At 48.1% G+C, this 57,671-nt stretch carries 54 protein-coding genes and 1 riboswitch (1 of these 55 running past the window's edge); of the genes, 30 read left to right on the top strand and 24 right to left on the bottom strand.

Translation table 11 applies throughout. The annotated features are described in order from the left end of the window. A protein-coding gene (locus tag FTT63_RS07575) for a choice-of-anchor I family protein (RefSeq protein WP_218953999.1) crosses the window boundary here: on the top strand, positions 1-886 show its final stretch. The gene continues 929 nt to the left of window position 1, outside the view; 886 of the gene's 1,815 nt are visible here — the last part of the coding sequence; its start codon lies beyond the left edge, outside the window; it ends in the stop codon at positions 884-886. Between the two features lie 159 nt (positions 887-1,045). Further along, the gene (locus FTT63_RS07570; RefSeq protein WP_127800452.1) at positions 1,046-2,011 is read left to right on the top strand and encodes a hypothetical protein; all 966 of its coding nucleotides are present in this window, start codon (positions 1,046-1,048) and stop codon (positions 2,009-2,011) included. Between the two features lie 78 nt (positions 2,012-2,089). Here FTT63_RS07570 and FTT63_RS07565 read toward each other — a convergent pair whose 3' ends face one another. Further along, positions 2,090-2,710 (bottom strand): TIGR00730 family Rossman fold protein, encoded by a 621-nt coding sequence (locus tag FTT63_RS07565; protein ID WP_005181508.1) that lies wholly within the window; start codon positions 2,708-2,710, stop codon positions 2,090-2,092. Between the two features lie 337 nt (positions 2,711-3,047). Between FTT63_RS07565 and FTT63_RS07560 the strand changes: the two genes are divergently transcribed. From FTT63_RS07560 to FTT63_RS07535, 6 genes are all read left to right on the top strand, one after another. Beyond that, entirely contained in the window at positions 3,048-4,625 is a 1,578-nt protein-coding gene (locus FTT63_RS07560) for a TerC family protein (RefSeq protein WP_005181513.1), read from the top strand. A 79-nt stretch (positions 4,626-4,704) separates the two neighbouring features. Then, positions 4,705-5,172: a YchJ family protein gene (locus tag FTT63_RS07555; RefSeq protein WP_104489945.1), complete on the top strand. Its 468-nt coding sequence runs from the start codon at positions 4,705-4,707 to the stop codon at positions 5,170-5,172. 63 nt (positions 5,173-5,235) lie between these two features. Then, positions 5,236-5,880 (top strand): trimeric intracellular cation channel family protein, encoded by a 645-nt coding sequence (locus FTT63_RS07550; protein WP_005181518.1) that lies wholly within the window; start codon positions 5,236-5,238, stop codon positions 5,878-5,880. 144 nt (positions 5,881-6,024) lie between these two features. Continuing rightward, positions 6,025-7,344 (top strand): MFS transporter, encoded by a 1,320-nt coding sequence (locus FTT63_RS07545; protein ID WP_127800450.1) that lies wholly within the window; start codon positions 6,025-6,027, stop codon positions 7,342-7,344. Positions 7,345-7,600: 256 nt separating this feature from the next. Beyond that, positions 7,601-9,820, top strand: coding sequence for a DNA topoisomerase IV subunit A (gene parC / locus FTT63_RS07540; protein WP_180192141.1), 2,220 nt, complete (start codon positions 7,601-7,603; stop codon positions 9,818-9,820). A gap of 149 nt (positions 9,821-9,969) precedes the next feature. Then, a complete protein-coding gene (locus FTT63_RS07535) occupies positions 9,970-11,646 on the top strand; it encodes an AMP-binding protein (RefSeq protein WP_152342156.1) in 1,677 nt (558 codons plus the stop codon). Between the two features lie 35 nt (positions 11,647-11,681). Here the strand turns inward: FTT63_RS07535 and FTT63_RS07530 are convergent, their stop codons facing one another. Then, positions 11,682-12,068: a hypothetical protein gene (locus FTT63_RS07530; protein ID WP_075167837.1), complete on the bottom strand. Its 387-nt coding sequence runs from the start codon at positions 12,066-12,068 to the stop codon at positions 11,682-11,684. A 103-nt stretch (positions 12,069-12,171) separates the two neighbouring features. On the opposite strand from FTT63_RS07530, the gene FTT63_RS07525 reads away from it, so the two are divergent. Together FTT63_RS07525 and ppa are read left to right on the top strand one after the other, a co-directional pair. Beyond that, entirely contained in the window at positions 12,172-12,573 is a 402-nt protein-coding gene (locus FTT63_RS07525) for an MAPEG family protein (protein ID WP_005181530.1), read from the top strand. A 117-nt stretch (positions 12,574-12,690) separates the two neighbouring features. Beyond that, the gene (gene ppa / locus FTT63_RS07520) at positions 12,691-13,215 is read left to right on the top strand and encodes an inorganic diphosphatase (RefSeq protein ID WP_005181532.1); all 525 of its coding nucleotides are present in this window, start codon (positions 12,691-12,693) and stop codon (positions 13,213-13,215) included. A gap of 102 nt (positions 13,216-13,317) precedes the next feature. On the opposite strand, the gene FTT63_RS07515 is transcribed toward ppa, so the two are convergent. Then, on the bottom strand, positions 13,318-14,646 hold the full coding sequence (locus tag FTT63_RS07515) for an OprD family outer membrane porin (RefSeq protein WP_005181539.1): 1,329 nt from the start codon (positions 14,644-14,646) through the stop codon (positions 13,318-13,320). Positions 14,647-15,403: 757 nt separating this feature from the next. On the opposite strand from FTT63_RS07515, the gene FTT63_RS07510 reads away from it, so the two are divergent. Next, positions 15,404-16,165 carry a TorF family putative porin gene (locus FTT63_RS07510; protein WP_127801551.1) on the top strand — a complete coding sequence of 254 codons (762 nt, stop codon included), beginning with the start codon at positions 15,404-15,406 and terminating at the stop codon, positions 16,163-16,165. Positions 16,166-16,238: 73 nt separating this feature from the next. Here the strand turns inward: FTT63_RS07510 and FTT63_RS07505 are convergent, their stop codons facing one another. Further along, positions 16,239-17,729: a YifB family Mg chelatase-like AAA ATPase gene (locus tag FTT63_RS07505; RefSeq protein WP_152342157.1), complete on the bottom strand. Its 1,491-nt coding sequence runs from the start codon at positions 17,727-17,729 to the stop codon at positions 16,239-16,241. Between the two features lie 69 nt (positions 17,730-17,798). Continuing rightward, positions 17,799-18,026, bottom strand: a complete 228-nt coding sequence (locus tag FTT63_RS07500; RefSeq protein ID WP_005181545.1) for an accessory factor UbiK family protein — start codon at positions 18,024-18,026, stop codon at positions 17,799-17,801. Between the two features lie 276 nt (positions 18,027-18,302). Here FTT63_RS07500 and glnK point away from each other — a divergent pair, with 276 nt between their 5' ends. From glnK to FTT63_RS07465, 7 genes are all read left to right on the top strand, one after another. After that, positions 18,303-18,641, top strand: a complete 339-nt coding sequence (gene glnK, locus FTT63_RS07495) for a P-II family nitrogen regulator (protein WP_004650081.1) — start codon at positions 18,303-18,305, stop codon at positions 18,639-18,641. Between the two features lie 62 nt (positions 18,642-18,703). Continuing rightward, positions 18,704-20,107 carry an ammonium transporter gene (locus tag FTT63_RS07490; RefSeq protein ID WP_152342158.1) on the top strand — a complete coding sequence of 468 codons (1,404 nt, stop codon included), beginning with the start codon at positions 18,704-18,706 and terminating at the stop codon, positions 20,105-20,107. Positions 20,108-20,246: 139 nt separating this feature from the next. Beyond that, entirely contained in the window at positions 20,247-20,705 is a 459-nt protein-coding gene (gene nrdR, locus FTT63_RS07485) for a transcriptional regulator NrdR (protein ID WP_005181550.1), read from the top strand. 23 nt (positions 20,706-20,728) lie between these two features. Continuing rightward, positions 20,729-21,817: a bifunctional diaminohydroxyphosphoribosylaminopyrimidine deaminase/5-amino-6-(5-phosphoribosylamino)uracil reductase RibD gene (gene ribD / locus FTT63_RS07480; RefSeq protein ID WP_152342159.1), complete on the top strand. Its 1,089-nt coding sequence runs from the start codon at positions 20,729-20,731 to the stop codon at positions 21,815-21,817. Further along, positions 21,814-23,103, top strand: a complete 1,290-nt coding sequence (locus FTT63_RS07475) for a DNA adenine methylase (RefSeq protein ID WP_152342160.1) — start codon at positions 21,814-21,816, stop codon at positions 23,101-23,103. Before ribD ends, FTT63_RS07475 begins: the two co-directional genes overlap by 4 nt. Before the next feature lie 27 nt (positions 23,104-23,130). Further along, positions 23,131-23,790: a riboflavin synthase gene (locus tag FTT63_RS07470; RefSeq protein WP_005181557.1), complete on the top strand. Its 660-nt coding sequence runs from the start codon at positions 23,131-23,133 to the stop codon at positions 23,788-23,790. 112 nt (positions 23,791-23,902) lie between these two features. Continuing rightward, the gene (locus tag FTT63_RS07465) at positions 23,903-24,448 is read left to right on the top strand and encodes a VTT domain-containing protein (RefSeq protein WP_127801554.1); all 546 of its coding nucleotides are present in this window, start codon (positions 23,903-23,905) and stop codon (positions 24,446-24,448) included. Between the two features lie 81 nt (positions 24,449-24,529). On the opposite strand, the gene FTT63_RS07460 is transcribed toward FTT63_RS07465, so the two are convergent. The 4 genes from FTT63_RS07460 to FTT63_RS07445 form a co-directional block, all read right to left on the bottom strand. Continuing rightward, positions 24,530-24,748: a hypothetical protein gene (locus FTT63_RS07460; protein WP_005181560.1), complete on the bottom strand. Its 219-nt coding sequence runs from the start codon at positions 24,746-24,748 to the stop codon at positions 24,530-24,532. A 208-nt stretch (positions 24,749-24,956) separates the two neighbouring features. Continuing rightward, complete coding sequence (locus FTT63_RS07455; RefSeq protein WP_127801555.1) at positions 24,957-25,577, bottom strand: hypothetical protein; 621 nt, start codon at positions 25,575-25,577, stop codon at positions 24,957-24,959. A gap of 23 nt (positions 25,578-25,600) precedes the next feature. After that, the gene (locus FTT63_RS07450; RefSeq protein ID WP_005181563.1) at positions 25,601-26,008 is read right to left on the bottom strand and encodes a DNA polymerase III subunit chi; all 408 of its coding nucleotides are present in this window, start codon (positions 26,006-26,008) and stop codon (positions 25,601-25,603) included. Beyond that, positions 26,001-27,449 (bottom strand): leucyl aminopeptidase, encoded by a 1,449-nt coding sequence (locus FTT63_RS07445; protein WP_152342161.1) that lies wholly within the window; start codon positions 27,447-27,449, stop codon positions 26,001-26,003. The genes FTT63_RS07450 and FTT63_RS07445 overlap by 8 nt, the downstream gene beginning before the upstream one ends. Before the next feature lie 158 nt (positions 27,450-27,607). Here FTT63_RS07445 and lptF point away from each other — a divergent pair, with 158 nt between their 5' ends. From lptF to FTT63_RS07425, 4 genes are all read left to right on the top strand, one after another. Beyond that, on the top strand, positions 27,608-28,708 hold the full coding sequence (gene lptF, locus FTT63_RS07440) for an LPS export ABC transporter permease LptF (protein ID WP_005181567.1): 1,101 nt from the start codon (positions 27,608-27,610) through the stop codon (positions 28,706-28,708). Between the two features lies 1 nt (position 28,709). Continuing rightward, entirely contained in the window at positions 28,710-29,780 is a 1,071-nt protein-coding gene (gene lptG, locus FTT63_RS07435; RefSeq protein ID WP_005181568.1) for an LPS export ABC transporter permease LptG, read from the top strand. Positions 29,781-29,898: 118 nt separating this feature from the next. Next, positions 29,899-31,446 (top strand): 2,3-bisphosphoglycerate-independent phosphoglycerate mutase, encoded by a 1,548-nt coding sequence (gene gpmI / locus FTT63_RS07430; protein ID WP_005181570.1) that lies wholly within the window; start codon positions 29,899-29,901, stop codon positions 31,444-31,446. A gap of 23 nt (positions 31,447-31,469) precedes the next feature. Beyond that, positions 31,470-32,639 (top strand): S41 family peptidase, encoded by a 1,170-nt coding sequence (locus tag FTT63_RS07425; RefSeq protein ID WP_152342162.1) that lies wholly within the window; start codon positions 31,470-31,472, stop codon positions 32,637-32,639. 18 nt (positions 32,640-32,657) lie between these two features. Here the strand turns inward: FTT63_RS07425 and FTT63_RS07420 are convergent, their stop codons facing one another. The 3 genes from FTT63_RS07420 to FTT63_RS07410 all read right to left on the bottom strand — a co-directional run bounded on the left by FTT63_RS07420 (position 32,658) and on the right by FTT63_RS07410 (position 36,303). Beyond that, a complete protein-coding gene (locus FTT63_RS07420; RefSeq protein ID WP_218954000.1) occupies positions 32,658-34,013 on the bottom strand; it encodes a sigma-54 dependent transcriptional regulator in 1,356 nt (451 codons plus the stop codon). Positions 34,014-34,084: 71 nt separating this feature from the next. Further along, positions 34,085-35,653, bottom strand: a complete 1,569-nt coding sequence (locus FTT63_RS07415) for a PAS domain-containing sensor histidine kinase (RefSeq protein ID WP_104489117.1) — start codon at positions 35,651-35,653, stop codon at positions 34,085-34,087. Between the two features lie 14 nt (positions 35,654-35,667). Continuing rightward, complete coding sequence (locus tag FTT63_RS07410) at positions 35,668-36,303, bottom strand: response regulator (protein WP_005181577.1); 636 nt, start codon at positions 36,301-36,303, stop codon at positions 35,668-35,670. A 217-nt stretch (positions 36,304-36,520) separates the two neighbouring features. Here FTT63_RS07410 and FTT63_RS07405 point away from each other — a divergent pair, with 217 nt between their 5' ends. Next, positions 36,521-37,603 (top strand): serine hydrolase, encoded by a 1,083-nt coding sequence (locus tag FTT63_RS07405; RefSeq protein WP_127799456.1) that lies wholly within the window; start codon positions 36,521-36,523, stop codon positions 37,601-37,603. 92 nt (positions 37,604-37,695) lie between these two features. On the opposite strand, the gene thrC is transcribed toward FTT63_RS07405, so the two are convergent. From thrC to xerD, 4 genes are all read right to left on the bottom strand, one after another. Continuing rightward, positions 37,696-38,841 (bottom strand): threonine synthase, encoded by a 1,146-nt coding sequence (gene thrC / locus FTT63_RS07400; protein WP_152342164.1) that lies wholly within the window; start codon positions 38,839-38,841, stop codon positions 37,696-37,698. A gap of 57 nt (positions 38,842-38,898) precedes the next feature. After that, positions 38,899-40,203 (bottom strand): homoserine dehydrogenase, encoded by a 1,305-nt coding sequence (locus FTT63_RS07395; RefSeq protein ID WP_171499819.1) that lies wholly within the window; start codon positions 40,201-40,203, stop codon positions 38,899-38,901. 122 nt (positions 40,204-40,325) lie between these two features. Beyond that, on the bottom strand, positions 40,326-41,138 hold the full coding sequence (locus FTT63_RS07390) for a DsbC family protein (protein WP_152342166.1): 813 nt from the start codon (positions 41,136-41,138) through the stop codon (positions 40,326-40,328). Positions 41,139-41,235: 97 nt separating this feature from the next. Beyond that, a complete protein-coding gene (gene xerD, locus FTT63_RS07385) occupies positions 41,236-42,153 on the bottom strand; it encodes a site-specific tyrosine recombinase XerD (RefSeq protein ID WP_152342167.1) in 918 nt (305 codons plus the stop codon). 168 nt (positions 42,154-42,321) lie between these two features. On the opposite strand from xerD, the gene FTT63_RS07380 reads away from it, so the two are divergent. From FTT63_RS07380 to ftsW, 5 genes are all read left to right on the top strand, one after another. Beyond that, positions 42,322-42,582: a FeoA family protein gene (locus FTT63_RS07380; protein WP_005181588.1), complete on the top strand. Its 261-nt coding sequence runs from the start codon at positions 42,322-42,324 to the stop codon at positions 42,580-42,582. Then, positions 42,579-44,432 (top strand): ferrous iron transporter B, encoded by a 1,854-nt coding sequence (locus tag FTT63_RS07375; RefSeq protein ID WP_005181591.1) that lies wholly within the window; start codon positions 42,579-42,581, stop codon positions 44,430-44,432. The genes FTT63_RS07380 and FTT63_RS07375 overlap by 4 nt, the downstream gene beginning before the upstream one ends. A gap of 25 nt (positions 44,433-44,457) precedes the next feature. Next, positions 44,458-44,706, top strand: coding sequence for a DUF6587 family protein (locus FTT63_RS07370; protein ID WP_016659699.1), 249 nt, complete (start codon positions 44,458-44,460; stop codon positions 44,704-44,706). Positions 44,707-44,860: 154 nt separating this feature from the next. Then, complete coding sequence (gene murD / locus FTT63_RS07365; protein WP_127801563.1) at positions 44,861-46,213, top strand: UDP-N-acetylmuramoyl-L-alanine--D-glutamate ligase; 1,353 nt, start codon at positions 44,861-44,863, stop codon at positions 46,211-46,213. Positions 46,214-46,227: 14 nt separating this feature from the next. Beyond that, complete coding sequence (ftsW, locus tag FTT63_RS07360) at positions 46,228-47,424, top strand: putative lipid II flippase FtsW (RefSeq protein ID WP_127801564.1); 1,197 nt, start codon at positions 46,228-46,230, stop codon at positions 47,422-47,424. Here the strand turns inward: ftsW and FTT63_RS07355 are convergent. The 7 genes from FTT63_RS07355 to FTT63_RS07325 form a co-directional block, all read right to left on the bottom strand. Further along, a complete protein-coding gene (locus FTT63_RS07355; RefSeq protein ID WP_127801565.1) occupies positions 47,413-47,673 on the bottom strand; it encodes a zinc-ribbon domain-containing protein in 261 nt (86 codons plus the stop codon). The two genes, ftsW and FTT63_RS07355, sit on opposite strands and share 12 nt — an antisense overlap. A gap of 51 nt (positions 47,674-47,724) precedes the next feature. After that, the gene (gene gluQRS / locus FTT63_RS07350; RefSeq protein ID WP_127801566.1) at positions 47,725-48,645 is read right to left on the bottom strand and encodes a tRNA glutamyl-Q(34) synthetase GluQRS; all 921 of its coding nucleotides are present in this window, start codon (positions 48,643-48,645) and stop codon (positions 47,725-47,727) included. A 2-nt stretch (positions 48,646-48,647) separates the two neighbouring features. Then, positions 48,648-49,175, bottom strand: coding sequence for an RNA polymerase-binding protein DksA (dksA, locus tag FTT63_RS07345; RefSeq protein WP_016659695.1), 528 nt, complete (start codon positions 49,173-49,175; stop codon positions 48,648-48,650). Between the two features lie 214 nt (positions 49,176-49,389). Beyond that, positions 49,390-50,193, bottom strand: a complete 804-nt coding sequence (locus tag FTT63_RS07340) for a metallophosphoesterase (protein ID WP_104989208.1) — start codon at positions 50,191-50,193, stop codon at positions 49,390-49,392. A gap of 21 nt (positions 50,194-50,214) precedes the next feature. After that, positions 50,215-50,823, bottom strand: coding sequence for an NUDIX domain-containing protein (locus FTT63_RS07335; RefSeq protein WP_005181612.1), 609 nt, complete (start codon positions 50,821-50,823; stop codon positions 50,215-50,217). A 77-nt stretch (positions 50,824-50,900) separates the two neighbouring features. Then, the gene (gene thiC, locus FTT63_RS07330) at positions 50,901-52,796 is read right to left on the bottom strand and encodes a phosphomethylpyrimidine synthase ThiC (protein WP_005181616.1); all 1,896 of its coding nucleotides are present in this window, start codon (positions 52,794-52,796) and stop codon (positions 50,901-50,903) included. Positions 52,797-52,880: 84 nt separating this feature from the next. Beyond that, positions 52,881-53,011: riboswitch (TPP riboswitch) on the bottom strand. A 60-nt stretch (positions 53,012-53,071) separates the two neighbouring features. Beyond that, positions 53,072-54,094 carry a hypothetical protein gene (locus FTT63_RS07325; RefSeq protein WP_171526572.1) on the bottom strand — a complete coding sequence of 341 codons (1,023 nt, stop codon included), beginning with the start codon at positions 54,092-54,094 and terminating at the stop codon, positions 53,072-53,074. A gap of 348 nt (positions 54,095-54,442) precedes the next feature. On the opposite strand from FTT63_RS07325, the gene FTT63_RS07320 reads away from it, so the two are divergent. Next, positions 54,443-55,783, top strand: coding sequence for a TolC family outer membrane protein (locus tag FTT63_RS07320; protein WP_152342169.1), 1,341 nt, complete (start codon positions 54,443-54,445; stop codon positions 55,781-55,783). A gap of 124 nt (positions 55,784-55,907) precedes the next feature. After that, on the top strand, positions 55,908-56,630 hold the full coding sequence (phoU, locus tag FTT63_RS07315) for a phosphate signaling complex protein PhoU (protein WP_005181619.1): 723 nt from the start codon (positions 55,908-55,910) through the stop codon (positions 56,628-56,630). A gap of 861 nt (positions 56,631-57,491) precedes the next feature. On the opposite strand, the gene FTT63_RS07310 is transcribed toward phoU, so the two are convergent. Next, on the bottom strand, positions 57,492-57,671 hold a 180-nt coding region (locus tag FTT63_RS07310), incomplete at its 5' end, for a transposase (protein WP_171293499.1).

Here is a 57,671-nt window from a genome sequence, read left to right as displayed (position 1 = left end):
AGATGCAATTGCCAGCTTTGATGTGGCCGGCAAAACCTATATCGTGACCGCCAATGAAGGCGATGCGCGCGCCTGGGGCGAAGACACACCAGAATATTTTAATAACGACACCAGCAAAGGTTTTGTTGAAGAATGGCGAGTGAAACATCTGGTACATGCCGATGGCTTTTCCCGCCGTTTAGGCGATGATTTACCGGCGCACTTAAGCCAGCTGGCCAAAGGTGCCGAGCTGAATCCGGATAATTTTGGTTACTGCGGTGCCACGGCAGGCAATGCCGGTGACTGCCGTAAAGATCATCTGCTGGGTCGTCTGAATATTACCTGGACTGAAGGCTACCAGAAAAATGCCGATGGTACGCCAAAGCTGAATGAACGCGGCAATCTGGTATATGACCATCTTTATAGTTTTGGTACACGCTCGGTCAGTATCTGGACAGAAAATAGCGCGCAAAACGGTCTGGAACGGGTCTGGGATTCAGGGGATGATTTTGAGCAGTACATTGCCGAGCATCATCCGGAAATTTTCAATGCCAACCATGAAGAAGCAGGCATGGATAACCGCAGTGACAACAAAGGCCCTGAACCTGAAGGCGTGACGCTGGGCCAGATTGGCAGCAAAACCTTTGCCTTTATTGGTCTGGAACGTGCTGGCGGGGTGATGGTCTATGATGTATCGACTCCATCTGCACCAAGTTTTGTGCAGTATCTGAATAGCCGTGAGATGAGTGCGAGCACTGAACAAATTGAGCTGGGGCAGGCCGGTGATTTAGGCCCGGAAGGTCTGGTCTTTATTGAGGCAAAGGACTCGCCTAATGGCCAGCCATTACTGGTGGTGGGCAATGAAGTCAGCGGCAGCACCGCGGTATATCAGCTGAACCTGAAATAAGTGAGCAAAAAAGAGAAAGGGCACTACGGTGCTCTTTTTTATTTTAAATTTTCATTGTCACTAAAATGTCATAGAACTGAAATAGTATTGTCATCATTTTAAGCTAATGCCAGCCCGATTAGGGGTGGTGTTCCCTTTTTGAACATAGGCTTTGTTCTTATGACAATTGAACTTTTAATGGTAATCGGCTTCTGTTTGGCGGCCTATTCTATTGTCGGAAATGATGTACCTCAAACCTTAGGGACTTTTATTTCTTCTAACTCCCATCGTCCTTGGTGGGTACTGTGGGTGTATATCAGCAGTATCCTGGTTGTGGTCTTGGTCTATGGCTGGTATGCATCAGGCGTCGGTGATGCCTCTTATGGACGACTGGAAACCATTCCGTTCCCTGAAGGTGGAATTACCTGGCTGTATATTGTGCCGCCGGTTTTACTGTTGCTACTGACCAAATATGGTATTCCGGTCAGTACCACCTTCCTGGTGTTGACCATCTTCTCTCCTGCGAGCTTGGGCTCGATGATGGTCAAATCCATGATGGGCTATGCCGTGGCCTTCCTGGCGGCGCTGATCATCTATCGTTTTGTGGCCAACAAAATGACGGTGTACTTCAACCAGACCAAAGATCAGGAACATTCGACCAAATGGGTGATTCTACAATGGTTATCTACCGGTTTCCTGTGGAGCCAGTGGCTGATTCAGGATCTGGCCAACATCTTCGTGTATGTGCCGCGTCAGGTACCGTTTGAATTCCTGATGTTTGCCATTACGGTCTTTGTGATCTTGCTGGGGGTTATTCTGTACCAGCGTGGTGGTGCCATCCAGAAGATTGTCGATACCAAAACCGATGTTACCGATGTACGTGCTGCGACCATCGTGGACTTTATCTATGCAATGATCCTGCTGGTTTTCAAAGAGTGGAGCAATATCCCGATGAGTACCACCTGGGTATTCCTGGGTCTGTTGGCCGGTCGTGAATTTGCCATCTCAATGATTGTGAACGGGGTCAGCAAATACCGTACCTCACGCAATGTCAGCAAAGATGCGATGAAACTGATGTTTGGTCTGGCCATGTCGGTATTCCTGGCGACCACTTTGCCATGGTTCTATAACCTGATTTCAGGCTAAGCATGGACTGAACATCAAGTACAAAAAAAGCGAGCTTCGGCTCGCTTTTTTCTTTCTGGACTTTTGGGTTCAAGCGCTTTAAATGGCAACGTGCTGTGGGGCATCCAGATTATGTAATGCAGTCAGGATTTCATCGGCATGATTGCAGATAATCAGCTTGGCGCGGTGCTGCGGCGGCAGGAAGCCTTCAGTCACGGCATGGTCAAGTTGGGCAATTAGCGCATTATAGAAGCCATTGACGTTATAGAGCATCATCGGTTTTTGATGCTGGTTCAACTGGCCCCAGGTGGCAATTTCCAGAATTTCCTCAAAGGTGCCCAGTCCGCCCGGCAAGGCCACAAAGGCGCTGGCACGTTCGGCCATGAGGGCTTTACGTTCATGCATGCTGTGTACAATATGCAATTCGGTCAGACGATGATGGGCAATTTCATAATCCAGCATAAATTCCGGAATCACCCCTACAGTTTCACCGCCGTGATCAACCACGGCATCGGCGACCTGACCCATTAAACCGATACTGGCGCCGCCATAGACCAGACCAAAGCCATTTTCCGCCAGACGGCGTGCCAGTGCCACGGCCTTTTCCTGATACACCGGTTTATTTCCGGAACGTGAGCCGCAATATAAAGCAATTAAAGGTTGTGTTGTTTTAGGAGAGGGATGTTTTAAATTATCAGTCATTTTTACTACGCTATTCATGATTCTTGTTTCACCTTAACATGTTCTTTTTGTCTGCTCTAGCTTATGCAAAAAATATGACAAACAATGCCAGCGCCGTGCAGTGTGATTGCAAAGAATTGTTAAAGCATGCAGCACAACCGTGACCAGGCCAAAAAAAGAGTGATTCTGGCGCCAATCTTTTCTATACTGAAATTGTGTTTGACAACAATAGAACCGTCATGGGTAGTGGACACTATCGCACCATACAACAACAGCCGCTTTTAATCTCTTTTCTTTTTCCCTTTCATTCCCCAGGTTTTGAAACAGCCGGTCTTGGCTGTCGCACAGCCAAAACGATACTCGTGGAGCATCGCCCATGATTTTTGAATGGATGTCTGATCCAGCCGCATGGGTGGGTTTGCTGACCCTGATTATTCTGGAAATTGTGCTAGGTATTGATAACCTGGTGTTTATTGCTATTCTGGCTGAAAAATTACCACCGGAACAGCGTAACGCCGCACGGGTGGTCGGGCTGATTCTGGCTTTGGGCATGCGCCTGATTCTGCTGGCGTCAATTGCCTGGGTGGTGACCCTGACCAATCCGCTGTTCCATATTTTTGATCATCCCTTCTCCGGTCGTGATCTGATCTTGCTGTTTGGTGGGGTGTTCCTGCTGTTTAAAGGCACCATGGAGCTGCGTGAGCGTATTGAAGGCAAGCCGCAACTGAAAGAAGAAAATCCGGTACACGCCACTTTCTGGATGGTGATTGTGCAGATTGTGGTACTGGATGCGGTGTTCTCGCTCGACAGTGTGATTACCGCAGTCGGTATGGTCAAAGAGCTGTCGGTGATGATGATCGCGGTGATCATTGCCATTGGTATTATGCTCTGGGCCTCTAAACCGCTGATGGACTTTGTTAACAAACATCCAACTGTGGTGATTCTGTGCCTGTGCTTCCTGATGATGATCGGTTTCTCACTGGTGGTGGAAGGTTTCGGTTATCACATTCCAAAAGGCTATTTATATGCCGCGATTGGTTTCTCGGTGATGATCGAGTTCCTGAACCAAGCCATGCGCAAAAATCAGGAAAAAATGGTCACCACCACTGACCTGCGTTATCGCACTGCTTCCGCGGTAATGCGGATGCTCGGCGGCAAACCGAACGGGCCGGAACCGGAACATCCAAGTCCGGAAGAAGTGCTGGCCACGCGTGCTTTTGCCGATGAAGTCTTTGCCGAAGAGAACAGCGTTTACCATACCGTGATGGTGCAGGGTGTACTCAGTCTGGCCGAGCGTCCGGTAAAATCGGTGATGACCCCGCGACCGGAACTGGAATGGCTGGATTTAGATGAAGACCAGGACAGTATTCAGGCCCAGCTGATGAATACCTCGCATTCACGTTTAATTGTGGTGCATGGCGAGCTGGACAATATTGCCGGGGTGGTGCTGACCCATAAGGTCATGAATGAATTTATTGAAACCGGCGTACTGGATTTTGAAAAACATCTGCGCGAACCGGTGATTGTGCATGAAAATGCACAGGTGTTGATGGTGATGGAACAGCTACGTCAGGCGCCGCTGCAAATGGCAATTGTGCTGAACGAATATGGCTCGATTGAAGGTGTGGTCACCCCGATTGATGTACTGGAAGCCATTGCCGGTGAATTCCCGGATGAAGATACCCTCGACGCGGTTGCAGAAACCCTGGAAGATGGCAGCCTGATGCTAGATGGCTCGACTGATATCCGCCATGTCTCGTTATTGCTCGGTCGTGATCTGGTCAATGAGCTGGAAGAATATTCGACCCTGTCGGGTTATATCCTGTTCCATCTCGGCCGTTTGCCGGAAAATGGCCAACGTCTGCTGGCTGATGATCATATTTTTGAAGTGGTCACCATGGACGGGCATAAAATCGAGAAGGTGCATGTGCTGCCACAGCCGCCAGCCGAGTAGCACTCAGAATATTCCTGTTTTCCGATTCAGTTCCGTTAAAATAGCCTGCATTGTCAGGCTATTTTTTTGGAAAATATTTATGTCAGAACAGCCTTGTCCTTGTGGCGCTGGGTTTTATCACAGTTGTTGCCAGCCTTTGCATTTAGGTCAGCAGCAGGCCCAAACTGCCGCTCAGCTAATGCGTTCACGCTATAGTGCCTTTGCCTTGCAGCAGATTGATTATATTGTCAAAACCACCGCACTTGGTCAGCAGCAGGCTCTGGATGTGGCCGCTATTCGGGACTGGAGCAGCGCCAACCAGTGGTTAAAACTGGAAATCGTAAGTGCTCAGGAAAAGCTGGACAAAAGCCATGCCCAGGTCGAATTCAAGGCCTATTATCAGGATGGCAACCAGCCGCAGATACATCATGAAGTATCGCATTTCGTCAAACATCAGGGTGCGTGGTATTTTCTTGATCCGACCACCGATCAGCAGATCACCATGAAACAGCCCTGTATCTGCGGTTCGGGCAAGAAATTTAAGCAATGTTGTGCGCAATTTTTATAACATTTGCCGTATTTTCGCTTATGATAACGCGCATCAATTCCCCTAGTGAAAGAAGGGCAGTTCATGTTGCTGTTGGTCATTTATATTATTGCCATTACTGCAGAAGCAATGACAGGTGCATTGTCGGCAGGACGGCGAAGCATGGACTGGTTCGGGGTGACCCTGATTGCCTGTGTCACCGCACTGGGCGGCGGCTCGGTACGTGATGTATTGCTGGGCCATTATCCTTTAACCTGGGTCAAGCATCCGGAATATCTGGTCCTGACCTGCGCGGCAGCCTTTGTCACCATTTTAATTGCCAAATGGATGCGCCATCTGCGTTCCATCTTCCTGGTGCTGGATGCTTTGGGCCTGATTGGCTTTACCATTATTGGCTGCCAGATTGCGCTGGAAATGGGCCACGGTTTTGTGGTGTCGGCAGTGGCTGGTGTGCTGACCGGCGTCTCGGGCGGGATTCTGCGTGATATTCTGTGTAATGATGTGCCGCTGGTGTTCCGCCGTGAGCTGTATGCCAGTATCTCTTTTGTGTCGGTGATCTGCTATTGGGTCTGTATTGAAATTGGCCTGTCGCTAGAACTAACCGTTATCGCCACGCTGATTTTTGGTTTTACCTTACGTTTAATTGCGATCTATTTTGGTCTGGAAATGCCAAAATTCATTTATAAGGATGATGATGAGCAGTCGGCCTCATCCAAAGATGCCTCCTAGCCACAAATCTCCTATAAATTAAACGGCATGACCGCTATCTAGATAGCGGTCATTGTCTTTAAAATCAAAGCTGATTGCTGTTGTCATAACAATAACCAGGCGCGCCATCCGCGTTTTCCTCTCCACCCTGTCAGAGCGTTTATTATGGATCTAGTTTCTCGTGTACAACGCTTACCGATTGGTAAGTTCCACTATACCTTGCTATGGGTCATCGGACTGGGCTGGATGTTTGATGCCATGGATACCGGTTTAATTTCCTTTATTCTGGCCAAAATGGCGGAAGACTGGCAAATGAGCCCGGCAGAAAAAGGCTGGGTGGTGTCAATTGGTTTTGTTGGCATGGCCATTGGTGCGGTGTTCTCCGGCGGGTTGGCCGACCGGATTGGGCGTAAAACCGTATTTGCCACGACCCTGGTGATTTATAGCCTGGCCACAGCGGCCTGTGCCTTTGCCCCAAATTTAAGCTGGTTACTGTTTTTCCGCTTTATTGTCGGTTTAGGGCTGGGCGGGCAGTTGCCGGTTGCGGTGACTTTGGTCAGTGAATATATTCCGGCGCATGTGCGGGGCCGTTTTATTGTGCTGCTGGAAAGCTTCTGGGGGCTGGGCTGGCTCTGTGCGGCGCTGGTGTCTTATTTTGTGATTCCGACCTTTGACTGGCATATGGCCTTTTTAATTGGTGGTTTGCCGGCGCTCTATGCCTGGGTCATCTGGAAAAAAGTACCGGAATCGGTGCCGTATTTGATTAACCGCGGCCGGGTCGAAGAAGCGCACAAACTAGTACAAAGTCTGGAACGCCGCTGCGGTGTCGAGGTGATTGAACAGCTGGAAGTGAAACCGGTGGCCGCCAAACAGAATATTTCTTTTGCCCAGCTGTGGTCGGGGCCATTTGCGCGTCGTACCCTCATGCTGTGGCTGATCTGGTTCGGCATTGTCTATTCCTATTATGGCATTTTTACCTGGCTGCCAAGTCTGCTGGTCAAGGAAGGCTATACTATTGTGCAGTCCTTTGAATATGTGCTGATCATGATTCTGGTGCAGTTGCCGGGTTATATTGCGGCGGCCTGGCTGGTAGAAAAACTTGGCCGCAAAGCCACACTGGCCGGCTTTATTGGGCTGTGTGCGGTATCAGCCTACTTCTTTGGACAGGCCAGCAGCGTCGGCATGATCGTGTTCTGGGGATGCCTGATGTCGTTCTTTAACCTAGGCGCCTGGGGTGTGCTGTATACCTATACACCGGAACAGTATCCAACCAATATCCGCGCCTTTGGTTCGGGCTGGGCCTCGGCGGTGGGCCGTATGGGCGGTATTGTCGCGCCTTTGGTGGTGACCCAGATGATGGTGATGCACAACGGCTTTAGCTACGTATTTATGATGTTTACCGCGGTGCTGCTGGCCGTGGCACTGGTGATTGTGGTACTAGGTGAAGAAACCCGCGGCAAGACCCTGGAGTCGATTGGTTTATAAGCAATCCTCATACAGACAATGCAAGATGCGCTGGCTATTGTGTCGGCGCATCTTTTTTAGTTCGGGAATATGTTTTTCAATACGCAGTCAGGCTTGTGCATTTTTCAGTTGATTGACCCGCCTAAAATGGATATTTTTACGCCATAAGACATAAATTGTCGCAGAGTGTGGTCAGCTACCCTTGTGCTGGCTGCGGCTGCGGCATAGCATAAGAACGTCAAAACTATAACGCATTAATTTAGGATTACAGGTTGTTATGACAAGCCTCGCGCATCATGCGACAGAAAACCGTTCCGTAGCAGAATTTACTGAACAAGCATATCTCAGCTATGCTATGTACGTGATTATGGACCGTGCATTGCCTCATATCAGCGATGGCCTGAAACCGGTACAGCGCCGTATCGTCTATGCCATGAGCGAGCTGGGTCTCAAGCCAAGCAGTAAACCAAAAAAATCTGCACGTACGGTCGGTGATGTGCTGGGTAAGTACCATCCGCATGGTGACTTGGCCTGTTATGAAGCCATGGTGTTAATGGCGCAGCCGTTTAGCTATCGTTATCCATTTATTGAAGGGCAGGGCAACTGGGGTTCACCGGATGATCCAAAATCCTTTGCCGCAATGCGTTATACCGAAGCCAAATTATCCGCATATAGTGACCTGTTACTGTCTGAACTCGGTCAGGGCACCTGCGACTGGCAGGACAACTTTGATGGTTCCCTAAAAGAGCCAGTGACCTTGCCGGCACGGGTTCCAAATATCCTGCTCAATGGCACCACCGGCATTGCCGTGGGTATGGCCACCGATATTCCGCCGCACAACTTGCGTGAAATCATTAAAGGCACCATCGCCCTGATCCGTAATCCGAATTTAAGCGATAGCAAGGTTGCAGAATATATTCCTGGCCCGGATTTACCGACCCGGGCTGAAGTAATTACCCCGCCAGATGAACTGTTAAAGATTCAGACCACTGGACGCGGCAGTTATCGCATGCGTGCGGTGTATACCATTGAAAAAAATGAAATTGTTATCAGTGATTTACCGTATCAGGTCTCTGGCTCAAAAGTCATTACCCAGATTGCTGACCAGATGCAGGCCAAAAAGCTACCACTGGTGACCGATGTACGGGATGAGTCGGACCATAAAAATCCGACCCGTCTGGTGATTGTGCTGCGTTCCAACCGGATTGATGCCGATGCGGTGATGAGCCATCTGTTTGCAACCACCGATCTGGAATCAAGCTATCGGGTCAACATGAACATGATTGGTGCCGATGGTCGTCCACAGGTGAAATCGATTCGCCAGATTTTATTGGAATGGATCGAGATTCGTAAACATACCGTCACACGCCGCCTGCAATATCATCTGAACAAGATTGAAAAACGCCTGCATATTCTGGCCGGCTTGCTGATTGCCTATTTAGACATTGATACCGTGATCCGCATTATCCGCGAAGAAGATCATCCCAAAGCAGAGCTGATGGCGCACTTTGGTATTGATGAGATTCAGGCTGAAGCCATTTTGGAACTCAAGTTGCGCCATCTGGCCCGACTGGAAGAAATGGAAATCCGTCGCGAACAGGAAGAACTCGAGGCCAAAGCTGCCACAATTCGTGAACAGTTGGCCAATCCGGAATCATTAAAAAACCTGATTATTACGGAGTTAAAAGACGACGCCAAAAAGTTTGGTGATGACCGCCGTTCACCAATCGTGCAGCGCGCTGAAGCCACTGCCATTAATGAACAGGACATGCTGCCGGCTGATCCGGTAACCGTGGTGCTGTCTGAAGCTGGCTGGATTCGCTGTGCCAAAGGCCATGATGTCGATGCCGAAAACCTGAATTTCCGCGCGGGTGACCAGTATTTAAGTCACGCCCAAGGCAAATCCAACCAGCGTGCCTATGTGCTGGATGACACTGGACGCAGTTATGGTGTGGCCATTAACAGCCTGCCATCGGCGCGTGGTTTGGGTGAACCGCTCAGTTCACGTTTATCACCGGCCAGCGGGGTCGGCTTTAAACAGGTGTTTGTGGCAGAAGATCAGGCTGAAATTCTGATCATGAGCAGCAAAGGTTATGGCTTTAAAACCCAAGCCAAACAGCTGGATACCAATGCCAAAGCCGGTAAGGCTTTCCTGAGCCTGTCTGAAGGTGCCAGCGTGATGAATCTGCAAACTATTGAGCAGTTCAGTCATGTTGCGCTACTCAGTTCTGCCGGCCGTTTACTGATTGTTGATCTGGCAGAATTACCGGTGCTGAACAAAGGTAAAGGTAATAAATTGATACAACTTGAACCGAAAGATCAGATTGTATCCATGACAATGCTAAATTTAGGTGAAATAATTCAAGTGTTTGCAGGACAACAGCAGTTAAAATTAAAAGGTGATGACTTGCAGAAGTATATCGGTAAGAGAGGAACCAAGGGACAGCTTTTACCACGGGGATATCAAAAAGCAAATAAACTGTTGATTCAGAGATAAGACTAGCGTTGTTTACATAAAATACGTTATATATGAATCGAATTCGTGAAAATGGATCCACTGCTGTACATAAACAAGCCAAAAAATGAAGTGCGGCAGTGTATAAAACAGTTGAATATTAAGGATTACTGATTGGAGAGATTGGCATTATGGAAAAAATTTGGTTTGAAGAATACCGAAAGACAGGGATTCCAGAAACTGTAGAGTTGCCACCGGAGAATACGTCACTGGTTGATATCTTTGAACGTAATTTCCAGAAGTTTGGTTCACGTGATGCCTTTATCTTTATGGATAAAGTGCTGACCTTTGCTGAACTGGAAGAAGCAAGCCGTAAATTTGCAAGCTATTTGCAAGGTCTGGGCTTGGCCAAAGGCACACGTGTTGCAGTGATGATGCCAAACGTTCTTCAATATCCAGTGGTGGCGTTGGGTGTATTCCGTGCCGGTCTGGTGCTGGTGAATGTAAACCCGCTGTATACCTCACGTGAACTTGAGCATCAGTTAAATGATTCTGGCGCAGAAGTGCTGGTAATTATTGAGAACTTCGCTTCTGTATATCAGGCGATTCTGGGTAAAACCCCAGTCAAGCACGTTGTGGTTGCCTCTGTGGGTGACATGCTGGGCACCTTAAAAGGTACTTTGGTGAACTTTGTCTTACGTTCAGTACGCAAACAGATTCCGGCGTGGGACCTTCCGGGTCATGTCAAGTTTAATGCAGCCATGTCGAAAGCCAATGTCAGCAACTACAAGCGTCCAAGCCTGACCCTAAGTGATACGGCAGTACTGCAATATACCGGTGGTACGACAGGGGTATCTAAAGGTGCTGAACTGACCCATCGTAACCTGGTGGCCAACCTGTTGCAGTGTGACGGTATTTTCCAGAGCAAATTCGGTGCACAAGATGGCCAGCCAGATGACCGTATTTTCTGTGCTTTACCGCTTTATCACATCTTTGCTTTCATGGTGTGCGCACTATACGGCATGTACAAAGGTCAGGCGAACATTCTGATTCCTAACCCGCGTGATCTGCCTGCGGTGATGAAAGAATTACGTAAATACCAGCCAACATTCTTCCCTGCTGTGAACACGCTGTTTAATGCGCTGGTCAACAATGAAGAATTCAAACAGCTGGATCACAGCAAACTGAAGATGGCGATGGGCGGGGGTATGGCGGTTCTGCCTTCTACTGCGGAAGCTTGGAAGAAAATTACTGGCACTAACATCATTGAAGGTTATGGCCTGTCTGAAACTTCTCCAGTGGCAACTGCAAACCCACCAGCATCTGAAGAATTCAGCGGTACGATTGGTATTCCGTTACCTTTGACTGAAGTTGCAATTCTGGATGATGACGGTAATGAAGTTGCACTCGGTGAGCAGGGTGAAATCTCAATCCGTGGTCCACAGGTGATGAAAGGCTATTGGAACCGTCCGGATGAAACCGATAAAGTGATGGTAAATGGCTTCTTCCGTACCGGTGATATCGGTGTTATGGATTCACGTGGTTACATCAAAATCGTTGACCGTAAGAAAGACATGATTCTGGTCTCTGGCTTCAACGTTTATCCTTCTGAAATTGAAGAAGTCGTGGCGAAGCATCCAAAAGTGCTGGAAGTGGCGGCAATTGGTGTGCCAGACGAGAAATCAGGTGAAGTGCCAAAACTGTTCGTTGTGAAGAAAGATCCTTCATTGACGACTGAAGAAGTTCTGGCATTTGCGAAAGAAAACCTGACCGGTTATAAACGCCCACGTTATGTTGAATTTATGGATGAATTACCGAAATCTAACGTAGGTAAAATCCTGCGTAAAGACCTACGTAAGACTGCATAAATTCTGCAATAAAAAAAGCGCCTAAGGGCGCTTTTTTAATGCTCTTTTTTCATTAGCCAGCGGTCGAAGTAAGGACGTCCGACTCCCATCACCCCGAGGAAAATAAACATCGAGCCAAACTGACGGCTAAAACCGGAGGAATGGAAACTGCCATAACTTAAAATATTATCAATCAGGCAATACGCCAGAATTACGGTCACCCAGTGCCATAAAGGCAGACGTTTAATTCCCACCGCATACAGGGCCACCCACAGCACCACAAAGGTAAACAGGGTCGACCAGATATTCAGGTTGGAACAGATGACCGTTAATAAAAAGGCCACAATGGGAATCACAATTTTTAAGGCCCGATCGACTTGCAGCTGATGCTGGCGCTGTTTTTCAAGTACATCGAACATTTCTTTTTGATCAGGATTGACCATCATGAATCCTACACAATGAATAAAAACACCCTATTTAACAAAATTTATGCTTAAAACACCATGCTATGATAAAGTTTTGAAGAATTCCGACGAGAAAAAATAGATGCAAAGTATTAGTGGAATCGTCTATCTGATTCTAATCGCCTGCCTGTTGCCTTATTTATTTGCAGTAATTGCAAAAATGGCTGGCGGCTTTAAATCTGAAGATAATCAAAATCCACGTTCTTTTTTAGCCAATACTACCGGTCTGGCGGCGCGTGCCAATGCTGCCCAGCAAAACAGCTTTGAAAGTCTGCCGCTGTTTATTGCCGCCATTTTACTGGCCGAATATATGGTGATTCCGCAGTTTATTATTATGACCTTTGGCATTGCCTATCTGGTGTTTCGTCTGCTGTACGGGCTGTGTTATCTGGCCAACTGGGCGACGTTGCGCTCGATTATCTGGTTATTATCGTTACTTTGCCCGATCTGCTTATTGCTGCTGGTGATTAAACTGACCGCGTGATTGCACAGCAAAATATCTATTTTTATGTCATGAATGTATAATCGCGAAGTCATTAATAGCCGAAACCCGTTATAATTGACGCGGTTTAAAAAATTTAATTTGTGAAAGAGTGATGCCATGAGCTACAGCAATATCCCAGCGGGTAAAGATGCGCCAAATGATATCTATGTAATCATTGAAATTCCTGCCAATGCAGCGCCAATCAAATACGAAATTGATAAAGATTCTGATGCGTTATTTGTCGACCGTTTCATGGGTACTGCAATGTTCTACCCAGCAAACTACGGTTATGTGCCAAATACCTTGTCTGAAGATGGTGACCCATTAGACGTATTGGTGGTAACACCACATCCGGTTGAACCAGGTTCAGTAATTCGTTGCCGCCCGGTCGGTAAATTGAACATGGAAGATGACGGTGGTATTGATGCGAAACTGATCGCGGTACCGCACGACAAATTGACCCCAATTTACAAAGACGTGAAAGAATATACCGATCTTCCACCGTTACTGATTCAACAGGTTGAACACTTCTTTGCCCACTATAAAGATTTAGAGCCAGGCAAATGGGTGAAATTGACCGGTTGGGAAGGCGCAGACGTTGCCAAAGCTGAAGTATTAAAAGCGATTGAAGCTGCAAAATAATACGGCTTTTCCCCCCTCACTGAGCTGTTTTGTTTAGTGAGGACGCCATAAAAAAACCTGCACAGTGTGCAGGTTTTTTTGATTTAAACCATCGTCAGGACATTAGAATAATTTCACCGGGATGTCTAACCAGATACGCCATTCGTTGGTTGAGCCGATAGCATTACTTACATAGTTGCCAGAAGCATTATTGTAAGTATCACTTGCGCGCAAGTATGAGTGACGTAAGCGTAAGCTTGCATCTTTGAATGCACCAGATTGAACCGTATATTTCACTTGGTTAAAGAATTCATGTTCTTCAGCTTGGTCGATAATTTGTGCTGGATTATTTATTTCGGCTACATCAATATCCCAACCATAAACGAATGCTGTTGTCCAGTTTAGACCTGGAAGACCATGGTTTTTAAAATTATAGTTGTACTGTAAGCCAACAGATTTTTCATCGTTACCATTAAAGTCGGATAAGTATGAGTTTGGTACATAAATGCTTTGTAGACCATCTGCGTTGTAAGCATAGTCGTAACCTATGTTGCCCGCATTATCTTGGTATGCAAGCATCAAATTGTGTGCATCTCTGTTATAGCTTGCAGATACACCCCAAATTGAGTTAGTCAATTCTTCAGTCGCACTGCGTGGATCAGTGGTTGCTGCTCCAACTTTCCATTTAGTATTGTAACCCATTGCATCTAAAGTTACGGTCGCACCATTTGCTGTAGGAAAGCTGTAATTTACATTCCCATAGTGACGATCTAATTTATCTTTAACGTCTACCCCATAATAAGAGGCATTAACTTGGTCGTTAAACTTGTATTTCGCGCCCCAGAAAATAGCACTGTCCAAATTTTGTTGGTCTGAGCTGATATCATTAGACCATTGATTTTTAGTGAATTTACCACCGATTAACGTCAAGTCTTTAATTTCGTTACTTTCAATATAAAGACCAGTGTAGTACTCAGGGGTTAAACGAGCAGTATTACTTGCAATTACTGGAATTTCAGATACTTGCGTACCATATTTAGCCGTTGTGTTTGATACGCGTGCTTTGACATAAGCACCTCCACGTGCCCAATGATCATAGGCATCTTTAGTTCCATCGGCATTATCTTGACTATGCGTTGGGATCATTTGGTTACCAGTATGCCCATTTTTACCGAGTTTAAATGAAGCATCACCAATGATACCTGCACCAAAACCAACAATACCTTTGGTAAAGCCAGAATCTAGATTAATTATTGCTGTTTGAGCTGCAGAGCTTGTATCGTTTGTTAGTCCATCTTTTTTATCACGATTCAAATAACCTGTACGGAATAAAACCGAACCGTTTGCATCTTCTACAAAGCCTTTAGATTCACTTTGCTCGCTGGCAACAGCTGTAGAAATTAAAGCAGCTTGTACCAGGACTGCTAATGTTAATTTTTTCGCGTTTAGCATTGGGAGAGAGCCTCATCCAGAATGTTATGTTTCAATTTGTTTAAAAAGAACCCAGAAACCGGAAGAATTTTATAGGGAATTTGTAAAAAAGATACCGTTTTATCCATTTTTCTTTGAGAAAAATGCAAACGCTAGCGTATACAGTTTCAATCCTTGCTCTTGTAAAACACCCTTCCTGGGTCATATTGCAGAAAATTTGCTTCTCAAAACAGGAAGGCAATTTTCGCGCTTTAATGTACTGTGTTTATACTTTTTATTCAAAAAATTTTTGATTTTGCGGTTTTAGACAGTGTGAAGATACAGAAAATTTGGCACTTTACAGGGGAGTAAAACGTACATAAAAGATTTATCTCGCTGAATTTTTTATGCATTTCGTTGAAGCTATGATTAGAACTATCTCATGCATCAGTGCATTCTAGTGGAATGCAAGATTGCACTTTTTTTAAGCAGTAAAAAGGCTTTTGAATGATTAAGCGACTCAAAATAGCGCATGATGTAAGCAAATATAAATGCTCTGGTTTATCTCACAATACAGCGAAAGGATTAGCACATCAGCAGGATTGAAAAAGTATCATGCTGTTTTTAAATTTTTATCTGATATTAAAAGTTTATATAAAATAACAGGTTGAAACTAATTAAAGAAAAATTGAAATCATTCTTTTTGAGCAAATGCCAGTGTTGGCATAGGGATTGCTATCTCCTGTGTGAATGAAACAAGTACACAAAAGCATTGAAATATGCAGCAGGGGATCAAACAATGAAATTTTCTATCAAAACACTTTCACTGGCTTTCGTTGCCGCAACTGCCAGCCTCAGCGTGGCTGCAGCAGAAGATACTTCGGCATCTGGTTTATCGTTTAGCGGTACTGCAGCGCTGACTTCAGATTACCGTTATCGTGGTCTGACCCAAACCTTTAATGATCCTGCGGTACAAGCCGGTTTCGCACTGTCACATGCGTCTGGTGTATATGCCGGGGTGTGGGGCTCGAATGTCGATTTCGGCGGTACGGCCCATTTAGAGCTGGACCCATATATCGGTTATGCCACAACCTTAGATGGATTTGCGAGCAAGCCATTACTGGATGTGGGCTTATGGTACTACGCTTATCCAAGTGAAAGCGATTTAAACTGGTTAGAAGCCTATGCAAAACTTGGCTTTAATGATGTGCTGGTCAAAGATGCCAGCTTGCTCACCGCAGTGAACTACAGCAATGACTTTTTAGGCGCAGATTTAGATGCCTGGTATTTCAATGCTACCTATAGCGTGCCTTTTGGTGCGACCGGTTTTGGTGGAGTGGCGGCTTTAGGCTATACCGTGGCAGATGAAGAGATTTTTGGTGATGATGACAGCTATGTGGACTGGAAATTGGGCGTAACTTATGCCTTTGCCGGTGTTGAAGGCTTAACTGCAGAACTGGCTGCGGTGGGTTCAGATATTGACTATGGTCCAGGCACACCAGATGTGGTTGAACGTGGCGTAGAAACAGGCGCAGTCGTGACATTGACCAAGACATTCTAATTTAAGACTTCACATAAAAAAATAGCCCATTTGAAATGGGCTATTTTTTTATACTCGTTTTTAATGACGCGTTTTATGGGCTGGGCTGCGCCCGATAAGACAGCGCTTCCGATAAATGAGCGGTCTGAATTTCGCTACTTTCGGCCAAATCGGCAATACTGCGCGCCACCCTTAAGACCCGATGATAAGCACGGGCAGATAAATTTAACTTTTGTTGGGCAAGTTCAAACATTTTACTGGTCTGAGCATTTAGTGGCGCAAATTGCTCTAATTCTTTTGGGGTTAATGCCATATTCAGCTTGTTCTGTCTTTGTATTTGCAGTTCGTAGGCAGTTATCACACGCTCCCTAACGGTTGCAGAATCTTCTACCGGTTGTGTAGATTGTAATTCATGAGCTTGCAGAGGAGGCACATCGATATGCAGGTCAATCCGATCCAGTAATGGCCCAGAAATCCGGTTCTGATAACGCTTGATCATTTCTGGAGAACACTGGCAGCGAATATCCTGATTAAACGCATAGCCACACGGGCAGGGGTTCATCGCGGCAATCAGCTGGAAACTGGCCGGAAAGGTAATCTGCCGCGATGCCCGGGAAATCACAATTTCTTTGGATTCCAAGGGCTGCCGCAATACTTCCAGCACTTTACGGTCAAACTCCGGCAGTTCATCTAAAAACAGCACACCTAAATGAGCCAGGGTAATTTCGCCCGGTTTCGGATGCGAGCCACCACCGACCAGTGCAATCGCTGAAGCGGTATGATGCGGGGCGCGAAATGGCCGCTGTCCAAAGCGATGTGGGGTATTGGCAATTGAATAGATACTGGCAACTTCAAGATTTTCCTGCATATTCAGGGGCGGCAAAATACTGGCCAGACGTGAGGCCAAGAGAGTCTTGCCTGTACCGGGTGGACCTTTAAAGAGCAAGGAATGGCCACCGGCAGCGGCAATTTCTAGGGCGCGCCGAGGTCGCAGCTGTCCTTTGACATCCGCCAGATCAAAAGCATAGCGTTCCAAACGGGTTTCCGAGCTTGCTGCAAAAGGCTGCAGCGGCGCAGCCTGCGCCAGATGCTCACAGACCTGTTTCAGATGACTGGCCGCAAACACCTGAAAGTCGGGCAATTGTGCGGCTTCCTGTGCATTGGGTTCGGGTAATACCAGTTGATGGCCGGCCGCCTGACAGGCAATGGCAATACTTAAAGTGCCGGTGACCGGACGCAATTGGCCATCCAGCGCCAGTTCACCAATAAATTCCAGGTTTTCTGCGGCCTGTTCGGGCAATTGTCCGGAAGCAATCAGAATGCCTAAGGCAATCGGTAAATCCAGACGTGAGCCATCTTTGGGTAAATCGGCCGGGGCCAGATTAATGGTCAAACGTTTGGTGGGAAACTGAAAACCACTGTTAATAATGGCCGAGCGAACCCGGTCTTTACTTTCACGGACCGCGGCTTCGGCCAGACCGACAATGGTTAAGGAGGGCAGACCCTGACTTAAATGGACTTCAACTTCAATGGACGGGGCATTCAGTCCAAGCAGACCCCGCGTATAAATTTTGGCAAAAGACATTGTTTTTATGTTCCGTTTTGGTGCGTTATTTTTGGTCGTTATGCGTCTTTTGTTGCACTAAGAAGGTGCTTATTCTTTGTTCAAAATCTTTTGTTCGAGTGCTTCTACCTGCTGCAGCAGTTCATTTAAACGAAGATTGGCATTATTCAGTGCAGTGCGCTGACGGTCCAGCTCTTCTTTGGACACCAGATCCATTTTGCTGACGGCTTCGCTTAGCAGGGCACGCAGGTTATGTTCTAAGTCTTTTTTCGGTTGATCGACCTGTTCTAAGATGGCCTGTAATAAGGTTTCTATCATAATAAATTCCATTCCAGTGGACTGAAAAGCGCAGTGTAGCATTGCTCTGGCCCAGACTATAGTGTTTCAGATGAAATATGGTTTTATTCGATGCCGGAGATCGTAAATCTCTACAGAAAAATGTTTATTTTTTGAAGATTGGTGCATGAGAAAGGTATAAAATAAGATATAAATAAATCACATGCCGTAACTTCTAATTTCCCCCGACCTTAGGAGTTTTGGCATGAAATTTGAACATAAAACCTTACTGGTGAAATAAGCCGAAGGAAAACACACATGAAGCTCGTAACTGCAATTGTAAAACCCTTTAAATTAGATGACGTGCGTGAAGCACTGTCAGAAATTGGTGTTCAAGGGATCACTGTCACTGAAGTCAAAGGCTTCGGTCGTCAGAAAGGTCACACTGAACTGTATCGTGGCGCAGAATATGTTGTTGATTTTCTACCAAAAGTGAAAATCGAAATCGCCATTAGTGATGAGATGGTGGATTCAGTGATTGAATCAATCACCCGTGTAGCAAGCACCGGCAAAATCGGTGACGGTAAAATTTTTGTGACGAATCTGGAACAGGTCATCCGTATTCGTACAGGTGAAACAGGTGCAGATGCTGTTTAAGTAATTGGCACGAAGTTTGCTGAGTACCTAATAACTCACAAAAACTAGGTTGGGGGATACGAATGAAAAAAATGCTACTTGCGCTCGGCCTGTCCGGCGCGCTTTTGGGTGGTTCTGTTACTTTGGCTGAAGAAGCCGTAACAGCGCCAACTCCTTCAGAACAAATCACAGTAAATGATACTGTGGAACCTGCGCTTATTGAATCAAGCGATATCATCACTACAGAAACTGCTTTACCTGAAGTGGCAGCGGCTGAAGAAGAAGCCGTGTTAGACACTGGTGATACCGCTTGGATTCTGGTCTCAACAGCACTTGTCCTACTCATGACCATTCCGGGCTTGGCCCTGTTCTATGGCGGTATGGTGCGCAAGAAAAACGTCCTCAGCACCATGGCGCACAGTTTTGTTGCGGCCGCAGTGGTCAGTCTGGTCTGGGTAATTATTGGCTATACCTTGGCCTTTGGTGAAGGCAATGCCTTTATTGGTAGCCTGGACAAGTTCATGCTGGCCGGTATTACCACCGATGCCTTGAGTGGCACCATTCCTGAAATTCTGTTCGTGATCTTCCAGATGACCTTTGCGATTATTACCGTGGCCATTATTAGCGGTTCGATTGCAGAGCGGATGAAATTTGGGGCCTTTGTTGCGTTCATTGCCATCTGGGTGGTGGTGGTCTATGCACCTATTACCCACTGGGTCTGGGGTGGCGGCTGGTTAGGCAACGATGGCGCGCTGGATTTCGCTGGTGGTACCGTGGTACACATTAACTCTGGTGTGGCTGGTCTGGTGGCTGCCTATATGCTGGGCAAACGTATGGGCTTGGGCCGTGAATCGATGGCACCGCACAACCTGACCTTAACTGTGGTGGGTGCAAGCTTGCTGTGGGTAGGCTGGTTTGGTTTCAATGGTGGTTCTGCGCTGGGCGCCAATGGTTCAGCAGGTTATGCTTTAGTGGTGACTCAAGTTGCCGCAGCTGCAGCCGCACTGGCCTGGTTAGTGACTGAAAAAGTGGTCCGTGGTAAAGCCTCTGTATTAGGCGGTGCTTCAGGTGCTGTGGCCGGTCTGGTGGTCATTACCCCGGCAGCAGGTTTTGTCACCGTCGGTGGTGCCTTAGCCATGGGGCTGATTGGTGGCGTGGTCTGCTTCTGGGGGATTACTGCACTGAAACGTGCCCTGAAAGCCGATGACTCTTTAGATGCCTTTGGCCTGCATGGCGTGGGTGGTATTGTAGGTGCAATTTTAACCGCCTTCTTTGCCAGCGAATTCATTATGGGCGATGCGGCACCTGCCAGCCTGATGGGTCAGCTGTGGGTGCAAGTGGAAGGTGTGATTGCCACCATTGTGTACTCTGCAGTATTAACCTTCATCATCCTGAAAGTGATTGATCTGGTAATTGGTATCCGTGTTGAATCTGATGATGAACGCATGGGTCTGGATTTAAGCCAGCATGGTGAACGGGTTGAATAATCTTTCAGCAGCATAATCAATATATTGTGTAAAACAGCCCCAAAGGGCTGTTTTTTTTCTATATATTGCGTAAAACTCTACAAAATCCTGTTTTTTTGCTACACTCTCAAATCAACTGGATTTGTTCAATTAAACCACTATGCATTGTCCATTTTGCAACGCCGCAGACAGTAAAGTGATTGATTCACGGCTGGCAGCTGAAGGCTGTCAAATTCGCCGACGTCGTGAATGTATTAGCTGTGGTGAACGTTTTACCACCTTTGAAAGTTATGAAGTGGTGATGCCACGCGTCATTAAATCGGACGGTAAAAATGAGCCCTTTGATGAAGCCAAACTGCGCCGTTCATTGATGCATGCCTTGCAAAAACGTCCCGTGACTCAGGAACAGATTGAAACGGTACTCAGTGATATCCAGCTGCAAATCCGCCGTCTGGGCGAACGTGATGTTAAATCACGCACCATCGGGGAAATTGTCATGCAGTCTTTATTCTCGCTGGATCATGTGGCCTATGTGCGTTTTGCTTCGGTGTATCAGGACTTTCAGGATGTGGAAGCCTTCCGCCGTCAAATTGAACAAATGCAGCAACGTGAATACTAAGCTCAACGCGCAAGAGTGGTGACATGTCCGAGTTAACTCAAGACCAAATCTGGATGCAGCGTGCCATTGAACTGGCACGACTCGGACAGTACTCGACCAAACCGAATCCGAATGTGGGCTGTGTGCTGGTTAAAGACGGACAGCTGGTGGGTGAGGGCTATCATCCGCGTGCCGGACAGCCACATGCCGAAGTATTTGCCTTACGCGATGCTGGCGATGCTGCCCGCGGTGCAACCGCTTACGTGACTCTGGAACCTTGTGCGCATTATGGACGTACCCCGCCCTGTGCCAAAGGTCTGGTCGAAGCCGGTGTGGCCAGAGTGGTGGTGGCTTGTCCTGATCCGAATCCGCTGGTGGCCGGTAAAGGCGTGCAGATTCTGTGCGATGCCGGAATTCAGATTGAGGTAGGCGTGCTGGAACAGCAGGCGCATCAGCTGAATCTGGGCTTTTTAAAAGCCATGGCCACGGGTCAGCCTTATGTCCGTTTAAAAGTGGCGTCGAGTCTGGATGGGCGTACTGCCATGGCCTCCGGTGAATCGAAATGGATTACCGGCAATTCGGCGCGTCTGGATGTGCAGCACTGGCGTGCGATTTCAGCAGTGGTGATTACCGGGATTGAAACCGTGCTGGCCGATGACTGTCAGCTCAATGTCCGCCAGCTGGCGATACATCAGGACATCAGCAGCATTGTCCAGCCGAAACGGCTGGTACTGGACCGTCAGGGACGCTTGCCCTTAACCGCCAAGCTGCTCGAGCAGCCGGACAGTGTGATGGTGATGGGTCCGTATCGGGCCGAGCTTGAGGCGCTGGGCGTGATCCAGCTCGAGGTTCAGCCTTTGGATCAACTACTTCGAACTTTGGTGCAGCAGTATCAGCTGTATGATGTGCTGATTGAAGCCGGTGCGACACTATCGACCGCCTTTTTACAGCAGCAACTGGTCGACGAAGTGATCAGTTATGTGGCTCCGACCCTGTTAGGCCGGTCTGCACGTGCCATGTTTCAGGCAGAATTTGAGCGTATGGCACAACAACTTCGATTTAAACTTTGCGACGTCACTCAATTCGGTGATGATGTGCGCTTAAGGTTAACCCCTTCTCAAGAGACGTTATGAATTCAGAGTCTACGGTTTATCACAAACGTCGTCACGCCGCACGTACGACAGATGAATATCTTTTCCATCAGCTGGTTCCTTATCTGGGGAATAAACGTCGTCTGTTACATCTGATTCTGGAAGCGCTGGAGCAGACCGGCACGCTGAACAAAGGCGGCCGCGCGCCCATTTTCGCCGACTTTTTTGCCGGTTCCGGCGTGGTTTCGCGTCTGGCCCGTCAAAATGGCTATCGGGTAATTGCCAATGACTGGGAACCGTATAGCCATGCGCTGAATTATGCGGTTTTGGCTTGTGTAGAAGCGCCGGCGTTTAAGGAGCTGGGTGGTTATCAGAAAGCGATTGATTATTTAAACCGTTTGCCGGAAGTCAAAGGCTGGGTCACGCATAACCTGTGCCCACGCAATGATGAAATTTATGATCCGACCCGTGACCGTTTATTCTTTAAACGCCGTAACGGAATGCGTATTGATGCCATCCGCCAGCAGATTGCCACCTGGCAGGCGCAAGGCGCGATTGATGATGTCGAGATGAGTGCGCTGCTGGCGCCTTTGCTGTATTCGGCCAGTTTTGTCAGCAACACCTCCGGGGTCTTTAAAAGTTTCCACCATGGCTGGGGTGGTAAAACCCAGACTGCACTGGAACGGATTGAATCTTTGTTGTGGTTAACCCCAAGCCGCTTCTGTGAAATTGGTGATCCGAAACGTCCGGCTGCCGAAATGTGGTGTGTTGATGCCCAGCATCTGGCCAACCAGATGAGCGGTTTTGAAGTGGATGTGGCGTATTTAGATCCGCCGTATAACCAGCATGCCTATAGCAGTAACTATCATGTGTTAAATGCCTTAACCTTATGGGATCAGGTCGATTTACCAACCCCGGATACCAAAGGCTTTAAGAGCGGCATTGACCGTGCCTGGCGCAAAGAGCGTCCGAGTCCGTATAACTCGTCCAAGCACGCCAAAGAAGCGTATGAGAAACTGTTAGAGACCATTAATGCACGGTATATCCTGACCAGTTACTCCACCGATGGCAATATCAGTGCAGTGGATTTGTTGCAGGCCAATTTAAAACGTGGCCGGGTCAGCCTGTTAACCCAGGATGTACCGCGTTACCGGGTCAGCAAGCAGCGTCAGTCTGAACGCGCACGGGTACTGGAGTTTATTGTGATTACCGATACCCACGCCAAATCTGGCCCGCCAATCCGGCAGTTGCTGGGGCAGTTGCATCACTTTGCCGAGCTGGGCGGGGTTGATACCAGCGGTGTCAGCACCCAACTGGCCTTGTGGTAAGCACTAGAGACAATAAGAGAAAAGACTATGTTTACAGGAATTATTGAAAGCGTGGGCAAAGTGGACAGCCTGCAAAGTGTCGGTGGTGATGTCCGCCTGCGTATTCAGACCGATCTGGATATGTCCGATGTCCATCTGGGGGATTCGATTGCCACCAACGGCATCTGCCTGACCGTGATTGAGTGGGGCGATAACTGGTACGCGGCCGATGTGTCACGAGAAAGTTTAAACCGGACTACCTTGGGTAACTGGAAAGTTGGCCAGCCAGTGAATGTGGAAAAAGCCATGTTGCCGACCACCCGTTTTGGCGGACATATTGTCAGTGGCCATGTCGATGCCGTGGGTGAAATTACTTTGGTGCGTGAAGATGCGCGTTCTTTATATTTTGAAGTCACTGCACCGGCTGAAATTGCCAAATATCTGGCCGAAAAAGGTTCGGTGACGGTAGATGGCATTAGTCTGACCATTAACCATTTGCGTGGTAGTGTGATCAGCTTGAACCTGATTCCGCATACCGCAGAGCGTACCAATATTGGTACCTGGAAAACGGGCAGCAAAGTCAATCTGGAAGTGGATGTTTTGGCGCGTTATATCGAGCGTTTACTGCTGGGCGAAAAAGCCGCAGAAACCACGGCACAATCGAAAATCAGCATGGACTTTCTGGCCGAAAATGGCTTCTTAAAATAAGTCCTGACGCTGCTGTACAGAGCAGTCTGATTGAAAAAATTAGACTGTTTTTTTATTTTTAGCGATAATTCAGGCTGCGCGAAACAGAGTAACTTACGTTGGTTAAGTGTAGATGATTGATTTTTTGCTAAATTTTGAACAGTGGCTACCTGTGTTGCTCAACAACTATGGGGGCTGGATTTATGCAATTTTATTTTTGATTATCTTTGCGGAAACCGGTTCAGTGTTTATGTTTTTCCTGCCGGGAGACAGCCTGCTGATTGCCATTGGCGCCTTATGTTCAACCACTGACGTGGTGCATTTACACTATATGGCGATTTTACTGTGCCTGGCCTCTATTCTTGGCTATAGCGTGAATTACTATACCGGCAAGGTCTTGGGGCTGAAGTTTTTTAACGACCATTCGCGCTATTTCAAACCGGAATATATCGTCAAAACCAACCGCTATTTTATGAAGCATGGCGGTAAAACCATTCTTATTGCGCGGTTTATTCCTTTTGTCCGTTCTTTCGCGCCGTTTGCCGCCGGTTCCGGACATATGCCCATCGCCAGCTTTATGGCCTATAACATTGCCGGTGGCATCATCTGGATTGTGTCTTTATTGGCCATCGGTTACGGGCTGGGCAATATCCTGTCGTGGCTGGGTCATATTTTTTAATAGCAACAGTGCAGAGAAACCGCATGCACAAAAAAGCCCACGCGGGGTGGACTTTTATCTTGCGGGGAGAAATTCCGAACCTTAGTGCTTGATCACTGTGACGGAAGTGCCACCTAAACGTGGACTGGCTTCGGCGACCGGTGCCAAAGAAAATGTACCCTTTTCAGCTTCTTTGGTCAGGTAAATATAAAGCGACTGGAAATCTGCACGGCTGATTAATAAATCCTGAGCAGTAATATGCCATTGTTCACCACTATGCAGATGGTCAATTTTGCTCGATATTTGTGTCAAGATACCCATTTTAAACCCTAATTATAAAAATAATTTTTACTTTAAAAGGCAGCAGTACTGCTATTCAAAGTATGACTATCTTGTGACAAAAATATTTCACTTTCATGACATTTGGCGAGAAATTCTGCCCCACAGCCCGATTTATCCTTCAGATGGGCCGGTTTAAATCTGCATTTACTGACACCGTGCCGGGTTTTTCACGCCAGAAGGCCGACATTTAGGTCTCTTTGGAAAATTGGGAATGTTTTAAAATATATTCAATTTCTTCCTGGGCAGCGGCCTGTAACTGGCTGCGGAACTGTTGTACTGCTTCTTCAATCCGGGTTTCGGCTTCCAGTTCCAGACGTAATCGGACACTGTCGAGTTCCGACAGAAGCTGCTCGTCGGTTATACCCACGCCTTTGGCAAAATTGAAACTGCCATTTTCCGGATTTTTTTGATAACGTGCAGTGTAATCCAGAATCTCCTGGTCCAGCTGGGTGCGTAAACTGGCCAGAGTTTCGGTCTGTGCAGCAAACTGCTGCAGTTCATCCTGATACAGAGCCTGCGCATACGCGGCCTGATCGGCGCGTTGTTGGGCCAGACGTTGCTCCAGCATCTGCTGGCGGCGAATACGCGCTTCTTCAATTAACTGGATTTTCAGTTCGGCATAGGCCTGATCAATTTTCTGAAAGGACTGTTGCTGTTGCTGCTGATCGTACTCTACCCAGCGTTTTAGGTCGCTGTCCGGTTGCAGTACCTCACTAATCCGATGCAGGTCATCAATAAAGGTCTGACGCACAGCTTCAGGCGCAGTTAACCAGCGCTGTTTAAAATCTGGACCAACATTTAATGCCACGCTGCATCTCCTTTGGGGTGGTTCTATAATTTGTGGGTTTGCGGCTCAATGCCTAAACGACGATATTGTTTATATTTTTCCCGGCCAAGCTGTTTGGCGGTTTCATGATTTTCAATGATTTCGATAATGTGACTAAATTTGGCGAACTGTTCAAGAGCCTGTTCGTTAAAATTAAACACAATCCAATCATTTTCAGTTGGCAACTGCGCTGAAATACAGACCTGTGCCGTAGGCTCATCAATACCATGCGGAATAAAACTGCCGGCATCAAAGCTCCACAGCCGTTCATCCAGCGCCCGTTGCAATGCCGGGTCTGCGCTATACAGCCAGATGCGCTGTGGTTCACGCAGGATTTTCCGGCATAAACGGCAAGTGCTGTCCACTTGCCGTTCAGGACTTTTTTCAAACAGATAAAAGCTGACTTTAGCCATGCTGCTCTGCACGGTTGGCCAGGAATTGCATCAGTAGCGGTACCGGACGGCCTGTTGCACCTTTATGGGTTCCTGAATTCCAGGCAGTGCCGGCAATATCCAGATGCGCCCAGCGATAGTCACGAGTAAAGCGTTGCAGGAAGCAGGCTGCAGTCACAGAACCGGCTTTTGGACCACCAATATTGCCAATATCGGCAAAAGGTGAATCTAATTGTTCCTGATAGTCATCAATCACCGGCATACGCCATACGCGGTCAAAACTCTGCTGGCCGGCCTGGGTCAGTTCCTGTGCCAGTTCATCATCTGGTGTGAACAGACCGGTTAACACCGAACCGAGCGCAATCACACAGGCACCGGTTAAGGTCGCCACGTCAATGACCAGTGCCGGGTTAAAACGCTGGATATAGGTCAGGGCATCACACAGCACCAGACGGCCTTCGGCATCGGTGTTCAGGATTTCGACAGTCTGACCGCTCATGGTGGTGACAATATCGCCCGGACGGGTGGCTTTGCCCGATGGCATATTTTCCGCTGCGGCAATGGCTGCCACCACATGAATCGGCAAGCGTGATTCACACAGCGCACGTACGGTCCCCAAGACTGAGGCTGCACCGCACATATCGAATTTCATTTCGTCCATGCCAGCACCCGGTTTCAAGGAAATACCGCCGGTATCAAAGGTAATACCCTTACCGACCAGTACAATAGGTGCCTGCTCAAGATTGGCCTTGTATTCCAGGGTAATCATGCGGCCCGGACGCTCGGAACCCTTGCTGACCGCAAGGAACGCACCCATGCCCAGGTCAGCCATATGCTGTTCATTCAGCACGGTTACTTTGAGTAAATCCGGGAATTCTTCTGCCAGTGCCAGTGCCTGATCAGCCAGATATTCCGGGAAGCAGATGTTCCCCGGACGGTTGCCTAAATCGCGGGCAAAATTCTGACCAGTATGTACCGCTTCAATAAATTTCAGCTGATGGGCAGTTAACGGGCTTTGTGTGGCAATCAATTGAATCTGCTCTAATACAAATTCATTTTTTTTGGTTTTAAATTCATCAAAACCGTAGGCGGCCTGGGTCAGGCTCAAGGCAAAAATATAATGCAGTTCTTGTGGCAGGACTGATAGATCTACCGCAATACTGCTAAATTTCTTCTGTGCAGTTTTTACAATGGTTTGCGCCAGTTTGGCCAGTTTAGCCGGCTGTAATTCGCTGCTTGAACCCAGGCCAAGCAGCTGGCTGAATGCCGGCAAGCTGTCCTGTGCTGTCAGGCTTAAGCTTTCATTAAAGCCAGATTTAAATTGTACGGCCTGGGTGATGCTATCTAAATTTTTGATTTTATAGCGATCTGCGGTTGTACGAAGGGTATCGGCATCGACCAGAATAAATAAAGCAGCTGCGGTGACATTGTCTTGGTATGTCGGATGAATCGTCAGTTTCATATGCGTTATATAGGCCTTTTAAAATTTTAAAACCATTAAACCATTGAAACATTTTCATGAATAGAGTTTCAATGTGAAACAACAGTATAGGTTTTATATTTTCAACATTCGGGTAAACTATCGCTAGTTTTATTCCCTCGTTTTCTGGAAGCATTAATTTGATTATTCGGCGTTATCTGGTCAAGCAAGTTGTGTCGACATCCTTGGTTGTGATTGCCTTATTGACCTTGATCATGATGGGTGGCCGGCTGATCAAGTATTTTGGCGTCGCCGCGCAGGGGCGTCTGGATGCGGGGATTCTGTTTAGCATTATTGGCTACCGTCTGCCGGAATTTTTAACCCTGATTTTGCCACTGGGCTTTTTTATTGGCCTGATGCTGGTGTTTGGCCGGCTTTATGTCGATCATGAAATGGCAGTGTTAAATGGCAGCGGTGTCAGTCGTAACCAACTGGCACGTTTATTAGTCCCGATGACGGTGGTATTTCTGGCGGTGCAGGCCATGCTGATGGTTTGGGCAGCACCGTGGGGGATTCGCCAGTTTGAAGAATTGACCACCAATCAGGCGGTCCGTACCGGTTTCGATCTGGTGCGGCCAAAAGAGTTTATTTCTTCGGGGCCATATACCATTTATGCCGGCGACCTGTCAGAAGACCGGCGTAATCTGAAAGATATTTTCTTCTACCAGCGTGCTGACCGTCCGGGCAAACCGGATATCATGATTCTGGCCAAAGAGGCGACCCGGATTGAACTGTCCAATGATCCGGCCAATGTGGTCGATCTGGTCGAAGGGCGCCGTTATGAAATTTATCCGGATCGTCCGCAGTATTCTCAGGCTGAATTTGCCAGCTATCGTTTGCGTCTGGAAAGTGATCAGGAAGCCAAATTCCAGAGCACCGAAGTGGAAGCCCTGCCAATCGGGCAATTGTGGGATAACCGTCAGGACCCGGTGGTGGCCAGTGAGCTGGGCTGGCGCATCTTCGTACCGTTTTCAATTCTGGTGGCGCTGCTGCTGGCGGTGGCTTTATCAGAAGTCAGTCCGCGTCAGGGACGTTATTTAAAACTGTTTCCGGCCCTGCTGATTTTTGCCAGCCTGATTGTGGCGCTAATGGCGGTCAAAACCCGGATCAGTAAAGAAGAAATGGGTATCTGGGCCTATCCGCTGGTGCTGATGGTCTATGCCATTGCGGCGGCGTTGTTCTCGCGTAAACAGAAACTGGCACCCAAAATCAAGAAACAGATTCAGCGAGTGAGGTCTTAATATGTTCGCACGTCGTATAGTGGCCAAGCATGTGACCAAAACGACCGCACTGGCGATGTTGGGGGCAACCGCGGTGTTGTCCGGCTTACAGGTATTATTTACCTATCTGGGTGAACTCGGTTCCCTAAAAGAAGGCTATGGCGCGCTGGATGCCTTATGGCATGTGCTCTGGGGTGCGCCCGGTTATCTGTATGAAATTCTCCCGATTGCCGCATTAATTGGCGCGGTGCTGGGCCTGGGCACGCTGGCTTCAAACAGTGAGTTGATTGTGATGCGTGCCGCTGGTATCAGCCTGTGGCGGATTGTCGGCTGGGTGGTGCGTTCGGCGCTTATTCTGGTGGTGCTGTCTTTTGCCTTAAGTGAATGGGTGATTCCCTATACCAACGAGCGCGCAGAAAGCGTCAAGAAACATCGCAGCGTGGCTGAACTCGGTGAAGTCAAAGGCTACTGGACCCGCGAAGGGCAGCGCTTTATTTATATTGACTATGCCAACTCGCAGGGCACACTGAAGAATATTCAGGTCATCGACTTCGATGATAACTTCCGCTTACGCGGTACCTTAAATGCCGAACAGGGCCAGTTTGTCGAAGATGGCGCCTGGTCACTGCAAAACAGCCGCCAAATGGACATTCTGCCAGAGGGCAATGCTATTGCTGATCAGCAGGCCACGCAGCCTTTATCGCTGGCTTTGCAACCGAAATATGTACACATGGTCACCATCGACCCGGAAGATTTATCACCCAGCCAGCTGGTCAGCTTCATGAGCTATATGCATGAGTACAGTCAGGTGCCGAAAAGCTATCAGTTGGCTTTCTGGCAAAAAGTTGGTTCTCCATTTGCCCTGATTGCGCTGGTGCTGATTGCCTGTTCCTTTATTTTTGGACCGCTGCGCCAGCAGTCGATGGGTTTCCGTCTGGTGATTGCCTTGTTTGTCGGCCTGGGCTTTTTCTATTTACAGGATTTCCTCGGTTATGCCAGCCTGATTTATGCGCCATCTCCAGCCTGGTTTGTGTTTATCCCGATTATTCTGATGTTTGTGGTGGGTGGTTATCTGCTGCAACGCGCCCGATAAGCCGGCAATTGAACAAAACGATAGTGTGGCGCGGTTGAAACCATCAGCCGTGCATGGTGTCCGAACTGAAAATTCGGTAAGATATGCGATTAATTTGTAGACTAAAAGAGTGTGAACTATGACGGATGCAACTGCAGGCAAAATCCCTCACGTACTGGTCATTATGGATGGTATTGGGCATCGTGAAGCTGTTGAGGACAATGCGTTCCTGGCGGCACAACGTCCAAATTTGACCGCTATGCAGGAAAAGCATCCGCATGGGTTGATTTCAGGTTCAGGTGAAGATGTGGGCCTGCCAGATGGTCAGATGGGTAACTCCGAAGTGGGCCATATGAACCTGGGTGCCGGCCGTGTGCTATATCAGGACTTTACCCGCATTACCAAAGATATCCGTACCGGTGCTTTCTTTGAACATGAAGTGCTGGTCGATGCAGTCGAGAAAGCCAAAGCTGCGGGCGGTGCCGTGCACTTAATGGGCCTGCTGTCGGAAGGTGGCGTGCACTCACATGAAGACCATATTGTGGCAATGGCGGAGCTGGCGCTGAAACGTGGTGCAACTGTTTATTTACACGCATTTCTGGATGGCCGTGATACTCCGCCAAAAAGTGCGCAGCCCTCTTTGCAAAAACTGGATGCCCTGTTTGCCCAATATCCAGGCCAAGGCCGGATTGCCAGCATGATCGGCCGTTATTTTGCCATGGACCGCGACAATCGTTGGGATCGTGTAGAACAGGCTTATCGTCTGTTAACAGAAGGTGAAGCAGTCCGTACTGCAGCAACCGCCGTAGCTGGTCTGGACGCAGCTTATGCAGCCGATGAAAGCGATGAATTTGTTAAAGCTACCCGTATTGGTGAGGTTGCGGCAATTCAGGATGGCGACAGCGTGGTGTTCATGAACTTCCGTGCAGACCGTGCCCGTGAACTGACCAAAGCCTTTGTGGAAACCGACTTTGCCGGTTTTGAGCGTAAAGTGGTGCCGCAGCTGGCCAAGTTTGTGATGCTGACCCGTTACCAGGCCACCATTGATGCACCTGTGGCTTATATGCCAGAAGCATTAAAAAACTCGCTCGGTGAATACCTGTCAGACCTGGGTAAAACCCAGCTGCGTATTGCCGAAACCGAAAAATATGCACACGTGACCTTCTTCTTTAGTGGCGGCCGTGAAGATGAATATCCGGGCGAAAAGCGCATTCTGATTCCATCACCAAATGTAGCAACTTATGATCTCAAGCCAGAAATGAGCGCGTATGAAGTGACAGATGAGCTGGTGGCAGCGATCAATTCAGGTGAATATGACTTGTTGGTGGTCAACTATGCCAATGGCGATATGGTGGGTCATACAGGTGTGTTTGATGCAGCGGTGAAAGCGGTAGAAGCAGTGGATACCTGTCTGGGCCGTGTGTATGAAGCTGTAATGGCCAAGCAGGGTCATATGCTGATTACTGCCGACCATGGTAATGTCGAGCAGATGCAGGACTATGACAGTGGTCAGGTCCATACCCAGCATACTACCGAGCTGGTGCCGTTTATTTATGCCGGCCCGACCCAGGCGGTGATTGCAGAGGGTGGTGTTCTGGCCGATGTGGCACCGACTTTACTGAGTCTGATGCAACTGCCAATTCCTGCAGAAATGCAAGGGCGTAATTTAATTACCCTGACTCCATAAACTGCCAACAGATAGGTGAAAGGATGGTTCCACACTGGAAACGCATGCTTGTTGCAACAACATTGATGATGTGTGTGAGCCTGCCTGTCTGGGCGGCAGAAGATCAAGATCCGCTGGCACTGGAACAAACCACCGAGCAGGACTATGTTGAAGTGCCGGTCGAATCGATCCAGCAGTTTGTCAAAATTTATGGGCTGGTCAAAGCAAATTATGTCACGGAAAAAAGTGACGAGGCTTTGTTTGCTCAAGCCATTCAAGGTCTGGTTTCCGGACTGGACCAGTATTCACGTTATCTGAATGCCGAAGATTACCGTGCCTTGGTGCAATATACCGAAGGCGATCTGGCCTCGGTCGATTTTAATTTACGTTACGATGCCCAGCAGCATCAATGGCAGATTCATAATTTAAGACCCGATGCCGACTCGGCCAAACAAGGACTGCGTAATGGTATTTCGGTTTTTAAAATCGACAATCAGGAACTGCAAAAGCTCAATCAGGATCAGGTCAATGCCTTGTTGATGGGCGCGGTTGGCTCCAATATCACCTTGCAACTGACCGCAAGCGCGCAGCCGATTCGTCTGGTACGCAACAGAAAAGTCGAAACCGATATTCAGGCGCAGATGCTGAGTAATCAGGTACTACTGATTAAAGTCAAAGTCTTCCAGCAAGATACTGCCAATGAAATCAAGGAACTGATCGAACAGTACAGCACACCACGGCTAAAGGCGGTACTGTTTGACCTGCGCAATAACCCGGGCGGTTTGCTGTCCTCGGCAGTCGAATCGGCCGATCTGTTCTTGAATCAGGGCGTGATTGTTTCTACCAAAAGCCGCGCTGAAGGCGACCAGCAATTTCAGGCTTTACCGAGTTTTGAATTCCAGAATCTAAAGGTCGGTGTGCTGATTAACCAGCGTTCGGCCTCGGCTGCAGAAGTGTTTACTGCCGCCTTAAAAGATCATGGCCGTGCCTGGGTGATTGGTGAAAAAAGTTATGGCAAAGGGGTGGTGCAGAAGCTGTTTCCGCTGTCAGATGGCACCGCCCTGCAAATGACCGTTTCCCACTATTACACCCCGCAAGGCAAAATGATTGAAGGGGTTGGGATTGAACCGAACCAGCGTTATGCACTGCAACAGGACATGAAAGAAGACAATTATCTGGACCATGTTGCAGAGCTGCTGTTAAGTCATAAATAGGCGCAGGGTTAGCGCGCCTTATTCATCGGTATCCAGTCCGAATTTCTTCAGCCGATAACGCAGGGAACGAAACGACATCCCCAGTTTTTTCGCAGCCAAAGTCCGGTTCCAATGGGTCAGATTCAGCGCATTCAGCAAAATCTCTTTTTCGATTTTCTCCAGAAACAGCTCCAGTCCTTCTTCCGGCAGTTTACGCGGAGCAGCGGGCAGGGCATCGGCTGTAACCGGTGTTGCAGTGTCGGTTTCTGGCTCGGCCAGTGGCGCCATCTTGCGTAACGGTGCGGTCTGCAGATGCGGCAGATCAATCACATCATCATCACTCAAGGTCATGGCACGTTCAATGATATTGCGCAGCTCACGCACATTACCCGGATAATACTGTTCCAGCAAAAACTGCTGGGCACGTTCCGACAGGGTTTTGCTGTGTATATCCCATTCCTGGGCAATTTTCTGAATAAAATGCTGGGCCAGCAATAAAATATCTTGACCGCGCTCACGCAGTGGCGGCAGCACAATATCCATCACATGAATCCGGAAGAACAGATCCTGACGGAACCGGCCTTGCTGGACTAACGCTTCCAGGTCCTGATGGCTGGCACTAATAATCCGGAAATCAACATCAATTTCCGTATCGGAACCGACCGGACGAATCCGTTTTTCCTGCACCGCGCGCAGCAGTTTCACCTGCATATTGAGCGGCAGTTCGGCAATTTCATCCAGGAACAGGCTACCGCCGTGTGCTGACTGAATCAGGCCCTGTTTGTCCTGCGCTGCACCGGTAAAGCTGCCTTTTTTATGGCCGAAGAATTCGCTTTCCATCAAATCGCCCGGAATGGCACCACAGTTGATGGCAATAAAAGGCCCGTCACTGCGGTTGCTGAGGCGATGCACCAGATTGGCCACCACTTCTTTCCCGGTGCCTGATTCACCGCTAATAAACACCGGTGCCTGCGAGCGGGCAATTTTTTTCAGGGTGGTGCGTAGTTGCTGAATTGGCAGAGATTGCCCGATCAGCATCCGCTGTTCCAGCTGGTTCGCTTCCTGGCTATGTGCTTTAAACAGCGGCTGATTCAGTGCTTTTTCCAGCAATTGTTCGAGGTGTTTCTGGTTAATCGGTTTGCTGACAAAATCAAAGGCTCCGGCTTTGAGCGCGGCAATGGCAATTTCCATATTGCCATAGGCCGTCAGCACCGCAACCGGCAGCTGCGGAAAATGCTGGGCAATCAGCTCGACCAGTTGCAGGCCATTTCCATCAGGCAAATTCAGATCGGTGATGCAGGCGTCATAGTGATGACTGGACAGCAGCTGACGTGCTTGCTCCAGCCGGTGTGCCACGTGTGTTTGAATCCCCATGCGCGCCAATGTCATTTGCATGAGCGTGCATAAATCTTCCTCGTCATCGACGAAGAGAACGAGTGGTTGTTCCACTAAACTTCCCCAAAAAACTATTTATTTACGTCAACAGGTGAGCATTCAATCCTGAAACATGCTCCTTGTTTTTGTTCTACATAGCGCAACTTGGCCCGATTGGCCTCGCAGAAACTATGTGATAAGTATAATCCTAAACCAGTTCCACTAATTTCGGTACTAAAAAATGGTTGAAACAGGTAGCGAATATCATGTGAAGCCACGCCGCTGCCATAATCTTTGACATCCATATAGACCGTGTCCTGCTGGCGATAAAGTTGCAGTTCAATCGGATGATCCGGCGCATTGTGGCGCTGGGCATTACGGATCAGGTTAATCAGCACCTGACGCAGCTGGGATTCATCAAACAGAATCTGCAGAGGTTCGGGCTGGCTGACCTGAATCTGGCTGGCCAGATCGGCCAGATCATCCTGGATCAGCTGCGGAATAAAACGCGCCAGATCAATCTGCACCGGTGTGGTTTCCTTATTTTTCACCATGCTCAGGGTGTCATCAATGATCTTGTCAATGCGCTGCGACTGCTTGTCAATCATCTGGCTCAGCATCTGCTGCTGATCGGTATCGCTGCCAGCCAGCAGGCGATTGGCCTGGACAATGGCCGCCAGCGGATTACGGATTTCATGGGCAATACTGGCCGAAAGCTGGCCCAGTGCTGCCAGTTTCAGTTGCTGCACACGCTGGTTGATTTGCCGTGCATCCTGCAGCACCAGCAAGGTTAAGGTCTGCTGCGGCACCACCAGCTTTTGTACCTGAATCTGGATCAGGAAATGACTGAGCTGCGATTCAAACTGGAATTTTTCGCCGTTAGAGAGCTGGTCAAACTGCAATAATTGAAATAGGTCGGGCTGTACTTTATACAGCGGATATTTGTCAAAAGCATACAGTGGATTGATGCCGAGCAAATGGCAGGCGGCCGGATTACTGACCATAATATGGCAGTTTTCATCCAGCACCAGATAGCCCATATCGGTCTGTTCCAGAATATAGCGGTTAATATTCTTCAGCCGGTTCAGTTCCAGTGACTGGGAAAAGTTCAGGTGTTCCAGAATCTGGAAACGGCGGACGGCAATCTGGCCAAAACGGTAAATAATAAAAAACAGGAACGAGAGCAGGGCACTTTGCCCGATGCGATCCAGAGAGGAAAAATCCAGTAATGTGCCAACAAAATGCTGATAGGTGACACAAATCATTGCCACCAGGGTAATGAACAGCGCCTTGCTTTTTTCCAGCAATAACGTCGCGGCGAAAATCGCAATCACAAACAGCAGGCTTAAATGCAGGCTCGGTCCATCCAGCGCAAAGGTCAGGCTGCTGAGCACCAGTACATCAACACTGAAAATCAGCGTGAGTTGTAACGGAATCCTGTGCCGGACATAGCGAAAATACAGCAGCTGGGCACAGCTAAAAATAAAATACAGCACCAGACTGGCGGCATACAGCCGTGGATGCTGATAATCATGATTGAGAGTTTGAGTGGTGAGTAAATAAATCAGCAGCAAACAGAAGGCAATTATCAGCCGATACGCCCCGTACCATAGCCCGAGATGGTACTGGTTCAGTTCAGCTTGCGTACGGCGGATATCCATGAGGCTTAAACCGCTTAAGGTTTAATTAATCCGTAGCGAATGGCCAGATGGGTCAGTTTGACATCACTGTCGATATTCAGTTTTTCAAAAATACGGTAGCGATAGGTGTTTACGGTTTTCACGCTGACGAACAGCTTGTCAGCAATTTCCTGCGCGCTAATACAGTTCACTACCATCATTGCCACCTGCATTTCACGTTCCGACAGGCTGTCGAACGGTGATTGCTGGGTGTCTGACAGGTAGGAACTGGCCAGTTGCTCGGCAATATCGGCACTAAAATATTTACCGCCCTGCATGACTTTTTTAATGGCACGCACCATTTCCGAGACAGGTGCACCTTTGGTGATATAGCCTTTGGCACCGGCTTTGAGTAATAAAGAAGGATAGGGTTCTTCGGCCAGACCACTGACCGCCAATACCTTGGTTTCCGGGGCCGTCTGTAATAAACGGCGCGTGGTTTCCACCCCGCCAATGCCCGGCATGTTCACGTCAAGCAGGACCACATTGGGATGATGCTGGCGCACCAGATTAATGGCTTCTTCCCCAGATTCAGCTTGTCCAATGACCTGAACATCGGTGTGGTCTTCGAGCATACGGCAGATGCCGGTACGAACCAATTCATGATCATCTACCACTAAAACTGTGATCACCTAGACTCTCCCTCTCACTAAAATCATCTTTTTTGTTACATATAGCAAAATTAGCTTGCAATCAACTGACAAAATTGGCCATCCTATTCTTAACCTAAAGTGAAAAATTCTGCACAATGTCGGAGGCTAAAATTGGTTCCGTGCTGTGTTGTAAATGTAAGGCATATTTGAGGTAATACGCAAATGTATCTTACCTCCCTGAGTTGAGTAAGCAATAGTGAAAAATTCTAAGAAGTTATTAATGCATGTGCTGGGAGCATCGGTTCTGCTCGGCATGAGTTCAGTCAGTACTGCTGAAATCGTCATGAACCCTTCCTCGGGGAGTAACGCCCAGGCAACGCTAAGCTGGTCATCTGAAGAAGCCAACCAGCTGCTGAATGGCGATGTGATGACCACCGCCACGACTTCTGTGACCGAGCAGGTGGTGGAACCATCACCACAAGGCTCAACCAAAATTACCACCACGGTCCGCAGTTCCAGTACACCGGCGCCCGCCAGCACGGTTAGCAGAACCAGCCCGATTCTGGATACCGCATCCTATAGCAACCAGCCCACTGTGAATGCACGTGCCGCACTGGTGATGGATGCCAATACTGGTGAAGTGCTGTACAGTAAAAATACCAATACCGCGTTGCCGATTGCTTCAATTACCAAAGTCATGACTGCGGTAGTGACGGCAGATGCGCGTTTAAATATGTCCGAGCAAATTACCTTGCAGCAGATTGATTTTGCCGGTGCCGCAGGCAAGAACTCGAGTTCGACCCTGCGCGTGGGCGACAAGATGAACCGTGCTGAAGCCTTATTATTTGCCTTAATGAAATCAGAAAACCCGGCCGCAGCAGCACTGGCGCGTACCTATCCAGGTGGACGCAGTGCATTTGTAGCCGCAATGAACAACAAAGCGCGTGAACTGGGTATGCATTCGACCCGCTTTACCGAATCGACCGGTTTGGACCCGCGCAATGTATCATCGGCACGTGATTTAGGCATTCTGGTCAGTACCGCCTCTCAGTATGGTCTGATCCGCCAGTTTTCGACCACACCAAGCTATGACTTTAACCTGGGCTATCGGGTGCTGAAATCGAACAATACCAATTCGCTGGTGCGTAATGGCGGCTGGAATATCAACCTGTCCAAAACCGGCTTTATTAATGAAGCAGGGCGTTGTCTGGTGATGCACACCACTTTAAATTCACGTCCGGCGGTGGTGATTATTTTAGGGGCCAGCAATACCCAGGCGCGTAATAACGATGCCACTCGTTTAATGTCCTGGACCAGCCAGTTACCAAAACGGATTTAAGCTGAATTGTTCTGTACGAAATCGTGCAGAACTTAAAACCTCAGCCATAAAAAAATCCCTGCATGAGCAGGGATTTTTGTTTCAAACCGGAATTATTGATCCATGTTTGAAAGGATAGAATCACGAACCTGATCCATGGTAGCGTCAATCGACAGCATCACCGCATCCTGGCACTGTTTCATTGCAGTGTCTGGGTCTTTCAGACCGTTACCAGTAACAGTACATACAATTACTGAACCTTCTGCAATTTTACCGGCTTTAATGTCACGCATCGCGCCGCCAATGGATGCTGCAGATGCAGGCTCAACAAATACGCCTTCGTACATGGACAGCATGCGCTGAGCTTCCAGAATTTCCGCATCGGTCAGTTCATCGAACCAGCCTTGTGAATCACGAACTACAGCTTTAGCATGGTTCCAGCTTTGCGGGTTACCAATACGGATTGCAGTGGCTACAGTTTCCGGGTTTTCAACTGGCGCACCACGTAAGAATGGCGCAGCGCCAGAGGCTTGATAACCGACCATAACTGGTAAACCTTCCGGTTTTGGACCAGTAAAGGCATCCGTTGTCGCATCATAAACCACTTGTTCAAACTGGTCTGCAGGCTGGTTAGCCACAGCTTCGGTATAACCCATCCAGTGTGCAGTAATATTGCCCGCGTTACCAACTGGCAGGCAGTGGTAGTCTGGGGCACGGCCGAGTTCATCCACGATTTCGTAGGCAATGGTCTTTTGACCTTGCAGACGGTACGGGTTGATCGAGTTTACGATGGTTACAGGAGCCTGATCGGCCACTTCTTTCACCAGACGCATACCATCGTCAAAGTTACCGCGAATCTGCATGGTGATGGCACCGTACATCATGGCCTGTGCCATTTTACCCATGGCAATTTTGCCTTCAGGAATCAAGACAAACGCTTTGATACCAGCACGCGCTGCATAGGCTGCTGCCGCTGCAGAAGTGTTACCGGTAGAGGCACAGATAATGGCTTTTGAACCTTCTTCAACCGCTTTGGTTACGGCCATGGTCATACCACGGTCTTTAAATGAACCTGTCGGGTTTAAGCCTTCATACTTCACATAAATTTCAACGTTCTTGCCAATAATACGTGGAATGTTCTCAAGCTTGATTAGCGGGGTATTCCCTTCACCGAGAGAGATTGCACGTGTAGTTGCAGACACTGGTAAACGGTCACGATAACGGTCAACTAAACCAGTATAACGATTGGCATTCGACATGATGATGTTCCAATTGTGTGTAGAGCTTGGCAAGGGGAAATATTCCCCTTGACCCGATTAATTATCAAGCGATTCTAAACGAATTCGTACAATTTCGCCATGAATCACAGGCAAAGCTTGAATTTGTTGTAACGCTTCATCCATTTTTGATTCCTGAACTGGGTCAGTCAGAATCACGATAGGAATAAGGTCTTTTAAGCGAGATTGCTGCATGATGGCATCAATACTGATACCGGCACGGCTTAAAATAGTGGTGACATCGGCCAGTACACCGGTCTGGTCTTCGGCATTAATGCGAATATAGTAACCCGTGGTCATCTGTTCACGGCTTAAAATTGGCAAGTCGGTTAAGGCTTCGAAGGCCAGTTGCGGAATTGTCCCTGCACCGTCTTCGGTATAGGAGATGTCACGGACAATATCGACCACGTCAGCAACCACTGCTGAAGCGGTTGGGCCTGCACCGGCACCGGCGCCATAATACAGGGTTGGACCCACTGCATTGGCCTGCACCAGCACCGCATTTTTCACGCCATTCACATTGGCAATCAGTTCTTCTTCAGGAATTAAGGTTGGATGCACACGCAATTCAATACCGGCATCGGTACGGCGTGCAATCCCTAAATGCTTGATGCGGAAACCTAAATCTTCGGCATATTTGACATCTTGCGCGGTAATTTTGCTAATGCCTTCGGTATACACCTTGTCAAATTGCAGCGGAATACCAAATGCACATGAGGCTAAGATAGTCAGCTTGTGTGCTGCATCAATACCTTCAACGTCGAAGGTTGGATCGGCTTCGGCATAACCCAGTTCTTGCGCTTCTTTCAGCACATCGGCAAAGGCACGGCCTTTTTCACGCATTTCGCTTAAGATGAAGTTACCGGTACCGTTAATGATACCTGCCAGCCATTCAATCTTGTTCGCGGCCAGACCTTCACGGATCACCTTGATGATTGGAATACCACCAGCTACCGCAGCTTCATAGGCGATCTGAACGGCATGATCATCCGCGGCTTTAAACAGTTCGTTGCCGTGTTCAGCCAGCAAGGCCTTGTTTGCGGTGACAATATGTTTGCCGTGTTTCATCGCTTCCATAATGACTTCATATGCAGGATGAATCCCACCCATGACTTCAACCACGACATCTACATCCGGTTGACGGACAATGTCCAATAAGTCAGAGCTTTGCTTGACCGATTCAGGTAAGTTTAAGTCAGGACGCGGACGACGTGTTCCCACATAAGTGATTTCAATTTCACGACCGGTGCGACGTTTAATCTCAGCAGCATTTTCTTTTAATAGTTTAAGGGCACCACCACCCACAGTACCAAGACCGAGGATTGCCAGACGAACTGGTTTCACGTCACACTCCATATTTAATCAATTTTAAGCGAGCTTAGATCATAGCTAAAAAAAGCTGAAGACTCTAGCGTAGAAATCACTTTCTCTTGATCTATAAAAAACAGTAATTTAACCCATTAAAATTAGTTATTTAAACGCTTCAGCAATTCGCTTGGCGACAGATAACCACCAAGGTAAACCCCGTCTGCACTATAGATTGCCGGGGTACCGTTCACCCCAATATTCAGACCCAGCTGATAGTGTTCACGTACTGGCGTTTTGCAGCTGGCAGCAGGCAGTTCAGCACCGGCAATGGCCTGATCAAAGGCCGCATGGCGGTCTTGGCTACACCAGACGCTTTCCATGGCCGGAATAAACTGTTCGCCACGTGGCCAGGCAATATAGCGTACTTCAATGCCTTTGCTGTTCAGCTCATCCATATGTTCATGTAGCTTGTGGCAGTATGGACAGCTGACATCGGTAAACACATAAATGATGTGTTTGGTTTCACCCTTGGCTTTATAGATCAGCAGGTCCTGCTCTTTCAGGCTGGCAAAAATCTGTTTATTGGTGCCGGCTTGCAGGCTCTCACCGACGTTATGTAGCTGTTTGTCGCCTAAACGGATCACATCACCCTGGAAAATGTATTTGCCATCGCTGGTGGCATAGACCGCAGACATGCCTTCCAGGCTGACCCAGTACAGATTCGGGACTTCCGTGGTTTTGACTTCAGTGATTTTGGCCTGAATGCCAGCAGTTTTAAAATGCTGTTCCAGGGTTTTGACCAGACGCTGCTGGGCATTACGTTCAGAAAGGGTAGAGGCTTCCCCGGTTGCCGGTGCACTGGCCGTAAGCGTGGTTTGTTTTTTCTCATCATTATTGCTCGAGCACGCCGTCAGGCCCAGGCCTGCAGCAAGTGTCATGGCCATTACAATTTTCACGCGGGTAAATGTCATTGCTAACCCTTTTCTTATCGATATAAAAACAAGGAGGCTAGCATAACAAAAAAAAATGACCGATCGAAAACTTCTTGGTCGTATTTTGGCAGTGCGGTTAAGCGCGAGGATGATGGGTCGCATGCAGCTGCTGCATGCGAATCTGCGCGACATGGGTATAAATTTGTGTGGTCGACAGGTCGCTATGCCCCAGCAGCATTTGCACCACGCGCAGGTCTGCGCCATGATTGAGCAGATGCGTGGCAAAGGCGTGGCGCAAGGTATGCGGTGATAATTCGGCCTGAATTCCGGCCTGTAGCGCATAGCGTTTAATCGCATACCAGAAGTTCTGCCGGCTCATGATGCCGCCATGCTGAGTCAGGAATAAATAATCGGTGCTGGTTTTATACAGCTGCGGCCGCGCCTCTTGCAGATAGTGTTCTACCCATTCACAAGCGACCTGGCCCAAAGGTACCAGACGTTCTTTATTGCCTTTGCCGACAATGCGCAAATAACCCTGTTTCAGGTTAATCAGCTCCAGACGTAAATTCAGCAATTCAGACACCCGTAACCCACAGGCATACAGCACTTCAAACATCGCCCGATCGCGCAGACCCAGTGCTGTATGGACATCCGGTGCCTGAATTAGCGCTTCGACATCGGCTTCAGACAGATCTTTGGGCAAGGCCCGGCCCAGTTTTGGGGTTTTATGTGCGGCGACCGGATTGTCGGCGCGCAGTTTCTGTTCACGCAGAAATTTATAAAAAGCCCTTAAGGCCGATAGGCAGCGGGCAATCGAACGTGGGCTTTTTTGCTGTTTGGTCAATTCAATCAGGACATCGGAAATATCATCATGACTCCAGTCCAGCATCGAACTGGGCACGCAGGCACTGCATAACATTAAGTCGGACAAATAGGCATTGCGGGTATGTGGACTGACGGTTTGTGCTACTAGATGATCGCGAAAGCCCTGCAAATAGCTTAAATGTTCCGGAATGGTGACAGGTGCAGGAATGCGGGGCTTTTTATTGAGCATGTGGATCACTTTAATTTAAGAATTCGATCAAGATCATTGGAATTCTCCAATGTAGAGTAATTTTTCCGGGCTGTCGATGTGATATAAGAACGGAAACGTAATCAATCCTTATTTGTTAATTATTCTCATTTGTTTGTATACTATTTAAAAGAGCTTAGGAATTTCACAGTGCGTTTATCAGAGTTAAAGGTAAAGCAGACGGCCATTATCCGCCAGATTATCCGGCAGGATGAGGGGGGCGAGTCACACAATGACTTGGTGGCCAGCCGTCTGGAAACATTGGGGTTTGTGCCGGGCACGCGCGTTCAGGTCATTACCAAAGGTGTTTTTGGCGGGGACCCGATTCTGATTCAGGTCGGTTTTACCCGTTTTGCCTTACGCAAAAATGAAGCAGAGAAAATTGAAATTGAAGATGGAGTCACTACATGAGTGATGCCTTACGTATTGCCCTTGTAGGGAATCCTAACTGCGGTAAAACCTCATTATTCAACCATTTAACTGGTACACGCCAGAAAGTTGCCAACTATGCCGGCGTAACGGTCGAACGTAAAGTCGGTCATTTTAATTTACCTTCAGGCAAGCCGGTACGGGTGCTGGATTTACCTGGCACTTATAGCTTGAATGCTGCCAGCCCGGACGAAGCCATTACCCGTGATGTGGTACAGGGCAAACTGGCAGAAGAAGGCCAGCAGGATGCTTTCCTGTGTGTGGTTGATGCCACCAATCTGAAGCTGCATCTGGGTCTGGTACTGGAAATGATTGAACTGGGTCGTCCAATGTTGCTGGTGCTGAACATGATGGACGAAGCGCGTCGTCGTGGCATGCAGATCAACACCCAGAAACTGTCTGAGCGCCTCGGTGTGCCGGTGGTAGAAACCGTGGCCGTGCGCCGTTCCGGGATTGAAAACCTGATGAATGCGCTGGATCAGGGTAAATATGCGCTGCCACATACCGAATTGACCGGTCTGAAAGGCGATGCCCATCAGAAGGTCGAAACCCTGCTGAATGATGTGGTGCAATACGTCGATCAGGAAGATAAACGTTCCGATTTCCTCGATAAGGTGTTCCTGCATCCGGTGCTGGGTCTGGTCAGTCTGGCAGTCATGATGTTTATCATTTTCCAGGCGGTCTTTGCCTGGGCAGCCCCGTTTATGGACGGGATTGAAACCTTCTTTGGCTGGCTGGGTGAAGTGATTGGTGGCAGTATTGCTCATCCTTTACTGAACAGTCTGGTGGTGGACGGGATTATTGCCGGCGCCGGTGGTGTGGTGGTGTTCCTGCCGCAAATTCTGATTCTGTTCTTCTTTATTCTGATGCTGGAAGAATCCGGTTATTTACCGCGCGCTGCATTCTTGCTGGATAAACTGATGTTTAAAGCCGGTTTAAGTGGCCGTGCCTTTATTCCGTTACTGTCCAGCTTTGCCTGCGCGATTCCGGGGATTATGGCAACGCGCAGTATCAGCGACCCGCGTGACCGTTTAACCACTATTTTTGTGGCACCGCTGATGACCTGTTCCGCGCGTTTACCGGTGTATGCGCTGTTAATTGCCGCCTTTATTCCGGAACAAACGGTATGGGGCCTGTTTAACCTGCAGGGTCTGGTGCTGTTTGCGCTGTATATGGCTGGTATTTTAAGTGCGCTAGGCGTGTCTTTTGTGCTGAAGTTTTTCCAGAAAGACAAGTCCGATCACATGCTGTTGATGGAACTGCCAAGTTACCGTTTCCCGGACATCAAAAACGTCTGGATTGGTTTGCTGGATCGCGCCCGAATCTTCCTGAAACGGGTCGGTGGCATCATCTTTGCCCTGTCGATTCTGCTCTGGTTCCTGTGTACCTTCCCGCAGCCGCCAGAAGGCGCGACCATGCCGGCGATTGATTATACCTTTGCCGGGATGCTGGGCCATATCATGCAGCCAATTTTTGCCCCACTGGGCTTTAACTGGCAGATCTGTATTGCCTTGATTCCAGCAATGGCAGCCCGTGAAGTGGTGGTGGCTGCACTGGGTACCATTTACGCCCTGTCAGGGGACGAAGATGCCATGGCCGATGGTCTGGCCAGCATCATCAGCAGCGGTGGTGACTTGGGCTGGTCATTGGCGACCGGTTTATCGCTACTGGTCTGGTTTATTTATGCACCGCACTGTCTGGCGACGCTGGCCACGGTACGCCGTGAAACGGCATCGTGGAAAACAGTGGGCTTTATGACCGTGTATCTGTTTGGTCTGGCCTATTTGATGTCATTCCTGACCTATCAGATTGCATCCAACCTGTTGGCTTAAGCCGAAACAAAAAAAGGAGACTGAAATGATTGAAGTATTGATTGTGGCGGTATTGGTGATGTGGAGCACGCTGGTGGTCTTCAAAAAGGTATTCCCGAAGACTTCAAATTCAGTCTTTCTGAAGTTGTCGGATGCCTGTACGGCAAAAGGCTGGCACACGCTGGGCAAATGGTTCAGACCGAAAATGGCTGCCGGTTGTGGCGGTGGCTGTGATTGTCCGGTGTCGGAGCAGGCCAGCAAGAAAACTGAAGTACAAGGGGTCAAGTGGAAGTAAGCCCTTGAGCGTCAAAAAAGCCGTCATCTCTATGACGGCTTTTTTACGCACTGACACAAAATTTTTTCCAGAAACTGCAAACAGAAAAAGCATTCAAAACCCCAAAGTGCTAACATTTCCGCAGTTTAAAATCCAAATCATTGATGGAGCTCAAATGTTAATACAACGCGGTGGATTAAAAGTTGTGGCAGGTCTTGGCATTTCAGGTGTTGCAGCAGTCAACTTCTTGCATGATCAGGGCTACCGCGTTGCCGTAACAGACTCTCGAGCGACACCCCCCGGTTATGACCAGATTCCGGCCGAGGTTCAGACCAGTTTTGGCCAGTTTGACCAGGAACTGCTGTTGTCTGCTGAAGAAATTATCATCAGTCCGGGGCTTGATCCAAAACTGCCAGAAATTCAGACGGCAATAGCGCAGGGCATTCCGGTGGTCAGTGAAATCCAGATTTTGCGCCGTGCCACTGACAAGCCAATTGTGGCCATTACCGGTTCCAATGCCAAAAGTACTGTAACCACACTAATTGGCCTGATGGCTGCCGATGCTGGCAAGAAGGTCGCGGTTGGGGGTAATCTGGGCCGTCCGGCGCTGGATTTAACCAAAGATGATCCGGAGCTGTATATTCTGGAACTTTCCAGCTTTCAGTTAGAAACCACCTCAAACCTGAATGCTGAAGTGGCGGTGGTGCTGAACATGAGTGAAGACCATCTGGACCGTCATGGTGACATGCTCGGTTATCACACCGCCAAACATCGTATTTTTCAGGGCGTGAAACAGGTGGTATATAACCGTGATGATGCACTGACCCGTCCGCTGGTGCCAGATACCACCCCTATGCAGAGCTTTGGCCTGAACGCACCAGATATCAACCAGTTCGGTATTTTAAAAGAAACAGATGGCACCATTTGGCTGGCGCGTGGCCGTGAACGTCTGCTGAAAAGCAGCGACATGTATATTCAGGGTACGCATAATATTGCCAATGCCTTGGCCTGTCTGGCGCTGGGTGAAGCGATTGGCCTGCCGATGGACAGTATGCTGAACACTTTAAAAAGCTTTAAAGGTCTGGAGCATCGCTGTGAATTCGTCAAAGAGGTCGCAGGCGTGCGTTATTATAATGACTCCAAAGGCACCAATATTGGCGCTACCCTCGCGGCACTAGAAGGTTTGGGTGCAGCAATTCAGCCGCATGGCGGTCAGGTGGCCATTATTTTAGGTGGGCAGGGCAAAGGCCAGGACTTTAAGGCACTGCGTCAGGCGCTCAGTCAATATGCCAAACTGGCAGTGTTGATTGGTGAAGATGCCGCGCTGATTGAAGCGGCGGTACAGGGCACTACCACGCTGCTCCATGCCGACAGTCTGCAACAGGCGGTCACACTGTGCCAGCAGCATACCCAGCCGCAGGATGTCGTGTTATTGTCACCTGCATGTGCAAGTTTTGATATGTTCTCGGGCTATCCGGAACGTGGTCGTCAGTTCGTGACTTATGTCAACGAACTTGGTCAAGAATAATAAGGATTTGGGATATGGCTGGCTTTGCTCAGACAACGATCAATAAAATCACTCAGGTCTATGAGCGCTGGTTACCGCGGTTACCGGCCGAAGTGAATGTACGCAATGTGCTCATTTTTAGCGTATTGGCCTTGCTCTGTATCGGCTCGATTATGGTGGCGTCTGCCTCAATGCCCTATGCCGAGCGTATGCATGAAAATGCCTTCCATTATGTACTGCGGCATGGTATTTCAATTGCGGTAGCGCTAATTGCCGCCTATACCGTGTATAAAGTTCCCTTAAACCTCTGGTTCAATAACACCTTCTTTTTATGGATTATTACCATTGCCTTGCTGATTGCGGTACTGGTGGTCGGTACCGAAGTCAATGGTTCCAAACGCTGGATTCGGGTGGCCGGGTTTACCTTGCAGGCTTCAGAAGTGGCCAAGGTGATGATGGCGATTTTTACCGCCGACTACGTGGTACGTCGTGCCGAAGAAGTGCGTAATAATATTAAAGGTCTGGTACGGCTGGCAGTGATTATGGCGGCGACTGTGGGCCTGATTATGGCAGAACCGGATTTGGGTGCGACTGTGGTGATTGCGTTGACCATGCTCGGGGTGTTCTTCCTGGCCGGTGCACCACTGATTCAGTTCGGGATTGCCTTGGGTGCGATGCTGGGTGCGTTTACCTTCCTGGTGGTGTTTGAGCCCTACCGTTTTGAACGTTTAATGTCTTTCTCTAACCCGTGGAATGATCCGCTCGGGGCCGGTTATCAGCTGTCAAATGCCTTAATGGCTTTTGGCCGGGGTGAATGGGCCGGGGTGGGGTTGGGGCATAGTATCCAGAAAATGTCCTATCTGCCGGAAGCGCATACCGACTTTATGCTGGCCGTTTTAGGCGAAGAATTTGGCTTTTTTGGCATTCTGGTGGTGCTGAGCCTGTCTTTCACCATGCTGGTCTGCTGTATTCGCATTGGTCATCGTGCCTTGCGTCATCAGTACTTGCGTGCCGGTTATCTGGCCTATGGCATCAGCATCATCTTCCTGTTACAGATTCTGGTGAATGCCGGCATGAATATGGGCATGTTGCCGACCAAAGGATTGACCCTGCCATTTATCAGTTATGGGGGTTCATCGCTAATTATGTGTGCGGTGATGGTCAGTCTGATTTTAAAGATTGAAAGTACTACCCAGCAAACCAATCCAAGCCGTGAGGAATCAAGCTTCTAGATTACTCTGCTGAAATGGATCTAGCTGAGCATGGTGCAACACCGTGCTTGGCATTTCTGTTTTACAGTTCAGACATTTGACAAAGCTGCCTTTGGCTTTGGACAGCGGAATTAAAGGAATAAAAAATAAGGAAAAATAATTGCGCTGCTGCTTCAGTTCATAACTGGTGCGGGTACGACAGACCGGACAGACAAACTGGTTTTTCTCCAGCACTTTGGTTTTTGGACCAATCCCAAAAATAAAAAACATAGTAATCCCATTTTACAGTTATTTTTTTCTAGATTAGCGCAAATTGTGTAGTTATGCGTAGCTGCCCTGTAGCTGAGTTGTATGTGGAATGGCCTCAATTGACCACTGGGCAATGGCCTGCTGCAGCATACGTGCCGGGGTGTCTAAAACTACCGGAGGTTGATGCAAGGCCATGAGCGCCTGTTGTAACAGCAGAGGAGCCTGATTTAAATCCAGCGGCTGAGCCAGGTTCTGCTTGGAGAGTTTTTGCCCCTGATCATTCATGGCCAGCGGCAAATGCAGATAGTGCAGTTCTGGATAGCCCAGCACCCGTCCAAGCCAGATCTGTCGTTCAGTATTGTCCAAGAGGTCGGCGCCGCGGACCACATCGGTAATGCCTTGCAGATAGTCATCGACCACCACGGCCAGTTGATAGTTAATAATCCCGTCACGGCGTTTTAAGACAAAATCACCCAAATCATGTTGCAGGTTGGAGCAATGCCGGCCCTGCAAGCGGTCTTCAAAGCAAATGTCTGTATCGGTCACTTTCAGGCGGATGGCCTGCTGTGCAAAGGGGAGTTGCAGATTGCGGCAGGTGCCAGCATAAATATGATTGGAACCGAGCATTTTACGCGTGCATTGGCAGGCATAGACCCAGTCTTGCTCGGCGAGTTGCTCAAGAACATCTTCGTAAATGGGCAAACGGTCTTTTTGAAACAGAAACTCACCATCTGGCTCGAATTGAAAGGCATCTAGAGAACGCAGGATATGCGTTTCACTGCCAGGATAAATACGGGGAATGTCAGTGTCTTCAATACGGACCAGCCAGCGCCCATGCTGGGCCTTGGCATCGCAATAACTGGCCACCGCGGTAATGAGTGAACCAAAATGCAAAGGGCCGGTTGGCGATGGTGCAAACCGGCCCACGTAATTCTCTTCAGCTTTCCCTCCCTTTATCAAAGGGAGGGGCAGGGAGGGATTACGAATAGACATGCTTAACCGTTATTTTGCTTCTCTTTGATTTCTGCCAAAGTTTTGCAGTCAATACACAAAGTCGCAGTTGGACGCGCTTCTAAACGGCGTAAACCAATTTCGATTCCGCAGGTTTCACAGAAACCGTAGTCATCGTTTTTAATGGCTTCAATGGATTGTTCAATTTTACGGATCAGTTTGCGTTCACGGTCACGGGTACGTAACTCGATGGCAAACTCTTCTTCCTGAGTGGCGCGGTCGTTTACGTCAGGCAATGCAGTATTTTCATCTTGCATTGTGTTTAGCGTACGATCAACTTCAGACATCAGCTCGGCTTTCCAGGCCAAGAGAATCTGACGGAAGTGCTCAAGCTGGCCCTCAGACATATATTCTTCATTTTTTTTCGGCTGATAAGGCTCAATACCAAATAAGCTAGCAGTAGAACCACCTTCTGACGCCTTTGGCTTTGTCTTACGCACGCGCTTTGTAGATTTTTCCTCTACAACATCTGTTTGTTCGTCCAAGACTTGATTTTGGTTGTCATTCGCCATGTAGGGCATTCCTCATCATATACGTATTATCTATACGCAAAAAATATGGTGATATGCAAGTGTTTTTATCCACTCCCAAGGAGAAGATTATCCCTTCGGGGGTCGTCATCATATAGACTTTTTATGTATATTGATAGTCTTTGATGTTTGGATTTCGTCGTATCACGTTTTCCTTCGCAGCCATAACTTAAAGCAAAAAGAATAAAATGAAAAGTTAATAACCTGAAATTTCATTATTTATTTGACCGACCAAATTTTCAACACGATGCACCTGTGTGTCGAACTCGCCATTGTCCTTTAAATGCAAGACCCGATAGCCCGGTGCTTCCTGTCCCAGGGCAAAATCATCACTGTGTGGTTTAAACTGCACTGAAGTCGAAGGCGTTGAATAAAAAGGAATATTGTTCCAGATGTTCAGTGAATCCTGATGCACGTGGCCAAATAAAACCGCTTTAATATTCTGGTGCTTGACCATCACTTCAGTCAGATCGGCGGTATTTTTCAGTTTATGCTGATCGACCCAATGCGACTGCATGGCAAAAGGATGATGATGACAGGCCAGAATCACATGCTGGCCGGCATGTTCGGTTAACAGCTGGTCCAGTTGCGCGAGCTGAGAGGGTTCAATCCGGCCATCAATCTGATTCTTGACCGCACTGTTCAGCAGCATGATGGTCCAGCGACCCAAATGAATGGCATGTACCCGGTTTTGCTGCTGGTGAAACGGAAAATACTCCACTTCATCATGATTGCCCGGAATCTGATAAAACGGAATATTTAGGCGGTGCATAAATGCCAGATAGCGCGCATAGGTCGCCGGCACTGGCACCTGTGCCAGATCCCCGGTATGAACAATGGCATCCAGCTCAGGATAACGTTGCTGAATATCACGCATGATGCCATGAAAGCTGTGTTCCGGATTCATCTGCACAAATTTAAGGTCTTCCTGATCCATTAAATGTGTGTCTGAAATCTGGACGATGGTCCAGCTTTGTGTATTTTTGCTTATAAAAGTCATGCCTGACCCCTTAGACATTCCTTATGGTTTAATTTGTTGTTGTAACCATTGCAGGGCGATGATCAGCGGCGCATTCCTGAGCCGACCATTGGCCAATAAGATCGGTAAGTGCTCATACTCAAAAATATGCAATTGAATATTTTCGCCTTCCTCACTAAGACCAAACACACCGCCTTGTTCAGGCAAATTTACTTTCGCACTATATAAATGAAAGATTTCCGCACAAGCTCCTGCAGAAGGATAGAAGGTAAACAGATGCTGCAGTTCTTCAACTTCGCAGCCTGATTCTTCTAGGGTTTCACGGCGAATGCAGCTTTCCGGTGATTCATCACCATCGAGTACGCCCGCAATGACTTCGAGTTGCCAGGGAGAATCCTGATCATCCATTGCCCCAATACGAAATTGTTCTATTAATGCAAATTTATGTTTTTTTTCATCATATAACAATACACCGGCTGCCTCCGGGCGTTGAATCAACTCCCGATGAATGACCGGTGTATAGTGGTTTTGATTAAACAGGCGATGGCTCAGACTGACTTTTTCAACCTGAATAAAGCCACGAAACAAGAATTCACGCTGTTGAATGCGCAGTTCATTTCGACCATAGGTCGCCTGTTTAAGTATTTCCATAAAACATCATACGGATGAAGAACATCAGTTTTCATCCTAACTGAGATTAAATGGAACACAAACTCTTTTTCGATAGTTTAGACGTCGTGGTACAATTTTTGACCAGTCTGCTGATAGGTCTCCTTCATGGCTTTGAGACCTTCCGCAACCTCTGTGTCGCTTTGCATGGCTTCTTTAGCAAGATTCTGATTTTGCGCATAATCTCTCACATTTTGGGTGATTTTCATGGAGCAGAATTTCGGTCCACACATCGAACAGAAGTGCGCCGATTTGTGTGCTTCTTTCGGCAAGGTTTCATCATGCATACTGCGCGCCGTATCCGGGTCCAGACTCAGGTTAAACTGATCTTCCCAGCGGAATTCAAAGCGGGCTTTGGACAGGGCATTGTCACGCGCCTGCGCACCCGGATGGCCTTTGGCCAGATCGGCGGCATGTGCAGCAATCTTGTAGGTGATAATACCGTCTTTAACATCTTTCTTGTTCGGCAGACCTAAATGCTCTTTTGGCGTCACATAGCACAGCATGGCCGTGCCATACCAGCCAATCATGGCGGCCCCAATGGCCGAGGTAATATGGTCATAGCCCGGTGCAATATCGGTGGTTAGCGGACCAAGGGTATAGAACGGCGCCTCTTTGCAGACTTCCAGTTGCAGATCCATATTTTCCTTGATCATATGCATTGGCACATGGCCCGGGCCTTCAATCATCACCTGCACATCATGTTCCCAGGCGCGATGCGTTAACTCGCCCAAGGTGCGAAGTTCGCTGAATTGTGCTTCATCATTGGCATCCTGGATACAGCCCGGACGCAGGCCATCGCCCAGACTGAACGACACGTCATAGGCTTTCATGATTTCGCAGATTTCATCGAAGTGGGTATACAGGAAGTTTTCTTCATGATGCGCCAGACACCACTGTGCCATGATTGAACCACCACGTGACACAATACCGGTGAGGCGGTTGGCGGTCAGCGGTACATAACGCAGCAGTACCCCAGCATGAATGGTGAAGTAGTCCACACCTTGTTCGGCCTGTTCAATCAGGGTGTCTTTAAAGATTTCCCAGGTCAGGTCTTCTGCTACGCCGTTAACTTTTTCCAGCGCCTGATAAATTGGCACGGTACCAATTGGCACGGGTGAGTTACGGATAATCCATTCACGGGTTTCATGAATATTTTTCCCGGTCGATAAATCCATGATGGTGTCGGCGCCCCAGCGGGTGGCCCAGGTCATTTTTGCCACTTCTTCGGCAATGTCGGAACCCAGCGCCGAGTTACCAATATTGGCATTAATTTTCACCAGGAAATTACGGCCAATAATCATCGGCTCAATTTCAGGGTGGTTAATGTTGGCGGGAATAATGGCGCGGCCGGCAGCGACTTCCTGACGTACAAATTCTGGGGTAATTTCACGCAGATTTTGTGCGCCAAAGTTTTGTCCCGGATGCTGGCGCATATCGACGCCTTGCTGCTGGCGCAGGTTTTCACGGATGGCGATGTATTCCATTTCCGGAGTAATAATGCCCTGTTTGGCATAGTGCATTTGGGTCACGTTATGCCCGCGTTTGGCCCGGCGCGGTTTCTGGATATGGGCAAAACGGATGTCGGCGGTGCGGATGTCACGCAGGCGTTCCTGACCGAATTTAGAACTGAGCTGATCCAGAATTTCTGTATCGTTACGCTCTTCAATCCAGCGTTCACGCACATTCGGTAAACCCTGGTTCAGATCAATATTGACTTCCGGGTCGGTGTAAACGCCAGAGGTGTCATAGACCATTACCGGCGGATTGTGTTCACCGCCTAAACTGGTTGGGGTCTCGGTCAGTTCAATCTGGCGCATCGGGACACGGATATCCTCACGTGAGCCCTGGATATAGACTTTGCTCGAAGCGGGTAAAATACGGGTGAGGTCTTTGGCATCTTGCTCGTGTTGAGCAGAAATAGCCTCGGAAGAAAGATTCGTTAATTGGTTCATACCATGATCCTTATGAAGAGCATCAACGAATCAAGCACGACCAAAACGAAACGGATTTATCCTGAATAATAAATCGAAACTTAAGGTTTAGTTGCGCTTGATTCCTACGCAGGTGTTAACCTGATCAGGTTCAACGGTACTTGTGCTTAATCATCTATACGGTTAGACAATTACACAATCTCAGCGAGGATTTACTCGCGCTCCGTCAAGCTGCTTAAATCTTAACAGGTTGGCTTAAAAAGGCCAGTGATAAAACTGCCAAATTGGTGGGTGGCTTAGTTATTCTGATAAGGCATACAGACCGCATCGCTAAAACAGTCACGGGTCGGACTTAAGCCGTTTAGCGGTAAATCCAGATAATGGGACAGCTGCTTTAGCGCCAGGGTGTTGGCACGTTCATTGTTTTGTTCTTGTGCGGTCAGGCTGACTGGAATACGGTTACGCCGTTCCTGTGGCGACATCTGTACAAAGCTGCGGAATTTACGCGCCTGATCTGCCAGTCGTGACTGCTCCAGCTTGGCCAGCTTTTCAATTTCATACCAGACACTGGGCTGAATCGCATATTCTGCTTCATAGCTGTCTGAAACCGGGGTATTTAAGGTGCCTTTAAACAGGAACATACGATAGACCTGATCCAGATAACGCGCATCGCGGATATAATTGCTGTCAGGATAGTTTTTGACATAATCTTCCCAGAACAGGGCGCGACGCACCACTTCCTGGGCATCAATGGTCAGGCCGCCATCACGAATCGGACGCTGCATATTCTGTTCGGCCAGATTTTCAATAAAAATCCGTTCGGCATCGGGCAGATAAGGCGCAAAAATACGAGCCAGGTACTGCGGATTACGCCGATAGACCAGTTGCCCTTCACCGGCATCATACAGGTCGACATAGGCCTGACCTTTGTGTTTCAGCAGATACTGGTCGCGTAAGGCAAACTGTTCGAAATGGCTTTGCTGAATGGTGGGATGCTGGGCCAGATCAAAGGCATACTGATCAAAAGCGGTCTGCTGCTGGGCGGTACGTTCGACTTTCAGAAAATTCTGGTACATCTGGGCAGACAGTTCCAGCAGATGCTGCTGGTCGGGGAAATCCATTAGTGGCAAACAGACTTTTAAATCCTGGTTAATCTGTTCCAGGGCAAAGGTGGTGCGCTGCTGGTTAATCTCGCGCATTTCCTGTTCAATACCGCGGCAGATCGACTTTAAATCGACCGCCTGTTCAGCCACAGCCTGCTTCGGCTTCTGTTCAATGACCACAGGAGGTTCTGGCCTTTGACACGCGGTCAAAACCATTGCAGAACATAAACTGAGCAGTAAAGTACGCCAGCGGGGAGAAATAAGCTTCACGATAACCCAATTAAAAAAGCAGCAAAAAAATAACAAGTGCGGAATGTATGGCGCTATTGTAACCAGCTTCGGGCCGGTGAATTGTAGCGTTGTGCTGAAGTTTGGTTACATGGCTGTGAGTGCGCTCCTGGCTCAACTCAACTGGACAGCTTGCTGCTTGAATTAAAGCGGTAAAATATAAAAAAATAATCAAAAACATACGAAAAAAATGCGATAAATCGCTACTATGGAGCAAATTGAGTCAATGCTTGACTGAGACATGGCCATTTTGGCGAGATGAGTTAAACGAATAAAATGAAGAAAAAAATATGTGTATTGGGCCTGCTGTTGTTTAGCCCTTGGGCGCAAGCCTTGGATCTGGTCGAGGCCTATGAGCGTGCCAAAGCCACCGACCCGAACTGGCAGGCCAATCTGTTGCAATATGAAGCCGATCAACTGAATTTAGGCATTGCCAAAGGCAATTTGCTGCCGACCGTGACTGTGTCTGGCAATATCACCCGGCGCAGTCAGGACGCCAATGCTGCGACAATTCCAGGTTTTCCAGTCAGCTCTGAAAGCCTGTCGCCTTCAGCAACCACCACCCGTCAGGTGAGTGTCACTGCACGCCAGCCTTTATTCCGCTGGGATGCCTGGGAAGGCCTAAAACAGGTCAAAACCTCACTCAGTCTCAGTGAAGTCACCTTAAGACTGCAAAAGCAGGAGCATATCTTAAATGTGGCCGAAGCCTATTTTAATGTGCTACGTCAGCAGTCTTTAACCACCGCCTATTTACAGGAAGAGCAGGCGCTGCTGGAACAGCTGAACATGATGAATGCCAAGCTGCGTGAAGGACTGGTTGCGCGCAGTGATGTCAGCGAAGCCGAGGCGCAATATCAAAATGCCAAGGCCAACCGGATTGCTACCCATGTGCAGCTGGTGCTGGCACAGGAACAACTGGCGCAGCTGATCGGGCCATATCGTGAAAATCTGGCGGTACTGCGAGATGACTTTCAGTTCCAAAAGCCTTATCCGGCCAGTTTAGAGGCATGGACCGAGCTGGCACAAAGTCAGAACCTGTCCATTTTACAGGCCCGCTTGCAGCAGCGTTATGCCGAAGACCAGAAACGGGTGGAGCAGGCCGCGCGTTATCCGCAAATTGAAGCGGTCGGTACTTATGGCTATAACAAGCAGACGCCACAAAGCCTGATTTCTCAGGATGGTCAGTTTGATCAGGTCGGCATTGAAATGAACTGGAGTGTGTTTACCGGCGGCCGTACCCAGCGCAATATCCAGAAAGCAGCAGTGAATGTCGATAAAGCCGAAGCCGAGCTGGATGCGGCCATCCGTAAAGCCAATACCGATGTAAAAAGTGCCTATTTGCAGGTGGAAACCGATCAATCCAAGTTACAGGCACGACAGGCGGCCATGCAATCGGCAGAACTGGTATCGCGCGCATCGCGTGCCCAATATAATGAAGGCCTAAAAACCATGGTCGATGTCCTGCTGGCCCAGCGTAATGCTTTTTCGGCCAAGCAGGACTATTTGAATGCCAAATATGATTATCTGATTAATATACTTCGCCTCAGGGCGTCGGTGGGGCAACTCAGTGAAAAAGATCTGGCCGAGATGAACTTGTGGTTAATAGAAAAACCTTAAATTTCAATAAAATAAAATGATGCAATCGGGCACTTGTTTAAATTGTCATAAAAGCTTAATGTTTAATGTGATTTAATAATCAATGATCAAATAAGTCCGTTATTACTGCATTGGAGTACATCTCTTGAGTCCAAATAATCCTGTGTTAAATCACCATATTTCTTCTCAATTTAATGAAGATCTACAGGATGTCAATACAAAATTCATGACCATGGGTGGCTTGGTAGAACAGCAGGTGGCCAATGCGATTCATGCATTGCTGGACACAGATGCCGCGATGGCAATAGAGGTGCAATTTCAGGACAATGCGGTGAACCGTCTGGAAACTGAAATTGATGAAGCATTAACCCTGATTTTGGCGCGCCGTCATCCTGCAGCAATTGACCTGCGCATGGTGATTGCCATGAGCAAGGCCAATACCGACCTGGAACGTATTGGTGATGAAGCGGCTAAAATTGCCCGGATTGCACAAAGCTTGTGTGAAGAAGGTGGCTCGCCGCGCGGTTATATGGAAACCCGTCATATTGGCAACCAGGTGCGAGTCATGATTCATGATGCGCTGGATGCTTTTGCCCGTTTAGATGTCGATCAGGCTTTACGCGTACTGCTGGCCGATGCCGATATCGACCGTGAATACCAGTCGGCCACCCGGACTTTAATGACCTATATGATTGAAGATCCACGTCATATTTCCCGCGTCATCAATGTAATGTGGGTACTGCGTTCCCTAGAGCGGATTGGTGACCATGCGCGTAATATTTCCGAGCAAGTGATTTATATGGTCAAAGGTCTGGATGTGCGTCATACCAGCATGGAAGAAATTGAACAGAAAGTTCAAGAACGCTAAGTTTGAATACCATAAAAAAGCCTGAAATAATTTTCAGGCTTTTTTTATGGATTACGCAAAAAATGGATAAAAAAAATCCCAGATTTTGGGGGAAATCTGAGATCGAAATCGGGGATATTTATATCTATTATAAGAGATGCTTCCATCTCCTTGATTGCTATTATAGGAAGATGGTGGGCGGAAATCTTTAAGCTTATTGTAGTCTAATGTTGAGTTTTATGAACAAATGTATCGGCCAGTTACAATACTAATCGGTTAAATAGGTTAATTTTAATCTAAATTATAAACCCCTGATTTTGGTGAAGTAAAACTTTATAGTTATCCAGATACACTATCAATTCAACAAAAACAGATCACCTCAACGCTCGCTGAAAATAGGGAGCTCGCGGCTGGAAAAGAACAGAGTTCATCTACTTTTCAGTGCCAAGCCTGAAATGGGTGAATGAAGAGGGATTCATTTTTTATCGATGAAATTTTTGTGGATTAAAGGCTAAAAGCATCTTCCGAGATAGAACTCTATGTGCAGTGATTGATCTTGGGTTTGGATAGAGCAAAAGAAAAGCTCCATTTCTGGAGCCTTTCAAATTTAAGCCTACGCGCTTCGCTTATCTTACGTAATTTTTACAACCGTGCATAAAAAAATCCCCAAAAAATGGAGATTCTTTTTGCATGAAAGTCTACGCGGACTTCGCCCTTGTCTTGCGAAAAACTTAAAGCAGCGCTTTCTTTTTTACTCGAAGCACAGCTTCTCGTCTTGCGGCGTGGCGGAGCAGTATCGAGTATAAAAAAAGGAGCCTCTTCAGACTCCTTTGAGACATTTGAACAAAACTAAGAGCGCATTCTCGCTCTTTTAAGGGCGAGTTAGCTCTTTTTTAATGACATGGACTTTTTAGCATTTTTTTCTGACGTTGGTATTCTTTGTTCTTCAATGTATTTTTTCACTACATCCAAACTTGCGCCACCACAGGATACAGCGCAGTAACTAGGCGACCAAAAGTGATTGCCCCATAGTTTTTCCTTAACTTCATCCCAAAATGAACG

The organism is Acinetobacter sp. C15 (genome assembly GCF_013420645.1).
Taxonomy (GTDB): domain Bacteria; phylum Pseudomonadota; class Gammaproteobacteria; order Pseudomonadales; family Moraxellaceae; genus Acinetobacter; species Acinetobacter indicus.
Note: the sequence above shows the minus strand (reverse complement) of the source record. Positions and strands in the feature narration are given on the sequence as shown.

Coding starts and splice junctions, on each gene's coding strand:
- FTT63_RS07570 (WP_127800452.1), top strand. CDS start 1,046: ATGACAATTGAACTTTTAATGGTAATCGGCTTCTGTTTGGCGGCCTAT.
- FTT63_RS07565 (WP_005181508.1), bottom strand. CDS start 2,710: ATGAATAGCGTAGTAAAAATGACTGATAATTTAAAACATCCCTCTCCT.
- FTT63_RS07560 (WP_005181513.1), top strand. CDS start 3,048: ATGATTTTTGAATGGATGTCTGATCCAGCCGCATGGGTGGGTTTGCTG.
- FTT63_RS07555 (WP_104489945.1), top strand. CDS start 4,705: ATGTCAGAACAGCCTTGTCCTTGTGGCGCTGGGTTTTATCACAGTTGT.
- FTT63_RS07550 (WP_005181518.1), top strand. CDS start 5,236: ATGTTGCTGTTGGTCATTTATATTATTGCCATTACTGCAGAAGCAATG.
- FTT63_RS07545 (WP_127800450.1), top strand. CDS start 6,025: ATGGATCTAGTTTCTCGTGTACAACGCTTACCGATTGGTAAGTTCCAC.
- parC (WP_180192141.1), top strand. CDS start 7,601: ATGACAAGCCTCGCGCATCATGCGACAGAAAACCGTTCCGTAGCAGAA.
- FTT63_RS07535 (WP_152342156.1), top strand. CDS start 9,970: ATGGAAAAAATTTGGTTTGAAGAATACCGAAAGACAGGGATTCCAGAA.
- FTT63_RS07530 (WP_075167837.1), bottom strand. CDS start 12,068: ATGGTCAATCCTGATCAAAAAGAAATGTTCGATGTACTTGAAAAACAG.
- FTT63_RS07525 (WP_005181530.1), top strand. CDS start 12,172: ATGCAAAGTATTAGTGGAATCGTCTATCTGATTCTAATCGCCTGCCTG.
- ppa (WP_005181532.1), top strand. CDS start 12,691: ATGAGCTACAGCAATATCCCAGCGGGTAAAGATGCGCCAAATGATATC.
- FTT63_RS07515 (WP_005181539.1), bottom strand. CDS start 14,646: ATGCTAAACGCGAAAAAATTAACATTAGCAGTCCTGGTACAAGCTGCT.
- FTT63_RS07510 (WP_127801551.1), top strand. CDS start 15,404: ATGAAATTTTCTATCAAAACACTTTCACTGGCTTTCGTTGCCGCAACT.
- FTT63_RS07505 (WP_152342157.1), bottom strand. CDS start 17,729: ATGTCTTTTGCCAAAATTTATACGCGGGGTCTGCTTGGACTGAATGCC.
- FTT63_RS07500 (WP_005181545.1), bottom strand. CDS start 18,026: ATGATAGAAACCTTATTACAGGCCATCTTAGAACAGGTCGATCAACCG.
- glnK (WP_004650081.1), top strand. CDS start 18,303: ATGAAGCTCGTAACTGCAATTGTAAAACCCTTTAAATTAGATGACGTG.
- FTT63_RS07490 (WP_152342158.1), top strand. CDS start 18,704: ATGAAAAAAATGCTACTTGCGCTCGGCCTGTCCGGCGCGCTTTTGGGT.
- nrdR (WP_005181550.1), top strand. CDS start 20,247: ATGCATTGTCCATTTTGCAACGCCGCAGACAGTAAAGTGATTGATTCA.
- ribD (WP_152342159.1), top strand. CDS start 20,729: ATGTCCGAGTTAACTCAAGACCAAATCTGGATGCAGCGTGCCATTGAA.
- FTT63_RS07475 (WP_152342160.1), top strand. CDS start 21,814: ATGAATTCAGAGTCTACGGTTTATCACAAACGTCGTCACGCCGCACGT.
- FTT63_RS07470 (WP_005181557.1), top strand. CDS start 23,131: ATGTTTACAGGAATTATTGAAAGCGTGGGCAAAGTGGACAGCCTGCAA.
- FTT63_RS07465 (WP_127801554.1), top strand. CDS start 23,903: ATGATTGATTTTTTGCTAAATTTTGAACAGTGGCTACCTGTGTTGCTC.
- FTT63_RS07460 (WP_005181560.1), bottom strand. CDS start 24,748: ATGGGTATCTTGACACAAATATCGAGCAAAATTGACCATCTGCATAGT.
- FTT63_RS07450 (WP_005181563.1), bottom strand. CDS start 26,008: ATGGCTAAAGTCAGCTTTTATCTGTTTGAAAAAAGTCCTGAACGGCAA.
- FTT63_RS07445 (WP_152342161.1), bottom strand. CDS start 27,449: ATGAAACTGACGATTCATCCGACATACCAAGACAATGTCACCGCAGCT.
- lptG (WP_005181568.1), top strand. CDS start 28,710: ATGTTCGCACGTCGTATAGTGGCCAAGCATGTGACCAAAACGACCGCA.
- gpmI (WP_005181570.1), top strand. CDS start 29,899: ATGACGGATGCAACTGCAGGCAAAATCCCTCACGTACTGGTCATTATG.
- FTT63_RS07425 (WP_152342162.1), top strand. CDS start 31,470: ATGGTTCCACACTGGAAACGCATGCTTGTTGCAACAACATTGATGATG.
- FTT63_RS07420 (WP_218954000.1), bottom strand. CDS start 34,013: ATGCAAATGACATTGGCGCGCATGGGGATTCAAACACACGTGGCACAC.
- FTT63_RS07415 (WP_104489117.1), bottom strand. CDS start 35,653: ATGGATATCCGCCGTACGCAAGCTGAACTGAACCAGTACCATCTCGGG.
- thrC (WP_152342164.1), bottom strand. CDS start 38,841: ATGTCGAATGCCAATCGTTATACTGGTTTAGTTGACCGTTATCGTGAC.
- FTT63_RS07390 (WP_152342166.1), bottom strand. CDS start 41,138: ATGACATTTACCCGCGTGAAAATTGTAATGGCCATGACACTTGCTGCA.
- xerD (WP_152342167.1), bottom strand. CDS start 42,153: ATGCTCAATAAAAAGCCCCGCATTCCTGCACCTGTCACCATTCCGGAA.
- FTT63_RS07375 (WP_005181591.1), top strand. CDS start 42,579: ATGAGTGATGCCTTACGTATTGCCCTTGTAGGGAATCCTAACTGCGGT.
- FTT63_RS07370 (WP_016659699.1), top strand. CDS start 44,458: ATGATTGAAGTATTGATTGTGGCGGTATTGGTGATGTGGAGCACGCTG.
- murD (WP_127801563.1), top strand. CDS start 44,861: ATGTTAATACAACGCGGTGGATTAAAAGTTGTGGCAGGTCTTGGCATT.
- ftsW (WP_127801564.1), top strand. CDS start 46,228: ATGGCTGGCTTTGCTCAGACAACGATCAATAAAATCACTCAGGTCTAT.
- FTT63_RS07355 (WP_127801565.1), bottom strand. CDS start 47,673: ATGTTTTTTATTTTTGGGATTGGTCCAAAAACCAAAGTGCTGGAGAAA.
- gluQRS (WP_127801566.1), bottom strand. CDS start 48,645: ATGTCTATTCGTAATCCCTCCCTGCCCCTCCCTTTGATAAAGGGAGGG.
- dksA (WP_016659695.1), bottom strand. CDS start 49,175: ATGGCGAATGACAACCAAAATCAAGTCTTGGACGAACAAACAGATGTT.
- FTT63_RS07340 (WP_104989208.1), bottom strand. CDS start 50,193: ATGACTTTTATAAGCAAAAATACACAAAGCTGGACCATCGTCCAGATT.
- FTT63_RS07335 (WP_005181612.1), bottom strand. CDS start 50,823: ATGGAAATACTTAAACAGGCGACCTATGGTCGAAATGAACTGCGCATT.
- thiC (WP_005181616.1), bottom strand. CDS start 52,796: ATGAACCAATTAACGAATCTTTCTTCCGAGGCTATTTCTGCTCAACAC.
- FTT63_RS07325 (WP_171526572.1), bottom strand. CDS start 54,094: ATGGTTTTGACCGCGTGTCAAAGGCCAGAACCTCCTGTGGTCATTGAA.
- FTT63_RS07320 (WP_152342169.1), top strand. CDS start 54,443: ATGAAGAAAAAAATATGTGTATTGGGCCTGCTGTTGTTTAGCCCTTGG.